The sequence below is a fragment of the Dyadobacter beijingensis DSM 21582 genome (assembly GCF_000382205.1).
In the GTDB taxonomy this organism is placed as follows: Bacteria; Bacteroidota; Bacteroidia; order Cytophagales; family Spirosomataceae; genus Dyadobacter; species Dyadobacter beijingensis.
Map to the genome: position 1 here is coordinate 1 of NZ_KB907789.1, position 57,671 is coordinate 57,671.

Sequence of the window (57,671 nt, forward strand, 5' to 3'; positions counted from 1 at the left end):
TCCACACCTTATTTATTCCTTGAGTGTCCAGACGTTCCAATCGGTGCTCTGCGCTTCGGCTTCTTCTTGGCCTCTTAGTTCGCAAATTCAGCCCGCAGGTCTTATAAATGCGGTAAACACGTTTATGATTGTCACTAAACCCTTCTCTTTTCAACAGCACAAAAATGCGTCTGAACCCATATCGAACCCTCGTATTTGCGATTTCTTTCATGCGCATCATTAGCAATGTATCGTCACGACGGTGCGATTTGTAGTAATACATTGCCCGAACCAATTTCACACACCGGCATGCTCTTTGGATTGAGACGCGATAATTCGAAATAAGCCAATTGGCCATTTCCTTTTTGTAAGGAGGCCTCACAGCTTTTTTTTAATAACATCCTGAAGCATTTGCTTGTCCAGGCTCAGATCTGCGACAAGCTTTTTCAACTGGGCGTTTTCCTCCTCCAACTGACGCAGCTTTCGCAGTTCGGCAACGCCCATGCCGCCGTACTTTTTGCGGTCCGCCGCCGCGGTTCCAGTTAAAAAAGGTCGCTTGGGAAACTCCGAGCTGCCGGCAGATCTCCTCGACGCGTGTACCTGTCTCAGACTGTCTAAGCGCAAAAGCGATGGCACCGGCCACCCGGCTGCGCTTCCGTAAATTTCGACTTTTTCATAGTGACAAATTACGTTTTTGATCCGTTTTTGCCACCGAAAATCTCTAGTTTTCAGCTGTCTCGTTTGCCGGGGGGAGGTCAGGGGAGGTCAAAAAAGTCGCGGTGACAGGCGTTGGATCAATTCTTAGACTTTCCGAAGGCACGGCTTTTGTTTAAATCTTACCGGCAAAGTGGTAAGCTTGGACAGCAGGTGCAGTACTTGATAATCCTGTCGTAGACAGCCTAAGTTTTGAACAACAGAAATGCACCTACTGTTACCTATAAGAAAATTGTTTCAGATATGACACATCCATGCGTATTAAGATCAAACTGTGCAAATTGTACGTAACGCGGGACAATATGAGCTTCTAGCAAGTTGTTTTCGATCGTGGAAATCCAGCCGGATATTCATAGTCCTTTGTATTAATACTCAGGATGTGATTAAACTTGGAGTGGTTTTCGCCACCAAGCCTGGCCAATAAATACTTCATCACTGTCTAAAAATAAGTCGTGCCCAATCTCTTTCCATTCATCCCGTTAATACAATGCCTGTAAATCCACAAACAGCATCAAACGAGCAAGAGCGCATTAACAGGCTACTGCAATACAATATTCTGGATTCAATGCCGGAACGAGCATACGATGATATTACAAAATTAGCCACTTTCATTTGTGATACCCCTATTGCACTGATTAGCCTGGTCGACAAGGATCGTCAATGGTTTAAATCAAGGCAAGGGTTGGGCGTTTCCCAAACACCGCGGCAGGCGTCATTCTGCGCCCACAATCTGGATGGCGCAACGGATCTGTTAGTGATAGAGGATGCCCGTATGGACGATCGTTTTGCCCAAAACCCACTGGTAAATGGCGAGCCCAATATTGTCTTTTATGCGGGCGCGCCTTTGGTGACTGCCGATGGCTTCGTCTTGGGCTCCTTATGCGTGATAGATAAAAAACCGCGTCAACTAAGTGGTGATCAACAGCACGCCTTGCTGGCACTGGGAAGGCAGGTTATGAATCTAATTGAACTACACCAAGCGAACCAACAGCTAGCTGAAAGCAATAAAAAGCGTCTGGAAGAGGCCGAACAAGAGAGGCGCGGAAGGATTGATTTTAGCCAGAGCGAAGCAACCCTGCTATCCTTTTTCGAACAATCCCCAATTGGTATTGCTTTACTTGACGATCAAGAGCTCTCCTTCCGGATGGCCAACCCTTTTTACGGTTCGCTGGTGGGAAGAACGCCGGAACAACTTGTTGGGTTACCGCTTCTGGAGGCCTTACCTGAACTAAAAGGACAGGGCTTTGACGAACTGTTAAAGGAAGTATTACGCACCGGCATACCCTATGTAGCCAGAGAAGTGGCCTGTAACTTGATTAAGGATGGGAATTTGGAAACAATATATGTGGATCTTGCATATCAGCCCAGGCAAAATAGCAGTACCGGGCTTGTATCCGGGATCCTGGTGGTGGCAACTGACGTCACCTTGCAAGTTTTGTCCCAGCGCAAGTTACAATCCGACCAGAAACGATTGGAGACCATTTTGAGAGAAGTGCCTGTGGGGATATTAATTGCCGACGCAAAAGGGCAGCTTATATATGGCAATCCGCCAGTCGAACAGATATTTCGACATCCTTTCAGAGAAAGCAAAGACATGGATGCCTATGAAAGGTGGCAATTGTTCGACCCGGAAACTAATGAACCCTTTCCCTTAGAGTCGATGCCTATGGTCAGGACATTACTGAAAGGCGAAACCGTTGTCGGCGCTGAAATGAAACTGCTAAGGGGTGACGGTACTTGGGGATATGCGACGGTGAACTCAGTACCTGTCTTTGACGCATCAGGAAACGTTGAGATCGGCGTGGCTGCCTTCATTGACATTACCAATCATAAGCTAGCCGAAGAGCAACTACGAAAAAACGAGGAGCTTTTACGGACCATGATTGAAAGTATTTCCGATGGTATTTATGTCGGTGGCCTGGAAGGGATCACATTGGCCAATCAGGCCGCACTCGACCAGTTGGGGTTTTCAACCCGGGAAGAACTAAACCGTAACATAGCGATACTTGCCGATGAGATCCAGACACGAAACTGGAAAACCGGAGAGCTCATACCCGTAGAACGGCAAGCATTTGCCAGGGCACTGGGCGGAGAACATGTCACAGAAGATGTGCTGGTGCGGCACCGGTTGACTGGACAGCAGCATGTAGTTCGTTGTGCTGCCTCGCCGGTTGTGATAGAAGGCAATACTATAGCAGCTATTGCGATTAATACCGATGTTACCGTCCAGCGCAATGCGGAAGAAGCTTTGCGGCAGAGCCATCAGCAGTACCAGCAATTGTCCATGCATCTCGAAAAGATGGTAGATGAAAGGACACATGAATTAACTATTGCCAATCAGGACCTTGTCCGCTCCAATGAAAATCTGCAGCAATTTGCCTATGTGGCAAGCCATGACTTACAGGAACCTCTGCGCAAAATCCAGGCATTCAGCTCGATGCTCACGCGAGATTTGCAGGACCAGCTGACAGATAGGTCGCGGGATTATATTAGGCGGATCAACAACGCAGGGGCGCGCATGTCGGAACTGATCAATGATCTGCTGGCTTTCTCGCGCGTTTCAACCAGACAACAACACCACGGGCTGGTCTCTCTGGACGCGGTAATCGCTGACATACTTGTCAATTTTGACCTATTGATTGAGCAGCGCGGGGTGCAAATCTTGATCAATGAGCTTCCAGTCGTGCAAGGGGACCAAATGCAGCTGTCCCAGCTATTTGAAAATTTACTTTCAAATGCAATCAAGTTCACACCACCTGACCGCGTTCCTAAGATTTCAATATCCAGTGAAGTCATTTCATCCGGCCAGCTGCCCGCACTAATACCCGGCCACGCAGCCGTCAAGGCATATCACCAGATCTCGGTCACGGATGAAGGTATCGGCTTTGACACCAAGTACCTTGACAGGATCTTTCAGGTATTTCAACGTCTTCACGGGAAAGGCGAATATCCTGGCACCGGCGTTGGCCTGGCCATATGCAAAAGGGTGGTCGAAAATCACCGCGGTGAATTGTATGCATCCAGTACACTAGGCAAGGGAGCTACATTCTTTGTCTATCTACCAATTGAATAAAATCATTTTTGTGCCTATGACGCGGCAAGACCTATAACTCTTTGCGGTAACCCGTTACCCTGTGTATGGGAAATAAGAATGGTCCTAAAAAGCATCTCCTGCTGGCATGAGATTTTATACCTGGGTGGAATTTTCGTTATGACCGACTTTGCAAACTTCAACCGCAGACAGAGCTATTTCCGCCCCTATCAAACCCATCTGGATGTTTACGCCAGGTTGAAAAAGGTGGATTTGAAGGCGATGGCAACAGGTAAGTGGAGTTATAAATTCAAAATTTTCTGTTTTATACCAATTATCCTGTTCCAATGTGAATGCGTCGGATGTAACATCCTGATACATTTAAACATGCCCCTGTTAAGAAAACTCAGCGCGACATCATGGTTAGACACCCGCCAGCTCACTTTTATGCTTTTAATCTCGGACGCTTCACGTGATAACGAAGTACTTGGTGCCCAAACAATCAAAATTTCCCAGGCCGATTCTGACACGATAAGATCGGCATGTAAAAGCCAACGTACTTTTTCATCAATGCAAATTGAAGACCTGGTTGATATCATATATCAACTTGAAATTGGAAGCATATGGCAAAGCTGACATTTGTTAGTATTGACTTCCCTAGGAGAAGGAAATGATAAAGATCAAAATCTACGCTGTAACGCAAACATGATTATAAACACTGTTCGAATGCGAACATGTCAAGAAAAATATCTCTAAGCTGCAAAAGCTGGACTTGGCCCAAATCGTAAAAATTTGCCTTAAATCGCCTAGCGCTGTCCGGAATGATAACTTGTCGAGGGGGAACTGACAATTTAACTGTGGCATAGCTCCTGTTCTCGGCCTACATGCTACAGTCGCTCCGTGATTCGAGGCAGCAATTCCCCTGCAAAGACTATTGATGACGACTGGTTTACATCAGGTCATCCAAAATGATTAATCGCATTGGCATTAACACGCAACGCCAATTCAAAAAATGGAGTAAGGTCTCCACCCTTGGGTGGCCATCTAATCATGCGGTTATTCTTAGTTGCTAATTAGGCAATAGGCGTTGGGCGAAACTTTTTGCAGCGCTAATCTAGCCATTAAGTACCGGTGTAATGATTAGACCGCTAGTCGGTAAGTTGATGGGGGCTATGACTTATGTGGTTAGCGGTTAAGGTTTAGCATTGCCCAGCGCCCCGAAGGTTGGCAGAAAACACTTTCTCGGGATTCATTATTGGCGGTCATTCACTTTAGTATGCCTCTGCTCCTCACACACCCGGCGTTCACCGACGGGAGCTATATTGACGCTGCCCAATACGTATACTTTTGGTCTCGCTAATTTCAGGAACCGCTGGAATTGTCTGCTCGCGGTCTGTTTCGATCGCACTCCTATTCAATAATCAAATCACACCAGAGGCAGGCGCACTTACTTCACCATGATCAGACACAATGGTCCCTCCCTATATCTGCTTCAGCATTGCATAGCCAGCAATACGTTAGAGCAAAGTCTTGGAATTTAACCAGTCTTGTACAGTCTAACCAACCCTTCTGAATCCGCATGGAAAAGGTCGGCCGAATCCACGCCCAGAATTTGAGCGATCTGAATGAGGCGTTCCAATGTGATACGGGTATAGCCGAGCTCTATTTTGCTGTAAGCGTTCTGGGAGATGCCTAGTTTCATTGCAAGATACTCCTGCGTATAATCTCTGTACTCCCTGATTTTCCTGATATTCAATGCTACTGACCTAACCCGGAAACCTATTGATTCATCCATGAAATTGCTGGTTTGTTTCCAATCAAAACTTGCCGCGGCAAGTTCCTATCGGAAACGTACGATTAAAATACCAATCGTGGATCGACACAAATACGACCTTTAAGCACCAAATTATTTGCAAAATCCAGTAATAAATAAGAAATGTCACACTAACCAACTGAGTATCAAAGCGAAACAAGTCACCCTCACAAAGCGTAAAAGTTGATGGGATAACCCTAATCCCACCCGACCAATATTTCAAAATCTTTGTTGCAGACCTAGTTTCTCTGATTGTAGACAAATAGGTCACTATTTTTCAGGTGCAACCATACTTCACGCCTGTCGTGGCCGGTCGACAGCCCCCGACAAAAGGCCAATGCATGAAATCTGCCAAAAATTGTCGGGAATAGACCTCTTGATAGGTCTCCAATTACCTGTTCATGGTATAAGGAACCGCGTGCGTGATACGATGCCGATCTGCATTCAGATCATCTGCAATATTCCTGATAGTTGTATTTTACTCCTTTCAGCTATTTGATTATCAGCCACTTAATCAACTATTGGCACGGTAGTTTAACCACTATCACCGAACGCAACGTTCAGCAGGGGTAGCCGAAAACCTGAGAAAGAGTAAGCTATTTTTAACTAAATTTTATGAGTTATGAAATTTCAAGAATTGAATGCGACTGAAATGAAAGAAATTAATGGCGGTTTGTTAGGCCTTGGAAACAGTAGTGACTCTGCCTCTTCGGGCGGGCTTTTCGGATCATTGGGCGTGGCCTTCAGCAACGAATCAGTGGATGATGACGGCTCCTCGGAAAAAACCCAGTTCGGATTAGGACTTGATCTGGGAGGAATATTTAATTCTATAACAGGATAAGGAATTGGATAAGTCAAAAAATAGCGGGGGCAGCTGAGGTTGCCCCCGTTTTTTGGTTCGAAAATGACACGCACATGGACAAAGATCACAGCAGTACCCGCAACAAAATATTTCCGCCCGAAATACTGGAATACACATCCGACTATCATTTCCACCAGCATCACACACGCTCGAACTTAATCTATCAGCTTCTGTTGCTGATCATTATCGTGGGATTCATTTCCATGTTTCTCATCGCAGTTGATGTCAGCGTCAGAAGTACGGGCATTATTCGCGCCTCCGACGACCGCAATGAAATCAAGGCGCTGGTGAGCGGGCGGCTCGATTCGGTATTTGTTGCCGAAAATCAACGCGTTGAAAAAGGACAGACGTTGCTTAAAATCGAGGCGGAGATAATCAAAGAGCAGAATCAGCTTGTTAAGGCCCAAAAAACGGATTTTGACAATCAGATCCGCGATCTGAAAGTACTATTGCATTTGAGCCGGACCAATAACTGGAGTAAAAAACCGGGATTGGTCAGCGGTTTGTACAAACAGGATTTCGCGCTTTTCTGGCAAAAAATCACGGATGCCAAAACGACGCTCCTTACTGTCGAGAAGGACTTTGCACGAAACAAGATCCTGCACGACGTCAAGGCGATTTCCGAAGCCGAATTTGACAAGGCGGTACTGCTGCATACCACGGCCAAGAACCGCATCAAAACCATTATGGAAGAGGAAGAGGCACGCTGGGAGTCCGAATTGACCCAGCTGCAAATGAAATCCCGTGAACTGAACTCGCAGGATCAGCAGTATCTGCGCGAGAAAGATTACTATGTCGTAAAAGCCCCGATCAGCGGGACCATCCAGCAGTTGAAAGGACTACGGCCGGGCAGCATTGTCGCTTCCAATGAATTTTTAGCCGAAATATCTCCCGATGAGGCGATGATCGCTGAAATGTATGTGCTGCCGAAAGACATCGGATTAATCCACCCGGGTACTCTTACCAGGCTGCAAGTCGATGCCTATAACTACAACCAATGGGGCCTGGTTACCGGCAGGGTACTTTCAATTTCCAACGACGTTTATACGGACGGAAAACAACCGCCGTACTTTAAGGTACGCTGCAAGTTGGATAAGAGCTCTCTTACATTAAAAAGCGGCTACGAAGGTAAATTGAAGAAGGGAATGACCTTGCAGGCGCGCTTTCTGGTTACCGAGCGCACATTGTTTCAACTGCTCTACGATAAAGCGGATGATTGGCTTAACCCGAACCTGGTCGCCACTACTGAAACCCCACCCCTGAACTGATCGCATGGGAACTTCCGGATTTTTGAGTTTATGGGCGAAAATCGCCGCATTCTTGAAGCGCATTTCTAGCAACATTCCTTTCTCACGCGGCAGAATGCGCCGCGCGGATGTGGTTATCAAGCAGCACGACCTGACGGACTGCGGGGCGACCTGCCTGGCTTCCATCGCGGCCTTTTATAAATTGACAATCCCTGTTGCCCGCATTCGCCAGTATGCTTCGACCGACCAGAAGGGCACGAACGTCCTGGGGCTGATAGAAGCTGCGACCAAGCTGGGATTCACGTCAAAAGGTGTGAAAGCCGACTTTGAACAACTACCTCATGTACCCGTGCCCGTGATCGCGCACGTGATTATCAAGCAGGTCTTGCATCATTATGTGGTCGTCTACAACATCACCGGCAGCACGGTAGAGGTGATGGACCCTGCACGGGGTGAAATCATCCCTATGAGTTATGACGAATTCAGAAGCATCTGGACCGGCGTGCTCGTTTTAGTTCAGCCAGGCGATACATTTTTGGAAGGGAATGAAAAAATATCTGTTCAAAAGCGATTCTGGTACCTGATAAAACCCCATAACGCTATACTCGTGCAGGTTTTGATCGGCGCTATCATCTATACCATTCTCGGACTTTCAACATCTATATTCCTCCAAAAGATAGTAGACAATGTACTACCGGAAGGCAACCGTAACCTGCTGAACTTGATGGGCGTGGTCATGATCGGTATCCTGTTTTTCAGAATCATTATCAACCATGCCAAAACGCTGCTCACCATCAAGACCGGCCAGCAGATCGACGCCCGGTTGATATTAGGCTATTACAAACATTTGCTGCGCCTGCCACAGCAGTTCTTTGATAATATGCGCGTGGGTGAGATTATTTCCAGGATCAATGATGCGGTGAAGATCCGCGTTTTCATCAATGACGTCCTCGTGGGGTTTGCCGTGAACATGTTTATCCTGCTCTTCTCGTTCGTTTTGATGTTTACCTATTACTGGAAACTGGCGCTCATCATGCTATGTGTGGTTCCCCTGTATGCGGTGATCTACTTTTTCTCCAACCGGATGAATAAATCCACACAACGGAAACTGATGGAAAGCTCCGCCGAACTAGAAGCGCAGCTGGTGGAATCCATCCATTCGGTTAGTACGATCAAACGGTTCGGGCTGGAAGATTTCACTAACATGCGCACCGAAACACGCTTTGTGGGCATGCTCCGCTCTGTTTATGAATCCAACACCAATTCACTCTGGATCGGGGATTTCAGTGGTTTTGTTGCGAGTGCTTTTACTATTATTTTACTCTGGGCCGGTTCTCTTTTCGTGCTCAATAACATCATTACCCCGGGTGAACTGTTATCGTTCTACGCAATTATCGGGTACTTCACTGGGCCGGTATCGAGCCTGATCGGCATGAATAAAACCATTCAGGACGCCTCCATTGCTGCCGATCGCTTGTTCGAGATCATGGACATCGAACGGGAATCGGTGGAAAATAAAGCCATACTAACGCCCGACATGATCGGTGACATACATTTCCGTAATGTCCATTTTCGCTATGGAACGCGGGTGACGGTATTTGAAGGACTTGACCTGGTGATTCCCAAAAACAAGATTACCGCCGTAGTGGGCGAAAGCGGCTCGGGAAAGACCACACTGCTCGCGCTACTGCAAAACATTTACCCTATCGAACAAGGAAACATACAGCTGGGCGGCTTCGACATCAAATACCTGACCAACGACAGTCTGCGGCAAATGGTGAGCGCGGTACCCCAGGACGTACATTTGTTTGCAGGAAACGTGATCAGCAATATAGCCGTTGGCGAATTCGAGCCGGATATGAAAAAAATCGTGTCCATATGCCAGGAACTGGACATCATGAAATTTATCGAAAATCTCCCGAATGGCTTCAACACCTACATCGGCGAAAACGGCACCAGTCTTTCCGGTGGACAACGACAGCGATTGGCCATTGCCCGGGCGCTGTACCGCGACCCTGAGATATTGATCCTAGACGAAGCCACCTCGTCGCTGGATTCGAAATCTGAGCAGCACATTCAGCTCGCGATCCAGTCGCTCAGAAAGAAAAACAAAACGATCATCATCATCGCGCATCGACTTAGCACCGTCATGAATGCTGACAAGATCGTTGTACTCGAACATGGGAAACTGGTTCAAGAAGGCACCCATAAAAAACTCATCAGTCAAAAGGGGCGATACTTTGACATGTGGGAACAGCAATTCCCCACGCTACAAAATGAAAAGCCATTTGCAAGATCAAGAAATGGGATTAATTCTTCACCCGGCTAGAGGCAAAGCAGCCAGATGCTTTTCAATTTTCCCAACAGGACAAGCTGCACCCTAACAAATTTGTACACAAAATACCGGTTCATCTGTCTATATCATGCGAGTTACACGCAAATATCCCGGTGGGTGCGTAACCATTTAAAACGGGAGCAAAACAGCCTCCTATTCTAACATAGACGGACGGTGTATGATAAGCCATCGACGGCGTAGGTTGTCCTCAGAAAAAAGGGAAACCGATTCAAATTCTACAAATAGTGACAGGTCGGATTTTCCCCTATTCGACGCAATCCCGCTTCGCTTCCCCGGAGACTGCCGTTGTCCAATCCGAAGCAAATGGATGGACAGATCAAACGAATGCCACCTTTAACTGCTACTGCAACATACTTTCGATGTGACTTGTAGCTTACCTATTGGATACAGCTCATCATTGATAAAATATCCAGGTCCAGGCCAATTGTTTCCAGTTTTTGAACGGCTGACCGTCGCGCTATAGCCATCTCTTCAAGCGGTAATGATTGAAAAAACTAGCTGCTTCGTTAATAGTCGATCCATGTTGCAAAAAATAAACCCTGACCTGTATTTCGTCAGGGGGACACTGGTTTCCAAAGCCAGCCGAGCATCGTTTACCTCTCATTTGACCGCAGCAGTTTTAAACTTGTCAAACATTTTGTCGATGTCTGCCCTATCGTAATAGATCACACCGCCTATCCGCATGAAACTGAGTTGACGACTTACACGCATCGCATGCAGCTTACCGGGTGATACGTCAAGTAGCTTCCTTACTTCCCGAGATTTGAGCCATTGCTTCGAATGCTGTGTGCCTCCACCTGAGATTAGCTTTCTCATCTCAGAGAGCATTTGCTCCTTAAATTTTTCCAAATCCGCCAACGTGACTAATTGATGCGTGAACAACGCTGAACGCTCCTCTAATTGCTTACCCTTCTTTTCCATTGCTGCCTGCTTTACGTTAACAATCAAAAACATCGACTGCGCGTATCAATCGATGTTTTTGACCGGAAAATAATAGTCAGCACTTGATACTAGCTTCCTATTTTTCCTGCTGGAACAAAAGGAATAAAGTGCCGTTCGATGCGACCCGCATCGAACGGCACTTTGCCTTCAATAATCTGTGAAGATATGACCTTCGTGTTCGCTGTATCCTTCTAAAAACAAGTCTTTAGCGAAAGCTTCGTAGTCGAAGTAACGTTCAATAGCCTGTGGCACGCCTGACAACAAACCTGTGTCTTCGACATATTGGTAGGCGTATTCTAGTGCTGCATCCTTCCCTGAAACGCCAAAGAATCCTTGGTAGCTTTCCCGGAAACCTTCTAGCTGGTCGTCCAATTCATATCCGTTGGACGGCCAGTAGTTAATCTGCTTACAGTAAATATTGAATGCTTCGGCAGTCTCATCGTCCATTTCACCGGTGGCTTCAAAGTAAGCGAACGCTTCTTTATGAAGGCTGCATTCTGATATCAAGAAGTCCGGGATGTTTTCCCAGTCTTGGAACATGAGCTCTGGATCCAGTTCATTTCGATGAAATTCAAAACAGTCTTGCAGAAACTCTTTGCGGTCTACATAGTCCGTCAAGTCAAACCATTTACCGAAGAGCGACCCATTGTTGTACTGGCCATATGTTCCCACATAGATTCTTGGAATATGTTCGAGATTTCTCATGATTGAAAGGTATTTAAGTAGCTAAGGCCCCGGCTTTGTGCTCAGGACAATCGCTGCCTTCCACTCAAAGAAAAAATGACGGGGCTTGCCCCCCTGGTTGCAAGCCCATCCGGCGGTTTAAGGTGCGGCTGGCTAATGCGGGTTCAGCTAAAAAGCCGGATGACGCAGTGCAGGCTTGCAACCGTCATTTTTTACTTTGTAACTTTCGTTTGCACTGATCGCATTGTTAACTTCGCCTCCCGTTCAAGTATCGTTCTTTCCGCAGTTTATGAGATGCCCTTTACTGTTATTAGCATTTTACCTATTGGCTGCGTTAGCCCATGCCCAGACACCAAAGGTTGACTCGCTGGTTATCGGGAAATTGAAGGACCTGCATGTTCCGGGCCTTGCCGCAGCAAAGGTTGAAAACGGCCAAGTTTCCTGGACGCACTATAACGGCTTCCAAGACATGGAGCAGAAAGTACCCGTGACAGATTCAACGGTCTTTCACATAGCCTCCATTTCTAAGACAATAACAGCTGCGGCGGTTATGCAACTCGAAGCAAAGGGATATTTCAAACTGGATGATGACATAAACGGGTTCCTCCCATTTCGCGTTGTCAATCCATCGTTTCCAGCTGCTCCGATCACGTTCAGGCTACTGTTAAGGCACCGATCGTCGATAGCGGATAACATGGACTATCTGCTTCCATTTTGGGGAAATACATATCAGGGAGCCGATATTCCATTGGGCACATTCCTTGCGGACTATCTATCTACCAGTGGCAAGCACTATTATGCGAATAAGAATTTTACCGGCGCCGAACCAGGTAGCAGGTTCGAATACTCCAATATTGGCTTTGCACTGCTAGGCTATCTTGTCGAACGGATTGCGAAGATCCCATTCGACCAGTACTGCAAAGCGCATCTATTCACCCCACTCGAAATGCATCATACCAATTGGTTTTTAGAGCCATTTCGATCAGACCGGCTGGCAGTACCTTATGAGTATTCGGACTCGCTCGGCCGGTATGAAAAATTGCCCCAGGGTAAATTCCCGGACTATCCCGCAGGTCAACTCCGCTGCACGGTAAGTGACCTGGCGAAGTTTCTTGCGTGCTGGTCAAACGACGGATCGTATGCTGGTAAGCGTGTTATTGAAGCTAGGTCAGTACAACTTTTGACGCCAATGGACATGAGCCTGGGCTTCCACACCTGGTTTATGTATTTGCTCAACACGGAGACACCCACATACAGTCATAGCGGACATGGCCCTGGTATCTCCACCTACATGCTATATGACCCATTTTCAAAAAAAGGGCTGATTATTTTGATGAACGGGGAGCTTTCCGATTACTTCGAATGGAGAAAATTGATTGATTTACTCTGGAAGTCCTAAACATTCCCAGGCAAGTAACTTTACTTAAAAAACAGTTCAGATGATCAACAGAAAAGCGCTCCTGGTAATTGACATGCAAAAGGGCTCGTTTACAGCAGCTACCCCTCGTCAAAACACCGAAGGAGTCGTGCAAATAATCAATTCGTTTCGCGCGAAATCTTGGCCGGTGTTATTTATTCAGCATGATGGTAGCACAATGAACTAGTTCGTGCCCTTTACTACGGAGTGGGAATTGCTGGATGATCTAAAAATTGATACAGATGATATCCGCATTGACAAATATGCCGACGATGTGTTCTACCGCTCGGAACTCGGGCAGAAACTGGGCGCCCTAGCCATTAACGAATTGGTCATTACAGGCTGCGCCACAGACTTTTGCGTTGAATCGACGATTCAGTCAGCGGTTTCCAAGGATTATAGCATAACTGTCATCGAAGATGGGCATACCACTGGTAACAGACCGAGTCTGAGAGCCCATCAGGTGATTGATCACTACAATTGGGTATGGAAGAACATGATCCCTACAAAGGGAAAAATTGAAGTGTTACCCCATCTCGAGTTTCTTCAAAAATTTGCCATCAGATGAATCAATTTCACTTCATTTATTCTTATGTAGCGGCGATACAATCATCTTCTTCGGATAAGAACATAAAAGAATCTATATCATTCAGAAAGCATTCGAGATAACATCAACTTCACTTAGGCCTCTCAATTCTTGAACGCTGATTGCCAAAAAGATCATGAGAAGAAACTGACAAAAAGACACACATCTGGTGAAAAATTTTGCAATTACTATGTTTAAAACTTCAATATTCGAGAAAAAGGTTTTCCAATAAAATCGAAATAAACCGGCTACAATTCCTTTACAGAATTAACCAGTGTAAGTAAAATGGGGTAACCCGGAATTCTATTTGCATTGGTTTTGAGCTCGTACGCAATTAGTCTCCACAAATGGTTAGTAATCCTTAAAACCTGTCAGCACAAATCTGAAAGAAGGAATAAAAGAATGAAAGAAAATCTCAATAACTGTCTGAGATATTTCTTTTGCCGGCAACAATTTTACCATCAATCGCCTCAGGTTGAATTGAGACGATTGATGGATACTGCTTACTTCGGCATCAAAACCGTATCGATTACATGAATTACCCCGTTTGACTGGAAAACATCTGCAATTGTGACCATTGCGAGGTTTCCTTTCGCGTCTGTCAGGACGATTTTTTTGCCCTTCTGCATAGCAGTAAGCTCTCCACCTGCAACGGTTTTCAACATTGCTTTACCACCACCATTCTTGATGGCCTTCATCAGGTCGGCTGCGCTCATATTGCCTGCTACCACGTGGTAAGTCAAAATGCCGGTCAGCATCTCTTTGTTTTCAGGCTTTACCAGCATATCCACGGTTCCTTTGGGTAGTTTGTCGAATGCCATATTGGTGGGTGCGAACACTGTGAACGGGCCCGGGCCGGACAAGGTTTCAACCAATCCGGCGGCTTTTACGGCTGCAACGAGTGTAGTGTGATCCTTTGAATTAACAGCGTTTTCAATAATGTTCTTGGATGGGTACATGGGCGCCCCACCAACGGTTACGGTTTTTTCCTGTGCGAACGAATAATTCCCAATCACCAGCAATGTGATCAGTGAGAGAAAGAAATTTAGCTTTTTCATTGTGAAAGTCAGCTTGAAAAGTGAACAGTTAAGTGTGTGTAATCGATCAACACGACCAATCTACGCTTGCCTATCTGCTTTTGGATCACTATGCATTAATACTCAGGTCAGAAAGAGTGCTTTTGATTTGCAATAAACTGATTTACGGATAATTAATTATTTTCAAACACATACGTATACATCAAAAACGTATAGCTTCTATGGACAAAACCAAGAATTGGTTAGAGAAAATATTTTCATTGGTTTTGATCTGATCCTAAAAAGTCGGCGTAAGTCTTGCCGAAACTCATTCAAAATGAAAGAGAAATGCTCATTAACCTTTACTTACTAAGATTATGCACACAAACACGAAGTACAGCTCCCGGAGGTCAGACGACGACGGAGTATCACTAGTCAACAGACGACTGTTTCTAACTTCTGCCGGATTGACAACGGCGTTTGGAACAATATTGATTGTATCTGGCTGTACCAAAGAAGATCATCCCATGCCTGGCTCGGATGTTGTTGACCTCGGAGACGGGGATTTTGGAGTATTGAACTATGCCTATGCGCTGGAACAGCTTGAGGCTGCTTTTTATGCCAAGGTGGTTGATTCTCCATATGCAGGTATTACCGATGCTGAGAAGGCCATTCTTACAGACATCCGCGACCATGAGATCGTACACCGCGAGTTCTTCAAAGCGGCGCTGGGTAATAAGGCTATCAAAGGTTTAACCCCTAATTTCGACGCAATCGACTTTTCCAGCAAAGCTGCCGTACTTGGCGCAGCCAAATTGTTCGAAGATACGGGTGTGGCTGCTTACAACGGTGCCGGAAAGCTCATTAAAAACCCGGAATACCTGCTACTGGCCGGAAAGATCGTTTCCGTAGAAGCACGCCATGCTGCGGTAATCCGGGATCTGATCAATCCGAAATCAGCCGATTTCGCTGGCGACGACATTGTCGATATGAATGGATTCGACAAGGCGGTTGCGCCTGGCGACATTCTTTCGGCTGTTAAGGTCTACGTTAGGGAGACTATCAACGGCGCTCACGTCGGCCAGTAATCATTCACACTAACCTGATCAGACATAATGGATATTTTCAAAATAATAGACAAGTTTCAGCAAATCGACGGCGACGCAGCAGGAAGGCTTGAATACGCCTCACGCCGTCATTTTATGAACAAGGTTGGAAGCAAACTGGCCTCGGCTGCTATTCCGACGGCATTCGCAGCGATTGTAAACAAGGCGTTTGCCCAATCTTCGGCGGCGATTGATGTACTTAACTACGCGCTGACCCTCGAATACCTGGAAGACGAGTTTTACAAAGGCGGGCTTGCAGCGGCGAACCTGATACCCGCATCGGACAAGTCGATTTTCATGCAAATTGGCAAGCACGAATCGCAACACGTAGCGTTCCTGGTGAAAGCACTTGGCGCGAAAGCGATTGCTAAACCGATGTTCGATTTTACGTACAAAGGCGCATTTGCTGATGTTTTCAGTAATTACAAAACGTTTGTAACAGTTTCGAGCGCCCTTGAGGATACAGGTGTGCGGGCATATAAAGGCCAGGCCGGAGTTTTGATCGCCGACCCGCAAATTCTCGAATACGCTTTGCAGGTACACTCCGTAGAAGCCCGCCACGCGGCTGTTGCCCGGAGGCTCGCCGCGACGTTACTCGGTATGCCTGCTATGAAAGGGTGGATCACGGGCAAGGAAGGTGCGGTACCTGCCATTTACGCTGGTGAAGACAATATGACTCAAGGCGGAGTAAATATCAAAGGCCTGGCTTCGAAAACGGACGCTGCTATTACCGAAGCGTTCGACGAGCCGTTGACAAAAGACGCGGTACTGGCGATTGCCGGCCCATTCATAAAAGGTTGATTGAGCTTCAGAGCGGGTTTGCGCTCACCAGAGATCCATTAGATGTGGATGTTTAGGATACGTTGAAAAACCGTTGGCGTTACGCTGGCGGTTTTTTTAGTTGCAGAAAATCTGCAGAGATGATTTTGCCGTATATCTGTACACGGTTTACTTTGCATCAACTATGTCGCCTCGTCTGCTAGCTTTCGTGGTTTTGCTTAACTACCTATGGGTAGCAGCTGCGGGCTTTATCAGCAGGCCAGAGCAGGTGCCGTATATGGTCATGGTGGAAAAAAGTTATTCCGAACATGCCCGCTACGAAGACCGCCGGTACATGCGCATGGATGGACTGGAAAGTCTGATGGAAGAAGTGATGGAAACGCGCTGTGTAAATGCCCGGGATGACAGTGGCCACCTGCAAATTTCTATTACCAGCGCGGTCGATTGCCATGTCCCCGTTGAACATCTTGATCCTAAGACTTCTTTCTTTTTTGTTGTTATCGGGCACGTTTTCCCCGGATGCAAAGAATCTTCACATCCAGAAATTTCCTGCTCTATATTTTCTCCCCCCAGACATTTGGCAACTGCCTGAGTTGTAGCTTTCTCCTTTTATCGATGTAGCTTTCTCCTTTTATCGATAAAGAGGAGGCCTGATCCTTGAAATCTCCCGTCTATTCGGCAGGAATCCAACCTTTCTTAGAATTCCATTTACTCCAACAGTTTCTGACTGCTCAATGATTAAATTTTCCTTCATCATTCTTTGCATGCTGAGCGCGGCTAAGGTATGTAAATCCCAGACGGGTAACCTTACGGGGCATATTATTTCTTTTGAAAATGCACCACTTTCTCAGGTCAATGTCCGGATTCAGGATTCAGAATTCGCTACATACACCAATGAGAGCGGGTATTTCATGTTAAAAAATATCCCAGCCGGAAAGTACGCTTTGTTGGTTTCCAGCACCGGTTACATAGCGCTAAAACAAGATGTGGTTGTTTTCGCAGGCAAAACGGTAAATCACAATCTCCAACTATCCGGGGACCAAAGACAACTTGAAGAGATAACAATTACCGGTACGGGCAGCCAATATAAAACCAGTATTTCATCATTAGCCACCCGCACGGACGCCCCGCTCTTGGAAGTCCCGCAATCGGTTCAGGTAATTTCGCATCAGATTATTAAAGACCGTCAGGCTTTTACCCTAAACGACATTACTCCGTTGATGACGGGTGTCAAAGCCAATAATTCGATGGGCGGTTTTGCGCTGCGAGGATTTACGGGTTATAATCCAAATGATGCCAGTTTTACGACGTTCAACGGCATCCGCGGTACCTTGTATCTTTGGAGCCAGCAACCTTTGCTTTATAATATTGAAAATGTTGAAATCCTCAGGGGCCCGGCTTCTGCATTGTTGAGCGAAAGCATGCCGGGGGGAATTATCAATTTTGTCACCAAGAAGCCTTTGCAGGAAAACCGCTTCGAATTTACGGCGGCCTATGGCTCCTGGAATGCCGCCCGGTTTTCCGTTGATGCGACCGGGCCGCTCAACAAAAGCAAAAGGCTGTTGTACAGATTAATCGTAGGTTACGACCGTACAAACAGTTTCAGGGATTATCAAAAGGTTAAGAACTTCTTCCTGGCGCCGTCGCTGAGTTACAACTTTGCTCCCGGCACAAGTCTGAATCTGGAAGTAAATTATGCTTACCAGCGAGCGGTACAACAATATGACCGAGGCAGATATGTGAAGAGCAATGCGGACGGAACATTCGACTTTGACTATTATCCCAAAAATGTCACAGTCCAAAGCCCGTCCGATTTTGGAAAAACCAAGAACAGCTCGGCCACTTTGACCTTTACACATCAGGCTGGCAGCGGGCTTACATTTTCATTTGTACAGCGGTACGTCAGGAGCAAATTCAACTTTGCAGACCATTTTGTTTCGGGAGCGATCCGTAACGACTCCATCAGCAGAAGTTACTCTTATTGGGACTATGATCAGTTCAATGCGCAAACGACCGCATTTGCCAACTATAAAATAAGTACCGGAAAAGTCAGACATAGTTTGCTGGGCGGTGTCGACTATAACCGTTTTGGCTGGTATAAGAACGATTACCGCAGCTCGCCCACAACCCGGATTTCCATACTGCACCCCGATTACAGCAACGATGTTCCACCCGTTAACCCAAAGGTCGACTACTACGATGACAACGAGCAGGCCACCAATCTGATCGGGGGCTATTTGCAGGATCAGATAAGTTTTGGAGAAAAATTCAAAGCGCTGCTGTCCCTGCGCTATGATCACTACCGTTTAAAACAGACGCCATTGTCTGAACGTGACGACCTGCAAGGAGACGAATCTGCCGCAAAAGCCTGGGTACCACGCATAGGGCTGGTATACGTACCTGTGTCCAACTTGTCTTTCTACGGGAGCTACAACCGGTCATTTGCTCCGCAACTATCTAACAATGGCGGTGCTGGTGGGCCTTTCCCTCCCAGAACTTCAGAGCAGTTCGAAGTTGGTTACAAGGGTGATTTTTTCAAGAAAATCTTATCGACGATGGTAGCCGTCTACAATATCGATTACAAGAATATCCTTGCCCCGAATCCGACGGCAGCCAATCCAAATCAGCAAACCGTTGTACGAGGGACACGTAGCCGTGGTGCGGAGATTACCATCCAAGGAAATATCAAAACGCTAAGTATTATTACCGGTTATGCATTCAATGATCATGTACTGACCTCCACAAGCTCCATTGGGAAAGAAGGTTTCAGGTATGTGAATGCACCAAAACATATCGCAAATGTCATGCTCAAATACAATCTGACCAACGGCGTCCTGCAAGGGTTGGGCTTTGGTGTGGGTGGGCGGCACGTTAGCGAACAGGTAGGCAATCTGGCCACGCAAACCTTTATTATACCAGCCTCCACCGTACTGGATGCGATGGCGAATTACGAGGCGGGCAGATACAATGTACAGTTCAATGTATACAATTTTACCAATGCCAACTACTATAATGGCGGTTTATCAAGGGTGACCGTCGCTTCGCTGGGAAACCCTATTAACTTCCGAGTAGGTGTCAGCTACCTTATTTTTTGACCCAAATAATTCCAATTCAAATGAAGATTTCACGACCTGTTGTACTAATCTGTTTGTTGCTTCTCGCTCCCCTCGGTTACGCGCATGAGTTCTGGCTGGAACCAGTCAGATTTCTGCTAAAAGAAAATGAAAAGGTGCTTGTCACTCTGATGGTTGGGGAGGATTACCAGGGAGAACATTCGAACGGCCTAAAATACAAGATATTAATGCTTGACCACTACGCCGGCGGTAAGGCCAAAGACATTCGGGCGAGCGTAAAAGGCGATAGTTTGAGCCATTTTGAAATTGCCTTTTCAACACCGGGAAGCCACCTGATAGCATTCAATAACACGAGTAAATTCATCGAACTGGAAAGTGAGAAGTTCAACGAATACCTGCGTACCGAGGGTCTCGACAATGTCGCCAAGATGCGTCTTGAAAAAGGGGATACACTGAAACCGGGTAAAGAATTATATCAGCGCTGCGTGAAAACACTCGTTCAGGTGGGGGGAAAAAACGACCAGACGTTCGCGCTGAACACCGGAATGCCATTGGAGATTATTCCTAAAACCAACCCTTATTCGGTAACTAAAAGTACACCGGTCACATTTAAAGTGCTGTTCGAGCAAAAGCCCGTCAGGAACAGCCTGGTATTGGCGTGGCATATAGTGAACGGAAAAGCAACGCACGAGAGCCTGCGTAGCAACGCGCATGGTGAAGTGGTATTTCCCATCAGCAACGAAGGCAAATGGATGATTAGCACGGTACACATGACGCCAACCAATAACAGTGCCGAGGCCGACTGGCAGAGCTACTGGGGCAGCTATACTTTCGGGTTTTATTGAGTAGTCGTTCCCGTCGAATTGAAAGGCAAATGCCTGATCAGATATTAACTTGCAAAGGTAAAAGTAATGCTTACACCCTTTCCCCAATTGAGGGAAAGGGTGTTTTCTTGCACGGGGAGCCTACCAAAGCTCATCCAGCGAAAGGCCCTTTAGCCACATCTCCCGCTAGACTCTAATTGCAGTCATCCGTTCTTCAAATACCGCTTCGGCCAGTTCCAGCAGGCGTGAGACACGTGAGGATACCAAATGAAGATCCTGCTCGCTGATATGATAATGCGGATTATATCTGGCTTCAAGATAGGCGTCTTCCAAAAGCTGCAAGAGCCTTTCTTCGTCTGGCGCGTCACCGGGAAAGATTTCATTCAATTGGGGAGCCAGTCTATGATTGAACCTTTTAAGCGATCTGATGGAATGGGTGCGCCGCTCGCTTCCATAAAGCGCGATAGCGGTAGTGCGAAATGTAGTTTCAGTAGCTTGTTGAAGCATAAACATTGACAGTGCGTGCTCACTTACCTGCCGGTAGTACCCTGCTCCCTCGAAGAACTTTCGGGCTTTGCACATTCCGATTGCAAAAACATGTCTTGACCGCTCAATCAATCCTTCGAGCGTTTCAGAAAGTACTTTCGGCAAAGGTGAAGCGCTTCTTTGATAAACCAGATTCTCGCTGGTACACGCTGTCTTAGCCCCCTAAATGGTTGGACAAAATTGTAAAAACAGTTTAGTCCATTTAATTTGGGAATCATGAGTAAACAAAGACGAACATTCAGCGCCGAAGATCGCTATTCGATCGTACAGGAATCTCTTCGGGACGGCCATGCTGATGTCAGTAGGAAGTACAACCTGTCACCATCACTTTTGAGAAAGTGGAGGCAAAAGTATTTAGACAGTGGTAAGGATGGCCTTCGCGATTCATATGTCCGTGTCGATCCTCAATTACGCGCTCTTGAAGAAGAAAATGAGCGACTTAAGCGGATTGTGGCCAAGCAAGCTTTGGAATTGGAGGTAAAAAGCGAGCTGCTAAAAAAAACTCCTATCGGACCCAGGAAAAGATAGCTATCATGGCACGATATCAGCTTAATGCGACCCGAAAAGAGTTGTGCCGGTGGTTAGAAGTACCGCGGAGTGTAACATACTACAAACCACGACAGGGAACACCAGGGGTAAAACCTAGTCGTGAAACTATGACCGTAGACGGGGTTTCAGTATCAAACGAAGATGTGACCGCACGGATTAGGCAACTTATTGATACTGAATTTAATGCATTTGGATATGAATACATTACACACGAACTGAAAAAGGAATATATAATCAACAAGAAGAAGGTATACCGCCTGATGCTAGCCAATGACCTACTATTGGGAAAGATGATTCGACCGGCTGGGAAGCGGGATTTTGTTCAATTTCGGCGAATTGAAGCCACAAAGCCCCTGGAGTATCTTTGCTGGGATATTAAGTATATCTGGATCAATGGTGAGCGACGTAATTATTATCTCCTGTGTATTTTAGATGTATTTACCCGTAAAATCGTCGATTGGATATTCCAGAGCAGCATTCGACAACTGGACTTAATAAATTTATTGCGCCGCGTCAACCATTTTCATCAGTTACAAGGCGTCGTTCTGCGAAATGATAACGGTAGCCAATTCATCGCTAACAAAGTGCGTAATTTTTTGAAAAATTCGGAAGTCAGACAAGAGTTTACACACGTAGCAACACCAGAAGAAAACTCTTATATCGAAGCGTTTCACAGTATTTTGGAGCGTGAGGTGATTGAACGTAATGAATTTGCCAGTTACTACGAGGCAAAAGAAACGTTGCAGCGTTTCATCAAGCATTATAATGAACGCCGGTTACACCGCTCCATCGGCTTTACCACACCCCAAAAGAAATGGGAAGAAGCTATGCCAAACGCCTTAACCGTGCTGGAAGAAGTGTCCAACTAATAAGGGGCCAAGACAATACCATACTCGTATTCTTTATCATAATGTTTCGATGGACATTGCACCGGATGAACAAAGAGTCATTATCATGAAGAATCGCCTTAGAGTTGCACGCGCAGAACATCATATCTCGCAAGCTGAATTGGCAGAAAAAGTTGGGGTAAGTCGGCAAACTATCAATTCGATAGAAGGCGGCCGATACACTCCTTCTGCTGTGTTGGCGTTGAAAATAGCCAGGGTCTTCGGCATCATCGCCGAAGAAATATTTATTTTGGAGGATTCTGACTAAAATCTTAAACTGGAATAGAGCTCGCCTGAACCGTAAAGGAATTCAATTAAGGTGCGGAATTGTTCCGATGTGTGAAAAAGTCTGATCACCTTCTATTCCAAATCCATTGCCAAGCCAGACGTTTCCTGTCTCCAATTACCTCTCCCCGCGGAGAGCGCCAAGACCGCTGTGAATAATGCCGATGGAATTCACTCGCCGCTTCCTTAGTCTTTTTACATTGAAGGAAATAAATCTCCACGTATTCCGGCCGGCGAGGGACATCACTCCTCCCAATCTTACAAACGCGAGCTGACGATTAGCTCTGAGAGCTAACAACTTACCCGATGAAATGTTTAGCAGCTTTCTAACATCAAACGATTTGAGCCATTTATTGGGGGTGTCCGCTGAAGATACCTGTAAATCGTCAGCGAAAAGTGGACAACTTTGAATGAAAGTGAAGTGACCTACGAAAGGAAAACGCCCGTCTGAAAGAAATGGTGGTAGATTTGTTTTTGCGGTATGATATCGTAAAAAAAGTTTGACGATGCTGGATTAAACCTCAAATACCGAAGATTTATGAGATTTGCCGAACCTTGATTGCCATCCGACCATCCGGCTTTTCCTCAAATGAAATCGGCTCGACCGCCGGATCAATCTGTTGCCATTGCCTCAGCCAGTAAACACGCATTTCCTCGTGCCCGGACACGTAGCCGCCTTCCCAGCCATTGGGCCAGCTTACGTCTGTATGCATATGCGCCAGTACGGCATCGATCCGGCGTGCATTAAAATCCTGGTAGAGCTGGTGAAGCAGTGTTTGGTAGTCCATAGTATTGTTGGTTTTAAACCCCAAACTTACGTCATGACTAGTTTCTATAATCCCGGTATAAATTGAGATTTAATCGCAATTCCCGACTACACATTCAACAGTTTCGGCTACACTTCCGGCAGTTCCTTTCCAGAATTTTGTATCGTAACATTCAACTTACGATATGACAAATGGAATTGCGAATAAAGTAGTGGTCATTACCGGCGCAAGCAGCGGGATTGGTGAAGCCACGGCGGAACTGCTGGCAGCGCAGGGCGCGAAAGTCGTACTCGGTGCCCGACGGGCGGATCTCTTAGCTGGCTTAACAGAACGCATTCAGCAAGCGGGAGGTCAAGCGGCTTATCTGCCAATGGATGTGACTCAACGAACCGACGTCGCGTCGCTGATCCAATTAGCTTTGAACGAATTTGGCCGTTTGGATGTGATCATAAATAATGCAGGCATTAGCCAGCTGCAACTATTGGAGGATGTGGATGTGGAAGGTTGGGAGCAGATGATCGACGTGAACCTGAAAGGTACACTTTATGGCATTGCCGCTGCGTTGCCCGTTTTCAAATCGCAGGGTTCCGGGCATATTATCAACATCATTTCGACGGCTGGCATTAGTATTGTGCCTACGATGGGTGTGTATGCGGCTACCAAAAATGCAGTAAGGACCGTCAGCGAAGCATTGCGGCAAGAGTCAAAAGGCCGCTGGCGTGTGACCGGCATTTCGCCCGGGTTCGTGGATACACCCTTCGCGGGCAAAATCAAGAATGAATCCATCCGGGATGTTCTGACGCAGCGGGCGAGCGAAATTGCCATTCCCGCCACGGCCATTGCGGAAGCAGTCGCCTACGCTATTGGCCAGCCGGATCAGGTGGACGTTGGCGACATTGTGATCCGCCCGGCTGTTCAGGATTGACTTTTTTTGGGGATTGTTATTTTTTAAAAACGATAAGCAGCTATGCAGAGGCAACCAGTGGTTTTTGACAACATTTCAGCTTTGATGGAGCGGGTTGGCCTGCCCTCGCCCCTGCATCCGCTGATCACATTGGTCAATTACGATGAAAACAAGCCCAGTCTGGCCGATGCCGGGAGTCAGTATCTGCTGTATTTCTATAAAATAGCATTCAAACTACGATTCAATGGCAAGGCCAAATATGGGCCGGGATCTTATGATTTCCGTGACGGCGGGCTCGCTTTCGTAGGGCCTAATCAAATCGTTCAGTTATCCGATGATTTGGGGGAGCACGAGGGTTATGCATTATACTTCCACCCCGATCTTCTTTACAAACATCCTCTCGCATCGCGGATTAGCCGATACGGTTTTTTCTCCTATTCGGTGTCAGAAGCATTGTTCCTCTCCGAAAAAGAGAAGAACGTAATTAAGTCTGTGTTTGAATCGATAGCGGCGGAACTTTCGACTCAGACTGACCATTTCAGCCTGGCCGTGCTGGTTTCCCAGATCGAGCTGCTGCTTCATCATTGCGACCGATTCTATAACCGTCAATTCCTGACACGGAATGTCGTCCATCACGACCTGATCGACCAGATGAATATGTTTCTGAATGACCGTCTGAACAATGAAGCGGCATTGATAAGCGGCTTGCCAACCACGCAGGAAATAGCACAGTACCTGAAAGTTTCCCCGCGCTACTTGTCCGACATGTTGAAATCCCTCACGGGCCACACCACCCAGCAGCACATCCATTTGAAAATGGTTGAGAAAGCCAAAGAAATGTTAGGCCGTGACCGGCTCACTACTGCGGAGGTAGCTTATGCACTGGGCTTCGAGCATCCGCAGTCTTTCAATAAATTGTTCAAACATAAAACAGGCATGTCGCCCGCTGCTTTTCGTAAATTGCTGAATCCTAATTAGAAACTGTTCGCTTATAACAATGCTTAATGAAAGGAATCAAAAAACAGGACTTGCCTGAAAAAACTTGCGTGGTATGCGGCAGGCCATTTACCTGGCGAAAGAAGTGGGAGAAAGTTTGGGATGAAGTCAAGTATTGCAGTGAAAGGTGCCGCGCTAGGAAATGAGATACGGCTCTTTCAATACTTATAATGATCACCTACGTCATGACTACGACACGCTGAGTGAAGCTGTCAATGACCTCCAGAGGCGTGGATACACTCGCGACTTAAGCCAAAGTAACTACGGTTATAATTATTAAGATAAAATAGGTTTGATAACTTTACCGGCAACATCTGTGAGCCGGTACCGCCTTCCCTGAAACTTAAATGTAAGCTGCTCATGGTCAATCCCCATCAAATGCATAATAGTAGCTTGTAGATCATGGATATGCACGGGGTCTTTGACGATATTATAACCGAATTCGTCGGTTTGACCATGCGAATATCCACGTTTGATGCCACCACCTGTCAGGTAAATGGAGAAGCATCGGGGATGGTGATCGCGGCCATAATTTTCTTTGGTAAGCTTTCCTTGCGAATAATTAGTACGTCCGAACTCTCCTCCCCATACAACCAGGGTGTCGTCCAGTAACCCTCTTTGCTTTAAATCCTTGATCAATGCGGCAGATGCCTGATCTACTGACTTGGCCATGACCTGAATGTCCTTGGGTAAATTGCCATGCTGGTCCCATCCCTGATGATACAACTGAATAAACCTGACATCTTTTTCTGCCAGCTTTCTGGCCAGCAGACAGTTCGCTGCATAAGTCCCGGGAATTCTGCTGTCCGGCCCATACATGTCAAATATTGAATCAGGTTCTTTCGAAATATCCAGGGTTTCGGGAACCGAACTCTGCATTCTGTAAGCCATTTCGTATTGTTTCATCCGGCTGTCGAGTTCGGGGTCGAGAACCTGCTTGTATTGGTCTTCGCTCAATTTCGCCAATGCACTGAGCATGTTCCGCCTGGACGTTTTATTGAGGCCATTAGGATTATTGAGATAGTACACCGGGTCGAGACCTGAACGGAAAACGACTCCCTGGTGTACCGAAGGAATGAATCCGTTGCTCCACAACTTGGCATATAGCGGCTGATCACCGGCCCTGCCCCTGGACAGCAACACCACAAATGCCGGTAAGTTCTGATTCTCAGATCCAAGGCCATAGCTCATCCAGGAGCCCATAGAAGGCCTGCCTCCGATCTGATTGCCGGTTTGAATGAAAGTAATGGCAGGATCATGGTTGATGTGCTCGGTATGCATGGATTTAATAAAACATAGCTCGTCAGCGATTTGCTTGTGATAGGGCAGCAAGTCGCTTATCCACGCCCGGCTTTGGCCGTACCTGGCAAATTTGAACGAGGAGGCGGCCAGCGGAAATGAACTCTGACCAGCGCTCATACCCGTCAATCTCTGCCCTCCGCGAACAGACTCAGGAAGGTTCTTTCCCCACATGGCTTCGAGTTTAGGCTTGTAGTCGAAAGTTTCCAACTGGGAAGGTGCCCCACTCTGATGCAGGTAGATAACGCGCTTTACCTTGGGAGCAAAATGCGGACCAATCCTATGCGCACTATCGGCCGCTTGGGCCGAAGAAGGCAGGATAGTAGACATCGCCGCCGCACCTAATCCTATTCCGGATGTTGTCAAAAAAGTGCGCCTACTGATCTGGTCATGCACTTTATCTTGAAGTTCGGTTGTCATTTCATGAAGTGATTTCGGTGAATGATTAGCGCTTGACAATGGCTTCGTCGTAGTTTAATATCGTATTGGCAACCACCGTGTAGGCAGCCAGTTCAGCGCCATTCAGGGAATTATCTCTTTGGTACTCACCGGTGGCCAGCAGTGAATCGGCAAGGGCTGGATTTCGCAAAAAGCTTTGAAGCTCGGTCCGGTAAAGGTTTTTAAGTATTGCTATTTCAGTCACCCTCGGGTCTCTTGATACGACGGACCTGAAAAATAGCTTGACCCTGGCTTCAAATGTGGCCGGCCTCTTGATTGTGCGTTGTGCAAGAACCCGGGCAGCTTCCACGAACTGAGGGTCATTGAGAGTCACCAATGCTTGCAGAGGCGTGGCCGTTTTCTGGCGGCGCACTGTGCACAGGCTCCTGTCTGGCGAGTCAAAGTTCAGCATCATGGGCGGTGGGCTTGTTCGCTTCCAGATCGTATACATACTGCGGCGATACAGATTATCCCCGTGCTGCTGTTTGTAATTTGTGACATTACGTGTAGCAAGCGCCTCCCATATGCCGGCAGGCTGGTAGGGATACACGCTAGGGCCGCCAATATCCCTGACAAGCAGTCCACTCGCTAGCAACGCATTGTCCCTGATTTGTTCTGCGCTAAACCGGTAGCTGCTTCCTCGGGCCAGCCAGCGGTTGTCAGGATCAGCCTCAATCTGCTCTTTGGTTGCGATAGAGGACTGTTGGTAAGTCGCCGAAAGCACGATCCGTCTGATAAAATCCTTCGTATCCCATGCGTGTTTTTCTCCGCTGCCTTCTCTATACTTTACCGCAAGCCAGTCCAGCAGTTCAGGATGCGAGGGCAGCTCGCCCTGGCTACCGAAATCTTCCTGGGTTTTCACCAGGCCATTACCCAGGTATTGCTGCCAAAAACGGTTTGCCATTACCCGTGCAAATAATGGATTATCCTCCGAGAGAAGCCACTGAGTCAAGCCCAGCCGGTTACGGGGGTACGATTCGGGGAGTTTTCCAATTTTCAGAGGTGTTTCAGGAATTACCTCCTCACCCGGAGCGTCGTAAACACCCCTGTTCAAAATATAGGTTTTACGGGGATACTTCCGGTCACGCGATACCATAATATCGATTTCCTTGTTAAGGATTTCTACTTCTTGTCCGATCAGCATTTCTCTTTTAGCATTCAATCGCAGCCAAACCGGATCGATATGGGTCTTGTAATAATCAAAAAGCGCATCGGTCTGAGAAGTGCTTCTCTTGCCGGGTTGAATTGCCAGTGCAAGGTTGACCAGATCCTTCTCGGCCATTTCGCTCTGCACTTCCAGCGGCGTCAGCACACGGCCAAAAATTTTGAGCTCGTCCACCGCATACCCTTTGTTGATGGTGGTATGCATCCTCCCAAGGGAAAAATTCGTCGAGGACGAATAGGATTTCTGGATTTCACGGTTCTTCTCAAAAATCAAACTACCGGTTAAATGATCGCTCATGATCCTACCCCTGGCAATCTTGCCATCGATGTATACCTTCATTCCGCTGGCCTTGCTTGTTCCGTCGTAGCTGAAGGTGATGTGAGTCCAACGGTTGGGCCGTAGCACTTCATCCGTTTCAAAGTCAATCGCATCATCTGGCCACACATTGCTGATGCTGAATGCAAGGCGGCCATCTTCGAGTCGGCGACATTCATAGCCACGACCAGCGGAAAGTGCTCCGGAATTTCTGTTAAAGATTTGTCCCTTGAATTTTGGATCAATGATACCCACCCACAGCGAGACCGAAAAAGGTTGGTTCCGCTCAAAGTTCCCAATGGTCCTGTGATCAAAGTCTTTCATCTTCCACCAGTTATTGGTTTCATGGATTTTAAGATAGCCATCTCCAACAAACTTGACTCCTAATCCCCTACCCTTTGGTCCTTTTATACTGACGGGCATGAATGCAGTATCGCCGTGAATTTCCAGAGCTAGTGAGTCGTTTGCCACATTTTTAAAGACATGACGTTTATCCTTGCCTGTCTCATCTTTACGTTTCGAAGACTTGAAATCAAAAGACACATCCACGAGCAAATCCTTATCCGCTAAAATGCGCTGCGCGTTTCCACCTTTGGCAAGCCAAGTTTCAAATCGCCGCCGAAGGGAAGCATTTTGCTCCTGGCCATCCTTATCCAGCTTAGCCAGGCCCTGTTTGATAAACCGTATCCGCGACTCTGCGGCGGGAGTCGGCAGGGTAATGATCGGGCTCGCCTCCGACATATGGGGCGACTGGCCATGCTCATTGATGTTGTTAAAAAATGCAAACATTGAATAGTAATCCTTTTGACTGATAGGATCATATTTATGGTCATGGCACCGGGAACACTCCATAGTCAGGCCCAAAAAGGCTTTTCCGAAGGTATTGGTCCGGTCAGCAACGTACTCTACTTGATATTCCTCGGGGACAATCCCATCTTCTTCGCTTTGAGAATGGTTACGATTAAACGCAGTGGCAATCATCATATCCTTATCAGGATTTGGCAGCAGGTCTCCCGCCAATTGATAAGTAATAAATTTGTCGAAAGGCAAATTCTCATTGAACGACCGGATCACCCAATCACGGTAAGGATATATCGTGCGCAGCGCGTCATCCTGGTAGCCGTTCGAGTCCGCATAACGGGCCAGGTCCAGCCAACTGACCGCCTGTTGTTCCCCAAAATGAGGCGAAGCTAGGAGTTTATCAACAACCTTCTCATAAGCATTGGCGGATTGGTCATTGACAAAGGCATCTATTTCGGCGGGCGTCGGCGGTAATCCGGTCAGGTCCATATACACCCGGCGCAAAAGCGTGTATTTATCGGCGCGGGCGCTGGGTTTTAAACCCTTTTCTTTGAGTTTTGCCATCACGAAATGATCGATTTCGTTTTTCACCCACCTGGTTTCTTCGTCATCGGACAAGCCCCAACGCGCGAGCACACCTTTTCCAACTCGGGGCACTTCCGGTTGCTTTATTTTTGCGAGCGACCAATGCTCTTGATATTCAGCACCCTGTCTGATCCATTTGATCAGCAATGCTTTTTCTTCGTCGGTAAGCGTCAGGTGACTATTTGGCGTGGGCATCACCAGGTCCGGATCTTTGCTCAGGATCCGGTTGATCAACTCGCTGCTACTGATTTCTCCGGGATCGATAGCCGTGGCCCCGCTTTTCAGCTCCATCGTAGCCCCGTCGAAACTCGCCAGTTGAAGCCCGGCCTCTATTTTGGTTTTGTCGGGTCCGTGACATTTGAAGCACCGATCGGAAAGGATAGGCTTGATATGCTGATTATAGTCGACCGTTTCAGGTAGGCTTTCGTCAAAAGCCAGAACTTCCTGAGGAATTTCCGTCGAATCCGCACAGGAACCAAGGCAGATGCATATGAACGAAAAAAAGACTAATCCCAACTGTTTCATTTTGAATTTGTGCTTGTTAGGTTTTTTTCCAATACTTCTCCAAAATTAATTTCACAATCGGGCAGCGCTTTCCTGAGATTTTCTATTCCTGCCAGCGTGACTTTGCTTTGCCACAAATACAGGCGTTTCAACTGTTTGTGGGTTTTCAGCGCTTCCAGCCCGGCATCTGTCACTTCTGTCCCCACAAGGTTGAGGTATTGCAACTGGGCTAAAGGCGCAAGATTCTTCACTCCCGCATCACCGGTTACCGTATTTTCAAGGTTCAGCCGGGTTAAATTGGTGAGCTGTCCTATGGTTTGTAACGCACCGTCCGTGACCCTTGTGTCGTTCAGTTTCAGCCAGACTGCCTGTTTTCTCAGCGGCAGCAGAGATTGAGCATCCTGATCGTCGAAATCCGAATGATTTACAGCATTGATGCTAACCCAGCCGTTTTCAGGCCCGATCAGATCGACAGCAACATGTATCTTTACCAGGGCCGCCAGATCCTCGTCATGGGGCTTTGGGATTTTTTCGGCTAAAAACTCACCTTTCTCATGAGAGACTATCTCGCGCGTTTGACTGCCGCGGCCATCCTGCATACCCGCCAGAACGGTCTTTATTCTCTCGTCCTTGGGCAATGTGCCCACTTGCTTGTCGATGGAGCCACCGGTTTGGATCCACCAATGCAACAGCGCGATTTCCTGCTCATTCAACTGTATTTTACCTTTGGGAGGCATTCTTTTGGGGTCTTCCTCCGGCAAGAGCAGCCTTTTGAACAGTTCGCTTTCTGATGTTTTTCCGGCGACAAGCACTTTCCCGTGCTCACCGCCCCTAAGAAGCAGCTCGGGAGTATCCAGTCGTAGATCGCCCTTTTTCTTTTGCGCATTGTGGCATTGGAAGCATTTCCGTTCCAGGACAGGTTCCACCAGATCTTTGTAAACCAGGGCCTGGTCGATGTCAGTGATCGGTTTACGCGTTACATCATCGCTTTTCTTGTACACCATTGCCATCACGGGCTCTTTCAGGAAATCCTCGCCATGCGTGAGCGCCCCGCCGTAATGTCCTGTTGCGGTAAGTAACGCCATGAATGCCGAGACAAAGAAGAGTTGAGAATATTTGAATTCGAATTGAAGCTTCTTGACCAGATAGAAACCCGCTGCCAAAACTGCGAGCGCAATGCCAAACCACTTATGCAGACCCATCAATTCGTCCTGATAGCCACCAGTAGTGGAAAGAACATAGCCAGCAATACATGAAAACAGGGATGTTACCATGCCCCAAAATGCCATTATGACTACGGCCGGACGCAGGACGGAGTAATTCTCCCTGGTGGCAAGCCACTCAAAAAGCGCGACAAGCAAGAGAATTCCTATCGGCAGATGTACCACCAGCGGGTGCAGCCTGCCGATTAGAACTTCCAGATTAGTCGGTATTAATTTTAGTAAAATCATATTCGGCTTCTTCTGGAATTATCCCTTGTTAACTCGGTACGCAAATAGAAAGTCAACCTTTTTAAACTCTTTACATAATACCATTTCATCGCCATAAAAAACAAATGCACAGCCTAATAATGCAGAAACAGGCATGCCTTTGAAATTTCCCGTATTACCGGGAAATTTATTTTTGACGCAGAAGTAACAAGTAGTGACTAGCACTCATGTCCCGCCATCGGCCAGGTCATATTCGCACTAGCGGCTTGGGAAGAGCTAACTTTTAGCAGTCTTCGGGCAAAATATTGATCACCTAAGTTATAGAACTGTACCTTAACGATTTAACGCTGGTACTTCAAGATTCAAGAAAGTCAAGATCTTTTCCGTGCGTTTGACTATTCCAAAACCCCTGTGGATAGTAATGGCAAGCGGCTTTTGTACAAACGCTGCCGTCCGGGCAAACGCAAACTTTGACCTACCCGGATAGGCCATGCGCCTTCCGGCCCGGAAACGGAGCATCTGTCGTCAATTACACTGATTAACGGGCTTGCATCACGATGAAATTAGAGTGTCCCGGCAGCTAGCGTGCCGGGACATTTTGTTAGATAGAGGCCGCCACTAAAGTCGTTGCTGCTTTGTAGAGTTTATCGACCTTCGCCATAGATTGGGCCAGGGCCTTCTTGGCCCCGGCCTGATTGTTCCATGTGCTCATCAGCCGGTCAGAGATTTGCTTGCCTGTCGTCTGTTCAATCTCGAAGACCCAGTCGTTGAAGTCCAGGTCGTAATACATTTGTCCCTTAATGGTATCCTCGGGCTGTCTCAGGTACAGAAACAATGATTTTTTGGCCGCTGCGATGATCGGCGAATGGCATTCGAAGCTGAGTACCGAAAATGCCTGTTCGTAGACAGAGGCCGCCTCGTCGGGCAGCCAGTATCCCCTCTTGACGACATATGGTTTGACGTCGTCGGGTAGCGGGTTGATCAGCAGTTCGTCCATAATATCGACCTCGTAGGTCATTTCAGGGCAAACCAGCACCTTATTCTTCGTCTGCCGGACCCAGGTGACGATCGCTTCGCGCAGCTTGGCGTGGTCCTGTTCCTTGAATTTTTCATTGGTCGTCTCCACCAGGTTGATCCGCTGCTGCGACCAGCCGGTTTGTTTGAATTTATGGTACGGCGTGTAGCGCAGCCTCGGCACTGCGCAAATGAATTTACCCGGCGTTAGACCGGCTGATTTCAAAAACGCATCGGCTTTTTGCTTGTTTTCCAAATCGATATAAAAAGTGGCGTCGGGTGCGAAACCGATATGGCTGCCCGAAATACCGTTGTCGTTCAAAACCTTTATCGAAGCGGTTTCCCTCGTGTAAATAAAGCTCGCTTTTTGCAACAGCGCTTTGAGCTTGGGATTGATATCCTGGATAGTCGTACCGAAAATCCCGAATGGCTTACCGGTCGCTTTGATCCATGCTTCCAGGTTTTGCTGTCCGACAATGCTGGGGCCGGAGCCGTGGAGCATAAAGTCGTGGTTTTTGAAGGCTTCGGTTATTTCGGGGTTATTTACATTCAGCTGCTCGTCGACGCCCCCGTAAATGATCTTTACATTTGGGAAATTCTGGTTGAGCATTGTCTTCACGTCTTCGCCGTTACTACGTTTCCATAGTGTGACTTGAACTGACGGCAAATAGGTTTCCAGGATATGCAAAAGGCCGGGCGTGTGGGTGATATCGCCGATATTGACATCCTGCCAGCCGGACACTACCAGTATCCGCTTATTTTTCATGGATGCCAAAGAGGAATGGGAAAAAAGGAAGCTGCCAGCTGACAATAAGCCCAGCTGCCCAAGGAATTGCTTTCTGTTCATTTGAGTGATTTTTGAATGGATGTATGTCTGATATATTGCGGTTCAATACCCGGGGTTCTGTTCGAGCACTGCCGAAAAATTCGCATCGATAGCCGACTGCGGGATCGGGAACAACTCATGCTTTTCCAGGATGGAGGTTCTCGTAGAGGCACGAATGCTGTACTTGCGAACACGTTCGACCAGCTTGCCCATGCGCGACAGCGTACGCCGCCGCTGCTCTTCCACGATCAATTCCCGGGCACGTTCGTCGAGAATGTAATCCAGCGTCATTTCCTTTGCGGAGGCCGGTTTTGCCTTGGCACGCGCCCTGACCACATTGACGTCGGCTGCCGCGTTGGCCAGCTCACCTTTGCGGATGTAGGCTTCCGCCCTGAGCAAGTAGGTTTCGGCAAAGCGCATCACCGCGTAATCCTTGAAGGTCTTGCCGTAGGAGTTGTCGGTAGTCTTGCCCACCTTCCCTTCTATTTTCCGGATTGTTGGAAAAAGGAATTGCATCGTATCGATCTCCGCTGTGAGCTTTCCAACGGGCTTACCGAAGTAGGCGGACGACGGGTTGGTATATTTGAAGCTACGCCGGATGTTGTGGGGTGAATTACGGATGTCGTTGTCAAAATTATCTTTCCAGATATCATACAGCACATAATTGGTGGGGCGAATCCAGCCCACGCCCCTGCCCATCGAATCCACCAGCACCATTCCCGATTTACCCGCGGGATCTTTGAGATTGGCATAAAACGGCCCCCATGCCCTTAGCCAATGGTTGCCACCGGTGCCCGCATTGGTTTCGCCATAGATGCTCGACACAGGCTTACCACCGGGCGTCTGGTCTTCTATCTGCAACGCGTAGATGGTTTCCAGGTTACCCGCCCCGCGATTGGTGTTACCGTCTTTGAAGATATCGGAAAACGCATCGCCCGGCAGCTCTTTCTCCGTGCCGAACCTGGCATTCATCAACTGATAAATTCCTGAGCCGATCACCTTACCTGCACTTTCGATGGCCTTATCGTATTCGCCCAGGCTGATATACACCTCGGCAAGCAAATGGTCCGCGGCCCCCTTTACAATGCGGCCGTCTTTGCTTTTATCGACGGTCGCTGGAAGCCATTGGGAAGCAAAAACCAGGTCCTTTGCCGCCGATTCGTACACCTGTTTGCGGGTGTTGCGGACAAAATCCGTCTTGGGGCCCGAGAACACCTCTTCCACGATAGGAACGCCCCCGTAGAGGTTCGCTAAAAGGTTGTGGGTATAGGCCCGGAAAAATTTGGCTTCCGCAATCACAGCATTCCTTTCCGCCTCGCTCGCCCAGATGGAACTATTTTCGGGCTTTTCCGCATAGGTGATAATCGTATTGGCCCGTGAAAGCATTCGCGTATAGGCCCAGTCCCAATAGTACTGCGCCCCTTGGTAGGTAGGCGTCAGCGTTACGTTATAGTCTACAAAGTTGTAGGTCGTCAGTGAGGGAGTACCTACGTCGGTGCCCATATTCATCGTCACGTGGGCGTGCAGGCCGTCCAGGCCGGCAAATTCCTCCCGTGCGGCTACGTGCAGGCCCGTAATGTAGCTTTCGAAGCCCGATTTGGTGGTCAGAACAGCTTCCGGGTTCAATTGCGCCACGGGGCTTTCGTTCAGAAAGTCGTCGTTACAGGCGCTCAGCAGGCAAAGCAGCGTCAGCAGCACCGCCGTTTTATAAAAGCTCATTTTGATAAAATTTCTCATGATCAGTGGCGATTAAAAGCTGAGATTCAGGCCCATGGTGACAGTCCTGGGCGTGGGATAAAAGTTGGACTGGGAATTGTAGCCGCTCTCCGGGTCGGGACCGAGCCATTTCGTGAAGGTCAGCAGGTTCCTGCCGCTCGCGTACAGGCGCAAACTTCCCACACGCAGTTTGCCGCACAGTTGCTTGGGAAAATCGTAAGACAGAGACACGTCCTGCACACGGATGAAATTCCGGCTCATATAGTAGTTATGTCCCAACGGGTTCGTGTAGCTCATTGCGGGCCTTGTCGCGGATTTGTTTTCCGGCGTCCACCACCCGGCATCGATCATGTTGGCCGGCCGCTCAGGGTAATTGCCCGCCCCAGTCGGAGCGTTGCGGATATCCAGCACGCTCAGTGATTGTATCCAGCCTTGCATCGCATTGACAAACACCGACAGGTTTACATTCCCGTACCTGAAATTATTGGTGACGCCCCAGCGGATTTTCGGTTGCAGCTGCCCCACGATCGCGCGGTCACCCGCCGCATCGAACTTGCCATCGCCGTTCAGGTCCTTTACCCTTACCCAGCCGGGTTTATAACTCGCGTTGGGCAGGCTCTCGCCTTCCTGGTAAATCCCGTCGAAGACATAATCGTAAGCGACGCTGATCGGCTTGCCGATAAACCAGCGGTTGCCCAGATCGTCGTCTTCGCGCCCGTCGCCGTTGGTGTCGCTGGCGTAAATGTGTACGATCTTGTTTTTGTTGGTGGAGAACACCAGGTTACTGTTCCATTCGAAGCTGCCCCGGCGGAAATTGACCGTGTTCAGGGTTAGTTCGAAACCTTTGTTATTGGTCGCACCCAGGTTGGTCAACACCGATTTAAAGCCGGTTGTGGTTGGTAATGCCCGCGCCAGGATCAAATCGCGCGTATCCATATTGTAGTATTCGACACTACCGCCGATCCGGCCTTTCAATAATTCGAAGTCCAGGGCAATGTTGGAAGATAGTGTGGTTTCCCATTTCAGGTTGCTGTTGGCCATGTTCGACGTAAAAATTCCGGTCGAAGTAGCTCCCCCGTCGCCGAACACGTATTGATTCGTTGCCGACAAGGCCAGTGATTGGTAGGGGCTGATCGCCTGGTTGCCCACCGATCCAAAAGAAACCCTGAGTTTAAGCAGATCGATCGCCGAAACCTGTTTTAAGAATGGTTCTTCGGATGCTACCCATGCCAATGCGCCCGAAGGGAAAGTAGCATACTTGTTGTTGGCGGCAAACACCGAACTCCCATCACGCCTAACTGTAAACGTTGCCAGGTACCGCCCCTTCAACCGGTAGTTGAAGCGTGCCATCGACGATATGCCGTCGGAAGCAGCCCCATCGGACCTGCTGACTTGCACCTGTCCTAGATTGAGGTTGTTCCAGTCGAGCGCATCGCTGGCCAGCGGGGAAGCGCTTGCGGTCGTAGACTCCCAACCCGAGTGATTGCGCCCATAGAGCAATGTCACGTCGATAGCGTTATTTTCCCCAATCTGCCGGTTATAGGTAATGATATTTTCGACTACCCAGTCATAATCCTGGCGGTTCACCTTACTGGCGCTTGTGGTATTGACAAGCGGCCGATTGATATCCTGTCTGGTGAAATTGTAATTATGTGACCACCTCAGGTTCGGCGAGAAATTGAGGCGGTAGCTTAAACCCGGCAGGTAAGGAATATCGACGAGCGCGAAAAAATTGGCAAACAGGTTCTGGTTGATTTCCTCGTTGCGGTTCAGTAAGCTCATCATCGGGTTACCGATCAGCTGATCTTCCGGGACGGGAAACTGGGTCGGCTGCGTCTTGGCCTCATCGTAATAGAGTTTGCCGTAAGGACTGGTCATATAGGCATTGTAAACACTCGCCTCCTGGCCCGATAAGTCGCGGCTGATGTAGGTGGAATTGACGCCCACTTTGAGCCAATCCATGATCTGGTTGTCTACGTTCACCCGGAACGAGGTCCTTTTGGAATTATCGTTATAAATCAGCCCTTTTTCTTTCACATACGAAGCCGACAAATAATAGGAGGTTTTGCTGGACCTTCCCGACAGGCTCATATCGTAAGATTGTACACCTGCATCCTGCGATATCTCCTTCCAGGGATCGATTGTCTTGCCGGCAAGGTAGTTTTGGGCTTCACTCGACGCCAAATAGCTTTCAATTTTGGCTGGGTCGGCGTCCTGGCCGGTCTGGCTGCGCAAGTCCAGCGTCTTCTGGATATATCTTTCCGGGCTTAATAGCTTCATTTTGTAGCTCCAATCAGATATCCCGAAATAAGTGTTGAAACGCACAGTTGGCTTCTCGGTCTTACCCATTTTGGAGGTAATCAATAAGACGCCGTTAGCCGCACGCGACCCATAGATGGCCGCAGCCGAAGCGTCCTTGAGCACTTCCATGGACTCGATGTCGTTAGGGTTGATATCGGCCAGGCTGCCATTGAAGAAAATCCCGTCCACGACGATCAACGGATTGTTGGCGGCCGAAATAGAGCGCTGGCCCCGAACAAGGATGCTTCCACCCTGCCCCGGGCGCCCGTTGTCGATGAACTGCACACCGGCAACCCTTCCCCGTAATGCCTGGGAAACATTCGTTGTAGGCAAGTTCTCGACGGTTTTCATGTTCACCTTCGAAACCGAACCGGTAACGTTCCTGCGCGATTGCGCACCGTACCCGACCACGACGACCTCTTCCAGTGCCTTCAGATCCGGTTTGAGCGTAACCGGGATCATACTCATATTTCCGACGGCCACCTCCTGGGTTTTATACCCGACGAAAGAGAAAACCAGTACCGCCGCGCTGTCCGGCACAGCCAGCTGAAATGCGCCCTTGATATCGGTCGTCGTGCCGGTCTGGCTGCCGCGGACCAGAATGCTCACGCCCGGCAGGCCGGCCCCCGTGTCGTCCGTCACAACGCCCGAAATGTTCCGCTGTGTGGGGCGACGGCCGCTTTCCTCGCCCTGGGGCACGTTTCCCTCCGCCAAGGTGCTCAGCACGATCCGGCCACCGGCGACGCGGTAGCCTACCGATAGCGGTTTGAGCAACAACTCCAGAACCGCGCGTAACGGCTGGTTGGTCACATTCAACGATGTCCTGCGATGCGCCTGAATCGCGTCGGGACTGTACATAAACCTGACTTGCGCATCTTTTTCGATTTTGGTCAGTATTACCTTGATCTGCTCATCCTGTGCATTGAGGGTCAGCCTGCGCTCAAGCAGTTCCTGGGCACGGGCGGTCGAGGCGTAGGCCAGCCCGGCGCCGAGGATCATCAGGAAACATTGGAGCAGCGAAATTTTCACAATTTTCAGGCACAGACCATCCGTGAGTAATCGAGTTTCCATTACTTTTGATTGTTTTTGTAGGATTTGGAAAAATTGGCAAAAACGTCCTTCCCGCTGTTGACAGCAGCATGGGTGGAAGGAGTTCACAAGCCGGCCGTGGGACAAGCACAGCCGGCTTTTCTTTTAGATGTTCGGTTTAGTCATAATGGAGAATTTTGAGGGGTTCTTACTATTTACATCCTTTCGAAAGCACTGTGATCTGGCCATCGATGACCTGATAGCTGGCGTGAATCGTCTCGCAGATCAGGTCGAGCTTTTCAAACAACGATTCGTCGCCCAGAGTCGCATTGAGAGTGCAGCCCGCGAGCAAATCCCTGTCGAAGCTGATTTTCACCCCGTATGCCTGTTCCAGCCGGTCGAAAACAAGCGGGATAGGAGCTTCGGAATACTCGAAAACTTCCGCGGCAGCTCCGGCAGCCAGCATGACGGGTTCTTCAACCAGCGTTTTCTCCAACTTACCGGAGGGGCCTACCAGCACCACTTTCTGGTTGGGCGTCAGCAAAACGTGATCGCCACGGATCGCGTCATAGTTGCCTCCCTCGTTGCGAAAGACGGTCACCTTCCCCGTCCGGACCGAAACCGAAACGGCGGAATCGCCGGGGTTATCCTTGACCAGAAAGCTTGTGCCCAGCACACGGGTTACCAGATTACCGGTGACTACCAGGAATGGCTTCTGCGGGTTCTTCATGATCTCGAAAAATGCTTCACCCGTTAAAAACACCGTCCGGTTCTTTGCTCCGAAAGCCTTATCAACGATCAACTTCCCGGTCCCTTTCAACCTGACAACGCTGCCGTCGGCCAATCGGATAATTTTACTGGTTTGAGAAGCCGGGCCCGAGCTTATGATTACCTGCCCGGCGTTTTGCGTGCGCCGCGTCAGGATCACGCCCAGCCAGGCCAACCCGCTTACCAACAAGAGCATTGCGGCGGCCCGTACCCAGTATCCACGGTAGAGTGGCACCGGTTTACGCCGGGTTGTGTTTTCGAAAATCCGGGCAAGTCCCGCATCGATTTCGGCATGGCCGACGGGCTGCTCATCAAACGTCAGGCCCCGGACCATCATTTTCGCATGCTGGATCATTATCTGCTGCTGCGGATTGAGCTCCTGCCAATTTTCCCAGAAACGGTCGTCTGCGCCGAGCTTCCCTGCTGCCCAGGCACGGAAATAGGCATCCTGAACAAAGTCTTCAACCAGAAATTCTTTATAATTTTTCATGTATAAAACAAGATTCTTCCGCGCTTCAATGGTAATGAGGCGGTCAGTTCGGCGCAATACTGAAAAAAATGAAAGAATTTTTACAACAGTGTAAAAAAGGACACCAGCAGCGCCTGAAACCAAGCTTTCCTTAAAAATTTCAATGCTTCGTAGACCAGGTTCACGGCAGACTGGTGGTTGATCGACATGATCGCCGCGATTTCATCGTAGTTCAGCTCCTGGTTGAAGCGCAGATAGATCGCTTCACGCTGCCTTTTGGTGAGCAAGCTCAGGTGATGATGGAGTTTTTTCAGATTCTCGTCCTTTGTTTCGCTTTCGATCAGCTGGATTTCGATACTGAATTGACCGTCAAATTCGAGGTTTTCGTCAAGTTCCGAAGCGAACTTATACCATCCATTACTTTGCATTTCCCGAAACAACCTTCGCCGGTAAGACAGCAGCAGATATGTCCGAACGGACCGAATATTTTCCAGCCTGGCGCGCCGGCCCCACAGATCGATAAAAAAGTCCTGCAAACAATCGTGAGCAAAATCTTTGTCTCTTACCAGACGGACGCCGTATCGTAACAACACCGGGTAAAAATGCGTGGCCAACGCTTCGAACGAGTCTGCATCTCCCTGATAAAACCCCTGCCACAACGCAGCATCCGACTCTAAATCAGAATCAGCGTCGTTGCTTTCCCTATCGTCGATATCAGGACTTGATTGCATGACGCAAATGTAGTCCGAATAATTATTGTATGAAATTTTGACCAAAAAATTGTACTCTTTCTCTTGGCAGCGGCGCCGCAAAATTGAAGAATCTTATCCCAACTGGATATCCATTTGGCGCTTTCCAATCGTCAAACGAGAGTTGCCTTAATCTTTCCCGGTTTTGTGTAATTTTTTTGAGAAGCTTCCCTTTTTTCAGGTGGCGAACTTCGTATACACAAATCCTCCATCGCATTATAGTATGGCCATATGCAATGGAGGATTTGTTGGTTGCGAATCAAACAGCGAAAGGCCTGTATGCGTATTTCTAGCTGACGCTAATGGACAACTCATTAAAACAGGCAAAGACTTCGCGATAAAACTCGGGATGTGATTGCCAGGTCTGACCCGTAACTATATTCCCGTCGCGGACAGCCTGTTGGGTAGAGTAGATGCCACCGCCCATCTCGATCTCGGTTCGCACATGTTCGTAAGCAGTTAAGGTTCGATTGTTAGCGAGTCCTGCTGTAACCAAGATCTGGATACCGTGGCAGATGGCAAACACCCATTTACCCTGACGGTCAAACTCACGGACAAGCTCCAACAGGGCAGCGTGGTTGCGCAGGTATTCAGGGGCACGACCACCTAATAGCAAAATGGCATCATATTGATCTACCGCTACCTCGTCAATCGTCAAATCTGCATCAAGACAATAGCCGGGCCGCTCCACATAAGTATCCCACCCTGGTTCAAAATCATGCATCACCAAATTAAGCCGGCGTCTGCTCGGAGCTGCAATCACGGCAATATCGCCTTCTTCCTGAAAACGGTGCACAGCATAAAGGGTTTCGTAACTTTCGCCACCGTCCCCGGTAACGATCAAAATTTTTCGATTCATTCTTAAATAAAAAGGTTATAATGTTGTTATTTTTTCGGCCGAATTCAAAAGAAAAAACAAGGCTTGCTCTACCCTCTGAATGCTTCGGTATTGGCTGACCTCTGCTCGATTTTAGGGATATGCGCCTTTGTATTAACGCAGTCTCGCACCTGATTACAAATAAGCCGCCATTGAAGCACTGGCGGCTATACTGACTACTATCTAACTATTAATCTACTGGTTAATTTAATCCGCTTTCACTTCAAACAGCTTCCCGTCGTAGCTGCGATCAATCTTCACAGCAAAGCCTGTCTTCGCAAGCTCACTACCTGAGCCCGAAGCAATAGGCTTATTTGAAAAAACTTCTTTCACGCTATATTTCTTCTTCGGATCAAGGTGCTGGATGGTAACCCGTCGTTCCGTATCGGTGCCACCCTGCCGGAAGATTCCGACAATGCCTCCCGAGTTGGTCTCGATGTTGATCCGCTGAAAACCGTCCCAAAAGCCTTCTTTCGGCTCGCCAAAACCTGCCAAGTCCTGGCGGTAGGCCATGATCTGGTGGCGATCTTCCATCTGTTGCAGCCAAGTCGCATACCCACGATACTCGCGCAGGGCGCTACCTGACAATTTTCTCGGATCGCCCAGCATGATCGGCAGCGCGCCCGCCAGGGATTTGATATGCAGCGCCCAGCCCTCGTCCTGCATTTCCGGGTTCCCGATCACGAGCGCGGTCGCAGGGATCGCGGGCGAACGCCACCAGGCCATGTTCCGCACGCGCAGGTCTACATGGGTGCCGGGACCGTAGAAATTGGATAGCCAGTTCCCCTCTGCATGTTTCAGCATCGCGTAGTCAATGAGCTGCAAGCCTCCCATCGTTTCAAAGGTACAGTCGATAAACAGACCCGGCTTTGCACCATGCAGTTCGTCGAAGAGCTTCCAGACCTCCTCATAATTGGTATAAAACGACTCACTATGGTCCCTATGGCCGCCATGGCCGGTCGCATAACAGCCGGTCACCTTATTCCCAAACCGGTAGGTACTTGTGACCACTGTAAAGTCCAGTTTCAAATATTCCAATCCGTATTCGAGGGCCAGTCTAAGCAGAACGTCCTTAATGTACTGGCGCCACGGCGTGCCAAAACAGGCTGTGCGCATAGTCGGATCGTCTTCATGCAAGTTGGCAGGCTTCTGGTTCTGATCAAGTACGAACCACTCCGGATGGGCTTGATACACCTTACTATCCGGCGAGGCGCTGCCCACACTGACCCACAGGCCGGGCTTCATGCCCAACGACTTAATGTAGTCAAATACAGGTTTCAGCCCATTGGGAAACTTCTTTTTATCAATATTCCAATCTCCATAGTTATCCGCCCAGCCATCATCGATGACGAATTCCTTCATACCCGCGTCGGCCGCGGATTTCGCCAGCTCCATGATCAGCTTTTCGTTGATCTCCTTCCGGAAGGGCGTCCAGGTATTGTACACGAAGGTCGGCTTTTGTTTCAGTTCGGACAGCCGGATCCCCATGTGTTTACGCACGAAATCGGGGACGGCCGTATTCAGGATTTCATCGGGTTCTTTATGATTATTATAGACCATCGTGAAAACCTGCGGGGTAGTGAAAGTATCGCCGGTCTCGATGTATTTACGAAACGGATAACGTGCGTCTTTGTGGGTTAGCCCGCTCAAGATAACCCGCTCGTCCCAAAATGCGGATGTATGCTTTACTACACCAGCCGCCTCGTTGCCTATCACAATGCCTTGCTGCCAGTCGCTGTTATGCACGGTCACCAATGCATCCTGCATATTTCCATCGTACGGGCCAATGGACCTCCTCCGGCCGTAATCGTGACAAATCCAGCTGAACGTAGTCGCGTGATAGGGCGTTACAGTGAATTTCTCGATATCCACGGATTCCAGCCGAAAAGTTTTACGCGATAAGTTCCTGACGGAAAGACTTTTCCGCACAACGGGAAGGTTTGGGTACAACAAGTAGGTAAGCGTAACTTCCAGCTGTTTGTCAGCGCTCAACAATGTTACAGCCGCGCCCTGCCCCAATCGGGTATCGGCCACGTTTTGGACACCTTTCAGGTTCCACTCTCCTTCGCCCGAATAGACTTTCCCGTCGATCTCAAACTGAAACTCCTGGTTTTGTTTTTCGAAATAGCGGAACGCGCCCTTCACCGGCTTGTATTCGGTTGTGAAACATTTTCCCGTACCCTCAGGCAATTTGATAGTCCTGCTAATGATCCCGTTTTGTAACAAAAGCTCGCGCGAGTCCCATTTCGCATAGGCATTCTGCGCCTTGGCATTTGTTAAAATGCTTGCGCAAAACAGCATGATCGGCGCGACGGTTCTAATCTTCATGAATAAATAAGGGATAGGTTTTCTGAATCCATTTCCTGTGAAATACCCTGATCCCCTATTTTTCCCGGTCTGCAATAAAATATTTTCTTACTGCGCTCACCGGATCAGCCACCGAAACGTCCTGATTTGGTGCCCTCCAAAAGGTGCATTCAAAGAATGGCCTTGTTGCGAGAGTCTCTTTTCATTCGTTTCGATGTGGCTGGTCTGCCACACTTCAACGGCTTGCGTGCCAAGGTGGATCGACGGTGTGCTTGCCTTGCCGCCAAGGTTCCAGAACCGGGTGATCAGTCCATTACCTATGCCTCCCTCGGCGGGTTTAACGCTCCATAACACCAGCTCTGGCTTGTCTGACGAGATCAGCGAGAATGCTGCCTGTTCGGTTGCCGCTTTACCTCCCGTGACCATCGCCGCTCTCAGCGGGTTCTGGTGTTCAAGTGAAAATTTCATTGCTGCCAGCGCATCGAAATCTTGCTGATGTGCGGTGATGGCAAACTGATAAAAGAAATCCTTCTGCCCAAACTGGTTATGAATGCCGAGCATATCCGACTCGACCATCGCGTCGGTACGTCCACCTGCAAGAGCATGCAACTGCGACGAGCGCGAATGAAGCGAATCGGGTGTGCTGTCACCCAACTTGAAAAAGCTACAATCGGCATTGGACAAAGTCACTCCGTAGCCCTTCGCGCTCATATCCGCAAAGTGGTTGAATGTGAGCCAATCGTAGCGGGCATTCTGGCTAGCGTAATGCCCTCCTTCCTTGTCCGTTTTGGCCGTCAATACCGCTCCCAATTCTTCGTGGCGGGTCGTCGGCCGGTCCAATGCAAATGAAAATGCCCAGGTTTTTAAATCTTTAAAATTGGCCTGAATACTGTCCTCGATCTCCACTCTGCGACTATCCTTAAACAGGGTAACCCGAACCGTGTGCCGAACCGGATCGTTTGATACGGCTTTTAAAGTGACCGAAACCGGGCCGACATTCTCCATGACCAGCGGTTCGCCTTCATCAATGGCCTTCGTACCAAGATCATTCAAGTGCCTGCCGTTCGCCGCACTTACCAGTTGCCGTCCACCGGCGCTGCTATCTACCAGTTCTGTAATCACGCCGGATTTACGTAGTCTGAGCCGGTAGTACTTGTTTTTCAAATATTCACCCGAAACCACTGCCGCTGCGGGCAAGGTATGAGGCTTTCCCTGCCTGATTTCAAATACCTTGTAGCCTACCGACGGGACACGCCGCGCCCAAACCCGCAGCGCTTTTTTACCTCCTTTTGTGATAAGCTGGCTCGGCACTTCCTTGTCTGTTTGAAGGTCGACGACTTTAACCGGATATTTTCCCTCGTAAGGCATATCTGTCACGTCGTCGCGTATCCAATTCAATGGGTTGAAAACGTAAAAACGCGGATTGGCCGATTGCCTGAGCTGGCTGCCCAGTGATTTCTGGGCATGATTGAAAAGCGAGTCGGCATAGGTAGTGATGTGGTTCTGTATTTTAAGCTGCCATTCTGCGCGGTCTTTTTGCGACACCGGACCATCCGCTGTCCAGTCATGCTCCCAATATTGCCCGAACGCCTCCCACGCCTTATCGCGCTCGGCTTTCAGATGGGTACCAAAGCTATTGTCGCGGATCGAAACGATGGACGCCATTGCTTCGGCCGTACGCAGCTTCTCCGTCGCGCGCCTGACCTTGGCTGTCGTTTCGTTCATAGAGGCACTGTAAGTATCCCATTCATTTCCATAGCTGAGCGACTCGGACGGTAGCTTGGGATAATTGTTTGCGATGTCTTCAAAAAAATCCACTTCATTCGAGACGCGCACTTTTGTACTTGGGTTGGTACCATTTTTTGCCGCATTGATAAAATGCGGCGATACATAGGTGGCAAGATCATCCCAGCCATACCCGAATGCTGCCGCCGCATTGTACGGATACTTCGCTTTCCCGGTTGCGGAATCGCCTAATGCGGAAAGCAATCTGACACTATGCATTAATTCATTAGCTACATCTTTGGGCTTTTTATCCAGCCTTGCCTCGGCATACCCACCCAGCGAGGTGTTACTGCCGGTCATATCATACCATTTCATGATCACCCCCGAGCCATCCAGGCCTGTGTAGTTGTAGAGCTGATGATTTCTTCCTGTAAAACTGCTGCGATGCATCTTGCTCGCGCATCCGCAAATACCCTTCCAGCTATATTTCGCTCCCGATCCCGCCCATAACGAACTCATTCCCAGCGGCAAGGTCTGGTTTTCCATGGCGACCGCCAATGGAAACCGGACGCCAAACCTTCTCTCCATCTGGCCCGCATCAAACATTCCCCGGATAACAGCTTCGGTAGGCTGCGCGCCGTATGTACTTACCAGGGAGTTGAGTGGTACGCTGATATGACGGGAACGGATCGCTCTGACGAGCCTTTCAAACTGTGCGGGTGAACGGTATTTTTCGTATGTTTTCACCCAAAAACTGCCGTCGCAATTGAATCGCGCCTGAAAATCCTCTGGCTCGCTGCGGGTTGAATCGATCTGTCCAAGATAATAGTCGAGCATGTGCACAAACGCGGAGTCATATTGGGCTTCATTGCCCGTCCACATGTAATCGGTATGGTCGTCGTTGGCAATGTACAGTCGCTTGGTTTGCTGCGCTTTTAACGAGCCAAAAACCAATATTGCCAATACGCTTAGTATGAATGCTTTCATGTCGGGTTCGGAAAAGATTTGAATAAACTATTTCACTTCGGTAACCTTACCTCCTACCATAAACGTCTGGCCAACACCGAGCTTTTCGGCCAGGTAGTACGCCATGAAATTGAATGGAATGATGTTGTGTAAAACAGAGAATTGTTCTTCCACGCCAGCTTCTTCGACTGTCAGGACAATGGCACCCGCCTGCCGGATTACTTCGCTCAATTTTTCAGTCCGTTCATAGGCACTACCTTTTGCCATGATCTGAATAACGATGCTGTTTTGAGCCGTTTCTTTGGGGCCATGGTCGTATTGAGCCATCGGCAAACCATGAAAATCGAGTTTGGTGCTTTCACTCAAAATAAGCGCAGCCTGCAAAGCGGTGGCGATGTTCGGTCCACTGCCGGTAATGTAAATACCATGAACCTTACCCGCTTCCAGCAGTGCATAAACCTGTTCTGCCATTGCTTCTCCTTTGGCCCTGTAAAGATACATTTGACGGACCATCAATTGTACGGCCTCCGACGGATCGACGCCCAATCCCCTGAAAAGCACCAGCAGGGTATTGATATAGGTTTTGGAAGAAGAATAATCCTCGTGCCCCGCCGCGATTTCCGCCACCGCTTTCACGTTATTTGCCTGCGCCAGCGGGTTGCCCGGGTAGTTGGTGACGGCGATATATTGTTCAAAAAGCGCGCTGCACCATAGCGCCTCGCTGCTCCTACCCGATTGAGAAAGGATTACCGCCAGCGGCTGCACTTCCCCACCCGACAAATAGTGGTAATATTCCGAAGCAAGCTCAGGTTCGATGGCAAACCCCATGTATTTGAACGCCAGCGGAGCAAAATAGGACGAACCCATCCCCAGGTATTTAACACGCAACGGCAGCGGCGTGGCAGGGCTGGCCAGCAATTCAACAGCTTTTTCCGGGATTTCCAGAATTTCAGAAAACATGGGATTCATCAGATTGTGTTTTGGTTTGATAAGACAACAGCAGGGCGGCCGCAATGGCAATGCCGATACCGGTTGTTTCTGCGTAGGAAATAGATTCAGCCAGGAAAATGATCGCCAGCACAATGGTAAATACCGGTTGCAGCGCGCCCGCGATCGTAGTCACCTGCGAGGCCTTGCCTTCGGCCCGGTAAGCGGCAAAGCTGCATAATACGCCCAGTCCATTCAGTGCACCGGCCAGGGCTCCAAGCCAGCAGGTTTGTCGTGAAAAAGAAAAATCCACGTCGCCAGTGACTGTAAATAACACTGCCAGGATGACCGAGGAAACAATGAATGCGGTGTATGCCCATTCGGCGGAAACATGGTTGGTGGTGGTCTTCTGGGTAGCGCTGAAAATGCCCCAAAAAAATAAAGCGACCATCGAATACAACAGCCAGGGCGTCAATCCAAAATTTTGAAAGAACCTGCCCGGATCTTCGAATAGCAGCGATTGGCCCGACAATAGCACCACCGCAGGGATCGCCAGAAGAACGCCGCCGATATTGAACCGGTTGAGCTTTTCTTTAAATACCAGCAGGGCAAAACCAATGGTCACCAGCGGGTAAAGGTTAGTGACAGGGATAACAATCGCGGCCAAGCCTCCGGTAGTGAATGCCTTGAAAACGGCAATGTTACCAATCACGGCAAACAACCCGGAGAGCAATCCCCAAAGCATGCCTTTTTGATTGACAGTTTGTTTTTTCAACTTCCTCAAAATCACGGGCAGCGTCGCCAGCATGCCGATCGTGAACAGGAAGTGGTTGGTGTACGGATTCACATCCTCTGAAATCAGTTTGGCCACAACGCCCCATACTCCCCAGCAAAGCGCCGCGGCAATGGAGAAAAATATCCAGTTGTTCTTTTTGTTCATCATGGTTTAAAAAGTAATGCACCTCCGAGTACACCCGCTTCTTCTCCCAGCCTGGAAAAGGCAATTTTGGCTTTATAAGCCTTGAAAGGGCTGAGTAAGTCGGGCTCGTAGAGCTTGTTCAGATGCCTTTGCAGGCCATTGGCCACACCGCCACCCAGCACAATGATTTCCGGAGCGAACACATTAACGTAGTTGCCAATGCCGGATCGAAGGTACCGTACTACCTCCTCCACCAGGCCGGTAGCAGCCCGGTCGCCCCGATCGGCGGCGAAAAAGATTTCTTCACAATCCAGTGGTAGCGAACAGAAAGGATCGTGCTCATGAATCATCGCTGCCAGCTTGCTGATACCCGTGGCCGACACCAGTGATTCCAGGCATCCGGTCTTGCCGCAATAACAGGTAACATTGTGACCGGTGATGGTCATATGCCCGGCCATATGTGCATAAGGGAGCGTGCCATCCAGTTTTTGTCCAACGACCATTCCCACTCCCAACCCGGTGCCGAGCGTCAGCATCAGCACGCGATTATAACCTTTCCCTTCGCCATAAACAGCTTCCCCAAGCGCCACCAGACGCGCATCATTGTCAATCCGACAAATGGCGTGATGACGCTTCTCAATAATTGCCGCGAGCGGGTAATCCTCCATAAATTCGAGGAAGCCATAGGTGGAATCTACCGTTCCGTCTTCAAAGACAAATCCGGAAACCCCGATTCCGATCCCGGCAAGCTCATACCCGAAAGGCTGGGCTGGTTTGAGTATTTCAATGTGATGATGAAGAAGCTCCTCAAAAACGATCGGGGACTTTTTCTCGGTCGGAAACACCTGCATTCGTAATACCTGCCCTGTTTGCAAGTCCACAAGGCCCATCTTCGTTCGGGTACCGCCAATGTCGATTCCTATTGCTGCTTTATTCAATGTCTTTCTGGTTAAAACGTCACGCGAAATGTCTGTATCTGGTTTTGCCGGAAGGCTGGTTTCAAACAGCCACTATGTGGCGTGAGCTGCTGCTGGTTGGTTTCAATGTGTGAGGTCTGCCAGGCGCCGCGGATCGGCTTGCCGAACGTAATAGTGGGTCTGGCCGGTGTCGGCAAAAGGTTCCAAAACCGCGTAACAAGCCCGTTTTCGATACCTTCCTCACCCGGTTTGACACTCCACAGCACAACATTCGGATCGTCGGTTTGCAGAAAACTAAATGAAGTATCGTGATAGACCGTCTCGCTTCCGCTGACCTTGCCCGTCACCAGGGGGTTCTGGTGCTCCAATGAAAATTTCATCGCCGCTAACGGGCTGAATGGCCCCCGGTGTGTGCCCAATGCGAACTGGTAGAGAAACCCTTTTTCACCATTCTGGCCCGCGATACCAAGTATGCCCTTGTCTTCTCGCTTTGTATCCACTCTCCCGCCGGCCAGCGCGCTTAATTGAGAGGAAGTTTCGTGCAGGGAGTCTACCGAACTTTTTCCGAGTTTGAAAAAGCTGCAATCCATATTGGAGAGGGTGACACCATAGTCGTTCTCGCTCATATCGGCAAAATGGTTGAAAGTTTGCCAGTCCAGCCGGGCGTTTTGTGCGGCGTAATGCCCACCCCGCGTCTCTTTTTTAACGGTCAGTATCGCACCGAGCTCTTCGTGGCGGGTTACCTGGTTTTTCAGATCAAAAGAAAATGTCCACGTCTTAACATCGTTGAAATTGACCTGAATACTGTCTTCAATGTCAATGCGGGGACTGTCCTTGAACAGGGTCACACGCACGCTATGCAAAACAGGGTCGCTGGAAACAGCCCGTAATGTCACTGAAACCGGTCCCGCGTTTTCGACCACCAATGCATTGCCGTGGTTGACATCACCGCTACCTAAATCGTTCAGGTAACGTTGGTCGGTTGGCCGGACCAACTGTCTGCCGCCAGCAAGAATGTCGTACAATTCGGTGATAGCGCCTGACCTGCTGAGCTTCAACCGGTAATGCGAATTGCTGATGTAGCTACCGGCAACCGTTGCCGCGAGAGGCGCGGCCTTCGGCTTACCCGGCCTGATCTCATACACCTTATAGCCCACCGAGGGTACATTTTCCGCTTTGATCCGCAGGTATTTTTTACCTCCCTTGACGATCGTCTGGCTCAGTACCGGCGTATCGGCCGCCAGGTCATAGATCACCGTGTTTTCAGGCCCCACATATTCAAAATCGGCTATATCGTCCCGTGCCCAGCTGAGCGGGTTGAAAATATAGAACCTGGCCTTTCCACCCTTTTTGATTTGCTGCCCCAGCATCCGGGCCGACCGGTTGAACAATGAATCGACATAACTTGAAAGCTGCTGCTGGATTTTGATTTGCCAAGCCGCTCTTACGGGTTGCTTCACCTGCCCGTCTGCGGTCCAGTTATGTTCCCAATACATGCCGAGCGATTGCCACGCCAGGTTTTGCGCTTCCTTTAAGTCGTTAGTAAATGCCGGTTTTTGCAATACAACCAAAGAAGCCAATGCTTCCGCCGAACGCAGCTTTTCGGTAGCGCGCCGCACCCTTGCAGTCGTTTCGTTCATGGATGCGCAGTACAAATCCCATTCATTGCCGTAACTAACCGATTCGGAGGGAACATGGGGATAACTCTTTGAAAAGTCCTCGAAAAAGTCCACCTCGTTCGATAGCCTTACCTTCCGGGTTGGGGTCGATTCGCTTTTTGCGGCGTCCAGGAACGGCCTGGAAGTAAAGTTATCCAGATCGTCGTGCCCGTAGCCAAATGCGCCTGCGACATTGTAGGGGTACCTGGAACCATCGGATATCGTGTCACAAAGCGTGGCGAGATGGCCGATTAATTTTTTCAGGTCGCCCGTTTTGTCCTTCGACTTGATCACCAGCCTGCATTCGGCGTACCCGCCAAATGGAACGCCTTTCTTTTGCTCGGTGAAATCGTACCACTTCATAAGCACACCGCTGGAATCCGGCCCCTTGAAATTGTACATCGGATGCCTGCGTTTTTCGCGGCTTTCGTAGCTCATCTGGCTCCCATAGCCGCCGATCCCCTTCCAGCTGTACTTGGCCCCCGATCCAGCCCATAAAGCGCTTAACCCTAATGGTAAAGTATTGTTCTCCATCGCCTCCGCAAGAGTGAATCTGAGATCATACGCGCGTTCGAGCTGGCCCGCATAATACATACCGCGGATCACCGCCTCCGTGGGCTGCGCGCCGTAGGTGCTTACCAGCGTATTGAGCGGGCTGCCAATATGGCCCGACCTGACGGCCGAAATGAGCCGACCGAATTGTGCCGGCGACCGGTACTGCTGGTAGGCGCGTATCCAGTAGCTGCCGTCGCAGTTGAACCGGGCCTGAAAATCCTGAGGGGCGTCTCGCGTAGAATCGATCTGGTCCAGGTAATAATCCAGCATGTGAACAAAAGCGGAATCGTAGGTTGCTTCATCGGCCGTCCACATGTAGTCGGTATGGTCGTCGTTGGCCAGGTACAACCGTTTCACCGGTTGCGCCCCGACCGCTGACATTCCAAAAAGTAAAACGAACAATAGATATTTACAACGACTCACAATCAAGAGATTTGGCATGAACAACTATTGATAAAGCGGATTTTGGACCAGCAGGTTATTTCTGTTCATTTCATCGAGCTTGATCGGCAGAAAATAAGACCGGTCTTTCCAGTTTCGGTCGCGGACGCTCACAAATGAAAATTCGGGTTTGACCTTTCCTTTCTTATACCGGATATCAACCCCCAGCGCGTTGCTAGAAAGCACCTTCGGCGCGATCATCCAGCGGCGGATATCAAAATAGCGCTGGTCTTCGTACATCAGCTCGATTTTGCGTTCATGCCGCAGCTGCTCGCGCAATGCTTGCCCGGAAGAAATGATGGCGGGTAATCCGGCGCGGCGGCGGATCATATTCAGATACTTCTGCGCTTCCGCAGTTTCCCCGAGCTCGATACAGGCTTCGGCATAGTTGAGCAATACTTCGGCGTAGCGGATAAACCGCCACGGAAGGTCTTGCTTGAAAAACTGCGTATTAACGGCCGGATCGATGAATTTACGCAGATAATATCCAGTGTACGTACCGTCTTCTTTCGCCGCAAATGTGCTGTTGCGCGTATCGAGCCCACCTGTGAAGGAGCCGTCGGCCTGTTCATAATAGCCCACCTGTATGACACCTACCGGGTCCAGCGTTTGAGCGCCAATCTGGCGGGTTTGCCATTTTGCTCCCTCAAAAAGGATATTGGCGTAAAAACGCGGTTCCCTGTTCGCGTATGGGTCGGCCTTGTGCACGGGGTTGTTCCAATCAAAAGCGGTGCCGTCTTTCATCTGAAACTCATCTACAAGCTGGCTCGTAGGCGTGTTTCCGCCATACCCGAAATAGCCGTTTGGGTTATTGTATCGACCGGGATTATAACCTTCTCCCGAGTTCTGGATAAAAAACCGGACGAAAATGTCCTCACTGGTTTCTTTGGAGAGAAAAATCCCCTCGTAATTTTTGGCTACCGGATCGGCAGCGGTGGGCTCTTTTTTGAACAGATCGTACGCATTCAGATCGATCACCGCCTTCGCCGCTTCCTTTGCTTTGCGCCAGCGGCCGGCCCGGTCTCCGCCTACATAGCCGATCAGTTCGGGATGCGCGTAGCCTGGCGCCCAGCTGGCCTGGTTATGGTAGAGATCGCTGGCGGCGTAGAGCAAGATACGCGATTTCAAAGCGAGGGCGGCGCCTTTTGTGGCCCGGCCTTTGTCGGCCGCACCGTAGGCCTGCGGCAATAATGCAGCGGCCTTGTCGCAATCTTCTATGATGAACTGAATGCTTTCCTCAAATGAATTCCTGGAAGCAAGCGGGTCTTCATTGAGGCCGTAAGCTTTTTTGATGATCGGCACGCCCCCATACATCAACACGAGATTGTGATAATGGTATGCCCTCAGAAAATAGACCTCGCCGGTCAACCGGTTTTTGAGCGCCTGGTCCTCGTAGCTGTGCTTTTCCACTTCCTCCAAAAACAGGTTACATGCCCGGACGCTCTTGTAAACCCAATCCCAGGACATTTTCCAGGCTCTGGGATGTACCCCGCTCAGACCGAAATTGGGGTCGAAAACCGAATAGTCGCTCGGCGTGATCAGCGACTTGGTCACATTGCTGCTGCCGCCGTCGAAAGTAAGAATCGCCTCGTCCGATAGCGATGCCATCATCAGCTCAGTGAAGCCGTGGGGCAGGTTATTGTAAATATTATTGACAAACGTCTGCATGAGCGCCAGGTCATTCCATACGGCGTTCCCGCTATATTCGTTGAGCGGCTGTTTGTCCAGAAAATCGTCATTGCAGCTATTCAGTGGGAGCAGCATCGCTATCATCGCCCACGCGCACAGAGTCTTTTTCATCTTTTGAGATCTTTAAAAGGTTAGGGAAACACCGCCATTGAAAACACGCTGAACCGGATAGCTGGAACCTGTATTGTTGTCCGATTCAGGGTCGAAATCTTTCAGGCCGGGAGAGTAGGTCAGCAGGTTATAGCCGCTCACATACAGCCGAAGCGAACTCATGCCCAGCTTACCCAGCAGATCGGAAGGCACATTGTACGCCAGTTGCAGTGTTTTCAGCCTCACATAATCGGTATTGCGCAGGAATTGCGTATTGAACTGCGTGCGCCAGTACTCCTGCGACCGGTTGAATGCGCGCGGCTCTTTCGAATCGGGATGTGTCTCTGTCCAGCGGTTGTTGTAAAAGTCTTGCAGGAAGTTGCCGCTATCTCCGGAGTAAGTATCAATGTAACGGACTGCGCCCGTGGCTCCCTGCAACAGGATCGTCAGATCAAATCTGCCATAGGAAAGATCGAAATTCATACCGGCGTTGAACCTGGGTATGTTTGTCTTGTTGTTTCTGACCCGGTCATTACCGTTGATAACGCCATCCTCGTTCACATCTTTAAAAATAACGTCGCCTGGTCGTGCGCCTGTCCAGTGCGGATAGGAATCGACAGCTTGCTTGTCCCGGAAAATGCCGATCGATTGGTAGTAAAGGTCGTTGTCAGGGAATGCAGGATTGCTCGGAATGGGCTTTCCGGTAGACTGCTGCCATTCGGGCCTGCCGGGAGACTCATCCCAGAAAGTGATCTTGTTGCGCGAATAGCTGCCATTGAAGGAAACGTTGTACTTGAATTTCTGTACCTGGCTGCGGTAGCCCACACTAAATTCAAACCCGGTATTGCTCACTTTCCCGATGTTTTCCCTGGGTAACGTCAGGCCGGTTGAGGAAGGCACGGAGGCGTTCCGCTGCCAAAGGATCTGTGAACGTTTGTTATTGAAGTAGTCGAATTCGACATAAACCTTGTTTTTGAAAATCCCCGCTTCGAATCCGATATTGGACTGGTTGGCCACCTCCCAGGTAACGTTCTGGTTGGGAATCCTGACTTCCCTCAACAATTTGTTCTCTTGCGTGACACCAAAGATGTAAGTGTTGGTATTGTAACCATACGATGAGAGGTACTGCCACTCGTCAATGCGGTCATTGCCTGTCTGGCCCCAGGAGGCCCTGATTTTAAAATCATTGACGATCGGTAAGTTACGTTTCCAGAAAGCTTCCTCAGACAACCGGTAACCCGCCGACACGCCCGGAAAAAAGCCATATCTGCCCTGTTTGGGAAAAATGTAAGAGCCGTCGTAGCGCCAGACGAATTCCAACATCAATTTTTCGTAAAAATTATAATTAAGCCTTCCGAAGTAATTCAACCGCGCGTTTTCATAAGCCGCCCCGGTATTGTCCTTGTTGATATCCCCTCCGGCAAAAAGCTGATCCACGGCGGTCGAGACGAAAAATCGCCGGTATGCCGAGAAGCTGGTCCCCTTACCTTCCCGCGATTCCATCCCCGCCATCACTTTCAGCGCGTGCTTGCCGATATTCTTTTCGTAGGTCAGCACCCCGTTGAGCAACACATTCTGATTGTCCTCTGCCCATTGCTGCAAGCGAGGGTCGTCGAACCCTTTCTTCCCCTTCACCAGTACGGGCTTGCCATTGGCATCGTAGGAAGTGCCGTCCCACGAATACAGGTACCAGGGAGTCTGCCAGTTTTTCCGGAAACGGAATGTCTTGTCGAAGCTCGCATTCCCACTGAAAGCAAGGCCGGGTACAAACGGGATTTTGACGTCGATACGGAGGTTACTGTTGAATACATATTGCTTGTCCCGATCGTAACCGGTTGCGTCGGTGCTGGTCACGGCGGGATTATTCCCCTGTTCCACGTCCGGGCCAGGTGTACCATCGGGCCAAAAGGCGTGCTTGCCGGGGTCAGAGCGCATCAGACCTGAAAATATGTTACCGCTGCCCTGGGTCGGCAGGTTCCTGTTCTCAATCCTGCCCGACACGTCGAAGCGCACGCTGATATGGTCAGAAACGGTGCCGTCGATATTGCTGCGAAAATCGAACTGCTTGTATTTCGTAGCGCTTCTGTAATAGTAGCCGTCCTGAAACTTTGACCCCAGATTCATGAAATAGCGGATTTTTTCCGTTCCGCCGATCAGCGTTGCATTCAGGCTATTTTGTCTGGACCGGGGCTTCAACACCGCCTTGAACCAATCCGTGTTCGGATGCCCCCACGGATCGGAGCCATCCCGGAATTTCTGAATGTCGTCCGCGCTATATCGTTGCTGCCGGTTGTTGTAAATGTCGATTTCATTGAGCATCGTTGCGTACTCGCTCGAACTGGCCATTTTGGGTAAACGGGTCGGCTGGTTATAACCGTCACTGTAATGGAAGGAAATTTCAGGCTTGCCCAGTTTCCCGCGTTTAGTAGTAATGAGAATAACCCCGTTGGCCGCCTGCGAACCATAAATCGCGGCTGACGCGTCCTTTAAAACAGTCATACTCTCGATCGTGTTGGGATCAATGCGGTCCAGTGACCTGCCCGGAATGCCGTCGACAACCACGAGCGGACTATTGTTACCAAGTGAATTGGTACCACGGATCCGGATTTCCGAACCGTCGCTCCCAGGCTCACCGCTTCGCTGGACGGCGGTGACGCCGGGCAACCGGCCCACCAGCGCATTACTCACGTTCACAACCGGCGTTTTGACAATGTCCGTCCCCTTCACCGAAACCACGGAGCCGGTAATCGTTGCGCGTTCCTGGGTTCCATACCCTACCACTACCACTTCATCGAGCGATTTCTGGTCTATTTTCAGACTAACGTCTATCCCTGTACGTCCGGCGATCGGTTCCTCCTGGGCTACATATCCGACAAAGCTGAATACAAGAATTTGGGCGGCGTCCGGGACATCGATTGAATATTTTCCATCCACGTCGGTGATCGCTCCTTGTTGAGAATTCTTGATCACTACACTCACGCCGGGCAACGGCTCATTCTTTTCTGCGTCCCTGACCGTCCCGCGAACGGTGATGTTTTTGAAAGGCGTGATCTGGCTACCGTGCAAAGGGACTCGCTCGGATGGACCAGACTGCGTTACGGACACGCTCATTTCCGGCTGGGAGACCGGCTCGGCCTGGTAATTAATCTCCCGCGCCATTTTCCGGCTGGTAATGATAAATACCCCATTACGCCCTTTTTTTGATTCCAGGCCGAACGGTTTCAATAACCGGGTCAGGTTGTTTTCCAATGTTGAATTCCATTCCACGGCATTGGCTGGCACCATTTTTCCGTCCACAAACCGGTCCAGAAATATGATGTCGGATTTGTAATACTCCTTTAACGACTGGATAACTTCTTTGAGGGGCCTTTCGGCAGGCTTGCCGGATGCCGCTTGTTTAGGGGGCACCTGTGCCAACGCCAGGCGTTGAGCGAGTCCGGTCTGCATGGCACACACCATGAGCGTCAGAAAAAGCAGGGGTAACCATCTTTTCATACAATTGGCGTTTTTAAAATGATTGGATATGGGAATTGATTTGAATCTGATTGCCCGAGCGGGTATAGGAAAGCGAAGAGACTTCCATCAGCGTTTCCAGCAACTCGTCGGCATTGTGCGCAGTAAATGAGCCTGTTATTGTCCATTTCGCCAGTTCCGGGTCGGAAATAACGAGTGTGAGCCCGTAGGTATCGGCAAAGAGCTGCGCTATTTCGGTCAGACTGGTATTTTCAAATACGAACCGGTTGTCCCGCCAGGCAGACAGGCTTTCCGGATTTCTGACCTTTTGCAAATGTGCATTGCCCTGCCCGTTCAGCCGCACCACTTCACC

The 57,671-nt window shown here is 49.1% G+C and carries 42 protein-coding genes and 1 pseudogene (1 of these 43 running past the window's edge); 18 read left to right on the forward strand and 25 right to left on the reverse strand.

The annotated features are described in order from the left end of the window. Positions 1–656: pseudogene (locus tag H144_RS34880) on the reverse strand (transposase); the annotation flags it as partial. A 524-nt stretch (positions 657–1,180) separates the two neighbouring features. Here H144_RS34880 and H144_RS33395 point away from each other — a divergent pair. Both H144_RS33395 and H144_RS0118595 read left to right on the forward strand, forming a co-directional pair. Beyond that, entirely contained in the window at positions 1,181–3,766 is a 2,586-nt protein-coding gene (locus H144_RS33395) for a PAS domain S-box protein (RefSeq protein ID WP_019943606.1), read from the forward strand. 138 nt (positions 3,767–3,904) lie between these two features. Then, complete coding sequence (locus H144_RS0118595; RefSeq protein WP_157504958.1) at positions 3,905–4,360, forward strand: hypothetical protein; 456 nt, start codon at positions 3,905–3,907, stop codon at positions 4,358–4,360. 901 nt (positions 4,361–5,261) lie between these two features. Here the strand turns inward: H144_RS0118595 and H144_RS0118600 are convergent. Continuing rightward, positions 5,262–5,519, reverse strand: coding sequence for a helix-turn-helix domain-containing protein (locus tag H144_RS0118600; protein WP_019943608.1), 258 nt, complete (start codon positions 5,517–5,519; stop codon positions 5,262–5,264). A 640-nt stretch (positions 5,520–6,159) separates the two neighbouring features. Here H144_RS0118600 and H144_RS0118605 point away from each other — a divergent pair. The 3 genes from H144_RS0118605 to H144_RS32160 all read left to right on the forward strand — a co-directional run bounded on the left by H144_RS0118605 (position 6,160) and on the right by H144_RS32160 (position 9,975). After that, positions 6,160–6,378, forward strand: coding sequence for a hypothetical protein (locus tag H144_RS0118605; protein WP_019943609.1), 219 nt, complete (start codon positions 6,160–6,162; stop codon positions 6,376–6,378). 74 nt (positions 6,379–6,452) lie between these two features. Next, the gene (locus H144_RS0118610) at positions 6,453–7,667 is read left to right on the forward strand and encodes an HlyD family secretion protein (protein ID WP_019943610.1); all 1,215 of its coding nucleotides are present in this window, start codon (positions 6,453–6,455) and stop codon (positions 7,665–7,667) included. Positions 7,668–7,761: 94 nt separating this feature from the next. Then, positions 7,762–9,975 (forward strand): peptidase domain-containing ABC transporter, encoded by a 2,214-nt coding sequence (locus H144_RS32160; RefSeq protein WP_019943611.1) that lies wholly within the window; start codon positions 7,762–7,764, stop codon positions 9,973–9,975. Between the two features lie 627 nt (positions 9,976–10,602). Here H144_RS32160 and H144_RS0118625 read toward each other — a convergent pair. Then, a complete protein-coding gene (locus H144_RS0118625) occupies positions 10,603–10,923 on the reverse strand; it encodes a helix-turn-helix domain-containing protein (RefSeq protein ID WP_063826412.1) in 321 nt (106 codons plus the stop codon). Between the two features lie 168 nt (positions 10,924–11,091). Next, entirely contained in the window at positions 11,092–11,649 is a 558-nt protein-coding gene (locus H144_RS0118630; RefSeq protein WP_019943613.1) for an antirestriction protein ArdA, read from the reverse strand. 304 nt (positions 11,650–11,953) lie between these two features. Between H144_RS0118630 and H144_RS0118635 the strand changes: the two genes are divergently transcribed. Together H144_RS0118635 and H144_RS33015 are read left to right on the forward strand one after the other, a co-directional pair. Next, positions 11,954–13,027 carry a serine hydrolase domain-containing protein gene (locus tag H144_RS0118635; protein WP_019943614.1) on the forward strand — a complete coding sequence of 358 codons (1,074 nt, stop codon included), beginning with the start codon at positions 11,954–11,956 and terminating at the stop codon, positions 13,025–13,027. A gap of 208 nt (positions 13,028–13,235) precedes the next feature. Continuing rightward, positions 13,236–13,613 carry a cysteine hydrolase family protein gene (locus H144_RS33015; protein WP_019943616.1) on the forward strand — a complete coding sequence of 126 codons (378 nt, stop codon included), beginning with the start codon at positions 13,236–13,238 and terminating at the stop codon, positions 13,611–13,613. Positions 13,614–14,134: 521 nt separating this feature from the next. On the opposite strand, the gene H144_RS0118645 is transcribed toward H144_RS33015, so the two are convergent. Further along, positions 14,135–14,689 carry a fasciclin domain-containing protein gene (locus H144_RS0118645; RefSeq protein ID WP_019943617.1) on the reverse strand — a complete coding sequence of 185 codons (555 nt, stop codon included), beginning with the start codon at positions 14,687–14,689 and terminating at the stop codon, positions 14,135–14,137. 485 nt (positions 14,690–15,174) lie between these two features. Here H144_RS0118645 and H144_RS0118650 point away from each other — a divergent pair, with 485 nt between their 5' ends. The 5 genes from H144_RS0118650 (at position 15,175) to H144_RS0118670 (ending at position 20,452) form a co-directional block, all read left to right on the forward strand. Further along, complete coding sequence (locus H144_RS0118650; RefSeq protein WP_019943618.1) at positions 15,175–15,735, forward strand: ferritin-like domain-containing protein; 561 nt, start codon at positions 15,175–15,177, stop codon at positions 15,733–15,735. A gap of 27 nt (positions 15,736–15,762) precedes the next feature. After that, positions 15,763–16,554 (forward strand): ferritin-like domain-containing protein, encoded by a 792-nt coding sequence (locus tag H144_RS0118655; protein ID WP_019943619.1) that lies wholly within the window; start codon positions 15,763–15,765, stop codon positions 16,552–16,554. A 163-nt stretch (positions 16,555–16,717) separates the two neighbouring features. Further along, entirely contained in the window at positions 16,718–17,125 is a 408-nt protein-coding gene (locus tag H144_RS34380; RefSeq protein WP_157504961.1) for a hypothetical protein, read from the forward strand. Between the two features lie 172 nt (positions 17,126–17,297). Further along, complete coding sequence (locus H144_RS0118665) at positions 17,298–19,628, forward strand: TonB-dependent siderophore receptor (protein WP_157505052.1); 2,331 nt, start codon at positions 17,298–17,300, stop codon at positions 19,626–19,628. A 20-nt stretch (positions 19,629–19,648) separates the two neighbouring features. After that, the gene (locus tag H144_RS0118670; RefSeq protein WP_026350804.1) at positions 19,649–20,452 is read left to right on the forward strand and encodes a DUF4198 domain-containing protein; all 804 of its coding nucleotides are present in this window, start codon (positions 19,649–19,651) and stop codon (positions 20,450–20,452) included. A gap of 165 nt (positions 20,453–20,617) precedes the next feature. Here the strand turns inward: H144_RS0118670 and H144_RS0118675 are convergent, their stop codons facing one another. Beyond that, on the reverse strand, positions 20,618–21,082 hold the full coding sequence (locus tag H144_RS0118675) for a HEPN domain-containing protein (RefSeq protein WP_229207939.1): 465 nt from the start codon (positions 21,080–21,082) through the stop codon (positions 20,618–20,620). A gap of 111 nt (positions 21,083–21,193) precedes the next feature. On the opposite strand from H144_RS0118675, the gene H144_RS0118680 reads away from it, so the two are divergent. From H144_RS0118680 to H144_RS0118690, 3 genes are read left to right on the forward strand one after another with little or no spacing between them, the layout of a single operon-like run. Then, positions 21,194–21,505 carry a transposase gene (locus tag H144_RS0118680; RefSeq protein ID WP_019943624.1) on the forward strand — a complete coding sequence of 104 codons (312 nt, stop codon included), beginning with the start codon at positions 21,194–21,196 and terminating at the stop codon, positions 21,503–21,505. A gap of 5 nt (positions 21,506–21,510) precedes the next feature. Then, the gene (locus H144_RS0118685) at positions 21,511–22,395 is read left to right on the forward strand and encodes an IS3 family transposase (protein ID WP_157504964.1); all 885 of its coding nucleotides are present in this window, start codon (positions 21,511–21,513) and stop codon (positions 22,393–22,395) included. Positions 22,396–22,444: 49 nt separating this feature from the next. Next, on the forward strand, positions 22,445–22,681 hold the full coding sequence (locus H144_RS0118690) for a helix-turn-helix transcriptional regulator (RefSeq protein WP_019943626.1): 237 nt from the start codon (positions 22,445–22,447) through the stop codon (positions 22,679–22,681). 553 nt (positions 22,682–23,234) lie between these two features. Here the strand turns inward: H144_RS0118690 and H144_RS32170 are convergent. After that, positions 23,235–23,486: a nuclear transport factor 2 family protein gene (locus H144_RS32170; protein WP_157504967.1), complete on the reverse strand. Its 252-nt coding sequence runs from the start codon at positions 23,484–23,486 to the stop codon at positions 23,235–23,237. 163 nt (positions 23,487–23,649) lie between these two features. On the opposite strand from H144_RS32170, the gene H144_RS0118700 reads away from it, so the two are divergent. From H144_RS0118700 to H144_RS33955, 3 genes are read left to right on the forward strand one after another with little or no spacing between them, the layout of a single operon-like run. Beyond that, positions 23,650–24,390 carry an SDR family oxidoreductase gene (locus H144_RS0118700; RefSeq protein ID WP_019943628.1) on the forward strand — a complete coding sequence of 247 codons (741 nt, stop codon included), beginning with the start codon at positions 23,650–23,652 and terminating at the stop codon, positions 24,388–24,390. A 42-nt stretch (positions 24,391–24,432) separates the two neighbouring features. Beyond that, entirely contained in the window at positions 24,433–25,347 is a 915-nt protein-coding gene (locus H144_RS0118705) for a helix-turn-helix domain-containing protein (RefSeq protein ID WP_026350807.1), read from the forward strand. Between the two features lie 26 nt (positions 25,348–25,373). Continuing rightward, positions 25,374–25,511 carry a DUF2256 domain-containing protein gene (locus tag H144_RS33955; RefSeq protein WP_084599983.1) on the forward strand — a complete coding sequence of 46 codons (138 nt, stop codon included), beginning with the start codon at positions 25,374–25,376 and terminating at the stop codon, positions 25,509–25,511. A 130-nt stretch (positions 25,512–25,641) separates the two neighbouring features. Here the strand turns inward: H144_RS33955 and H144_RS0118710 are convergent, their stop codons facing one another. The 18 genes from H144_RS0118710 to H144_RS0118800 all read right to left on the reverse strand — a co-directional run. Then, entirely contained in the window at positions 25,642–27,084 is a 1,443-nt protein-coding gene (locus H144_RS0118710; protein WP_019943630.1) for a DUF1501 domain-containing protein, read from the reverse strand. Between the two features lie 25 nt (positions 27,085–27,109). Next, a complete protein-coding gene (locus tag H144_RS0118715; RefSeq protein ID WP_019943631.1) occupies positions 27,110–30,493 on the reverse strand; it encodes a DUF1553 domain-containing protein in 3,384 nt (1,127 codons plus the stop codon). Further along, positions 30,490–31,923, reverse strand: a complete 1,434-nt coding sequence (locus H144_RS32175; RefSeq protein WP_019943632.1) for a c-type cytochrome domain-containing protein — start codon at positions 31,921–31,923, stop codon at positions 30,490–30,492. The genes H144_RS0118715 and H144_RS32175 overlap by 4 nt, the downstream gene beginning before the upstream one ends. 580 nt (positions 31,924–32,503) lie before the next feature. Then, positions 32,504–33,682 (reverse strand): polysaccharide pyruvyl transferase family protein, encoded by a 1,179-nt coding sequence (locus H144_RS0118730; protein ID WP_019943634.1) that lies wholly within the window; start codon positions 33,680–33,682, stop codon positions 32,504–32,506. Between the two features lie 123 nt (positions 33,683–33,805). Next, the gene (locus tag H144_RS0118735) at positions 33,806–35,479 is read right to left on the reverse strand and encodes a RagB/SusD family nutrient uptake outer membrane protein (RefSeq protein WP_019943635.1); all 1,674 of its coding nucleotides are present in this window, start codon (positions 35,477–35,479) and stop codon (positions 33,806–33,808) included. A gap of 12 nt (positions 35,480–35,491) precedes the next feature. After that, positions 35,492–38,830 carry a TonB-dependent receptor gene (locus H144_RS0118740; RefSeq protein ID WP_019943636.1) on the reverse strand — a complete coding sequence of 1,113 codons (3,339 nt, stop codon included), beginning with the start codon at positions 38,828–38,830 and terminating at the stop codon, positions 35,492–35,494. A 169-nt stretch (positions 38,831–38,999) separates the two neighbouring features. Further along, positions 39,000–40,046 (reverse strand): FecR family protein, encoded by a 1,047-nt coding sequence (locus tag H144_RS33400; protein ID WP_019943637.1) that lies wholly within the window; start codon positions 40,044–40,046, stop codon positions 39,000–39,002. An 80-nt stretch (positions 40,047–40,126) separates the two neighbouring features. Further along, the gene (locus H144_RS32190) at positions 40,127–40,756 is read right to left on the reverse strand and encodes an RNA polymerase sigma factor (protein WP_063826413.1); all 630 of its coding nucleotides are present in this window, start codon (positions 40,754–40,756) and stop codon (positions 40,127–40,129) included. Between the two features lie 307 nt (positions 40,757–41,063). Continuing rightward, positions 41,064–41,633: a DJ-1/PfpI family protein gene (locus tag H144_RS0118755; RefSeq protein WP_019943639.1), complete on the reverse strand. Its 570-nt coding sequence runs from the start codon at positions 41,631–41,633 to the stop codon at positions 41,064–41,066. Between the two features lie 225 nt (positions 41,634–41,858). Continuing rightward, positions 41,859–43,979: an alpha-galactosidase gene (locus tag H144_RS0118760; RefSeq protein WP_019943640.1), complete on the reverse strand. Its 2,121-nt coding sequence runs from the start codon at positions 43,977–43,979 to the stop codon at positions 41,859–41,861. A 96-nt stretch (positions 43,980–44,075) separates the two neighbouring features. After that, positions 44,076–46,670 carry a glycosyl hydrolase-related protein gene (locus H144_RS0118765; RefSeq protein WP_019943641.1) on the reverse strand — a complete coding sequence of 865 codons (2,595 nt, stop codon included), beginning with the start codon at positions 46,668–46,670 and terminating at the stop codon, positions 44,076–44,078. 27 nt (positions 46,671–46,697) lie between these two features. Beyond that, positions 46,698–47,609, reverse strand: coding sequence for an SIS domain-containing protein (locus H144_RS0118770; protein WP_019943642.1), 912 nt, complete (start codon positions 47,607–47,609; stop codon positions 46,698–46,700). Further along, positions 47,599–48,519 (reverse strand): DMT family transporter, encoded by a 921-nt coding sequence (locus tag H144_RS0118775; RefSeq protein ID WP_019943643.1) that lies wholly within the window; start codon positions 48,517–48,519, stop codon positions 47,599–47,601. Before H144_RS0118775 ends, H144_RS0118770 begins: the two co-directional genes overlap by 11 nt. Then, a complete protein-coding gene (locus H144_RS0118780) occupies positions 48,516–49,433 on the reverse strand; it encodes an ROK family protein (protein WP_026350811.1) in 918 nt (305 codons plus the stop codon). The genes H144_RS0118775 and H144_RS0118780 overlap by 4 nt, the downstream gene beginning before the upstream one ends. A gap of 11 nt (positions 49,434–49,444) precedes the next feature. Continuing rightward, positions 49,445–52,006: a glycosyl hydrolase-related protein gene (locus H144_RS0118785; RefSeq protein ID WP_019943646.1), complete on the reverse strand. Its 2,562-nt coding sequence runs from the start codon at positions 52,004–52,006 to the stop codon at positions 49,445–49,447. 66 nt (positions 52,007–52,072) lie between these two features. Then, complete coding sequence (locus H144_RS0118790; protein ID WP_019943647.1) at positions 52,073–53,866, reverse strand: RagB/SusD family nutrient uptake outer membrane protein; 1,794 nt, start codon at positions 53,864–53,866, stop codon at positions 52,073–52,075. A gap of 12 nt (positions 53,867–53,878) precedes the next feature. Next, positions 53,879–57,340, reverse strand: coding sequence for a SusC/RagA family TonB-linked outer membrane protein (locus H144_RS0118795; RefSeq protein WP_019943648.1), 3,462 nt, complete (start codon positions 57,338–57,340; stop codon positions 53,879–53,881). Between the two features lie 13 nt (positions 57,341–57,353). Continuing rightward, positions 57,354–57,671, reverse strand: the 3' end of a protein-coding gene (locus tag H144_RS0118800; protein ID WP_019943649.1) for a FecR family protein. 693 nt of this gene lie beyond the right edge of the window; only the last 318 of its 1,011 coding nucleotides appear in the window; the start codon falls outside the window, past its right edge; it ends in the stop codon at positions 57,354–57,356.

Bases quoted from the DNA above. Each gene is read 5' to 3' on its own strand.
- H144_RS33395 (WP_019943606.1), top strand. From the start codon at position 1,181: ATGCCTGTAAATCCACAAACAGCATCAAACGAGCAAGAGCGCATTAAC.
- H144_RS0118595 (WP_157504958.1), top strand. From the start codon at position 3,905: ATGACCGACTTTGCAAACTTCAACCGCAGACAGAGCTATTTCCGCCCC.
- H144_RS0118600 (WP_019943608.1), bottom strand. From the start codon at position 5,519: ATGGATGAATCAATAGGTTTCCGGGTTAGGTCAGTAGCATTGAATATC.
- H144_RS0118605 (WP_019943609.1), top strand. From the start codon at position 6,160: ATGAAATTTCAAGAATTGAATGCGACTGAAATGAAAGAAATTAATGGC.
- H144_RS0118610 (WP_019943610.1), top strand. From the start codon at position 6,453: ATGGACAAAGATCACAGCAGTACCCGCAACAAAATATTTCCGCCCGAA.
- H144_RS32160 (WP_019943611.1), top strand. From the start codon at position 7,762: ATGCGCCGCGCGGATGTGGTTATCAAGCAGCACGACCTGACGGACTGC.
- H144_RS0118625 (WP_063826412.1), bottom strand. From the start codon at position 10,923: ATGGAAAAGAAGGGTAAGCAATTAGAGGAGCGTTCAGCGTTGTTCACG.
- H144_RS0118630 (WP_019943613.1), bottom strand. From the start codon at position 11,649: ATGAGAAATCTCGAACATATTCCAAGAATCTATGTGGGAACATATGGC.
- H144_RS0118645 (WP_019943617.1), bottom strand. From the start codon at position 14,689: ATGAAAAAGCTAAATTTCTTTCTCTCACTGATCACATTGCTGGTGATT.
- H144_RS0118650 (WP_019943618.1), top strand. From the start codon at position 15,175: ATGCCTGGCTCGGATGTTGTTGACCTCGGAGACGGGGATTTTGGAGTA.
- H144_RS0118655 (WP_019943619.1), top strand. From the start codon at position 15,763: ATGGATATTTTCAAAATAATAGACAAGTTTCAGCAAATCGACGGCGAC.
- H144_RS34380 (WP_157504961.1), top strand. From the start codon at position 16,718: ATGTCGCCTCGTCTGCTAGCTTTCGTGGTTTTGCTTAACTACCTATGG.
- H144_RS0118665 (WP_157505052.1), top strand. From the start codon at position 17,298: ATGCTGAGCGCGGCTAAGGTATGTAAATCCCAGACGGGTAACCTTACG.
- H144_RS0118670 (WP_026350804.1), top strand. From the start codon at position 19,649: ATGAAGATTTCACGACCTGTTGTACTAATCTGTTTGTTGCTTCTCGCT.
- H144_RS0118680 (WP_019943624.1), top strand. From the start codon at position 21,194: ATGAGTAAACAAAGACGAACATTCAGCGCCGAAGATCGCTATTCGATC.
- H144_RS0118685 (WP_157504964.1), top strand. From the start codon at position 21,511: ATGGCACGATATCAGCTTAATGCGACCCGAAAAGAGTTGTGCCGGTGG.
- H144_RS0118690 (WP_019943626.1), top strand. From the start codon at position 22,445: ATGGACATTGCACCGGATGAACAAAGAGTCATTATCATGAAGAATCGC.
- H144_RS32170 (WP_157504967.1), bottom strand. From the start codon at position 23,486: ATGGACTACCAAACACTGCTTCACCAGCTCTACCAGGATTTTAATGCA.
- H144_RS0118700 (WP_019943628.1), top strand. From the start codon at position 23,650: ATGACAAATGGAATTGCGAATAAAGTAGTGGTCATTACCGGCGCAAGC.
- H144_RS0118705 (WP_026350807.1), top strand. From the start codon at position 24,433: ATGCAGAGGCAACCAGTGGTTTTTGACAACATTTCAGCTTTGATGGAG.
- H144_RS33955 (WP_084599983.1), top strand. From the start codon at position 25,374: ATGAAAGGAATCAAAAAACAGGACTTGCCTGAAAAAACTTGCGTGGTA.
- H144_RS0118710 (WP_019943630.1), bottom strand. From the start codon at position 27,084: ATGACAACCGAACTTCAAGATAAAGTGCATGACCAGATCAGTAGGCGC.
- H144_RS0118715 (WP_019943631.1), bottom strand. From the start codon at position 30,493: ATGAAACAGTTGGGATTAGTCTTTTTTTCGTTCATATGCATCTGCCTT.
- H144_RS32175 (WP_019943632.1), bottom strand. From the start codon at position 31,923: ATGATTTTACTAAAATTAATACCGACTAATCTGGAAGTTCTAATCGGC.
- H144_RS0118730 (WP_019943634.1), bottom strand. From the start codon at position 33,682: ATGAAAAATAAGCGGATACTGGTAGTGTCCGGCTGGCAGGATGTCAAT.
- H144_RS0118735 (WP_019943635.1), bottom strand. From the start codon at position 35,479: ATGAGAAATTTTATCAAAATGAGCTTTTATAAAACGGCGGTGCTGCTG.
- H144_RS0118740 (WP_019943636.1), bottom strand. From the start codon at position 38,830: ATGGAAACTCGATTACTCACGGATGGTCTGTGCCTGAAAATTGTGAAA.
- H144_RS33400 (WP_019943637.1), bottom strand. From the start codon at position 40,046: ATGAAAAATTATAAAGAATTTCTGGTTGAAGACTTTGTTCAGGATGCC.
- H144_RS32190 (WP_063826413.1), bottom strand. From the start codon at position 40,756: ATGCAATCAAGTCCTGATATCGACGATAGGGAAAGCAACGACGCTGAT.
- H144_RS0118755 (WP_019943639.1), bottom strand. From the start codon at position 41,633: ATGAATCGAAAAATTTTGATCGTTACCGGGGACGGTGGCGAAAGTTAC.
- H144_RS0118760 (WP_019943640.1), bottom strand. From the start codon at position 43,979: ATGAAGATTAGAACCGTCGCGCCGATCATGCTGTTTTGCGCAAGCATT.
- H144_RS0118765 (WP_019943641.1), bottom strand. From the start codon at position 46,670: ATGAAAGCATTCATACTAAGCGTATTGGCAATATTGGTTTTTGGCTCG.
- H144_RS0118770 (WP_019943642.1), bottom strand. From the start codon at position 47,609: ATGTTTTCTGAAATTCTGGAAATCCCGGAAAAAGCTGTTGAATTGCTG.
- H144_RS0118775 (WP_019943643.1), bottom strand. From the start codon at position 48,519: ATGATGAACAAAAAGAACAACTGGATATTTTTCTCCATTGCCGCGGCG.
- H144_RS0118785 (WP_019943646.1), bottom strand. From the start codon at position 52,006: ATGTCAGCGGTCGGGGCGCAACCGGTGAAACGGTTGTACCTGGCCAAC.
- H144_RS0118790 (WP_019943647.1), bottom strand. From the start codon at position 53,866: ATGAAAAAGACTCTGTGCGCGTGGGCGATGATAGCGATGCTGCTCCCA.
- H144_RS0118795 (WP_019943648.1), bottom strand. From the start codon at position 57,340: ATGAAAAGATGGTTACCCCTGCTTTTTCTGACGCTCATGGTGTGTGCC.